Origin of the sequence: Aquimarina litoralis, from assembly GCF_019295435.1 — a bacterium.
Taxonomy (GTDB): domain Bacteria; phylum Bacteroidota; class Bacteroidia; order Flavobacteriales; family Flavobacteriaceae; genus Aquimarina; species Aquimarina litoralis_A.
In genome coordinates this window covers 1-57,671 of record NZ_WEKL01000023.1, presented here as the reverse complement: position 1 = coordinate 57,671, position 57,671 = coordinate 1, and the positions used below count along the sequence as shown (strand labels likewise).

The following is a 57,671-nucleotide window of genomic DNA, read 5'->3' as shown; positions in this document are numbered from 1 at the left end:
TTATCTGTATGGTAAATAACGTATTCACTATCGCTTTCAATGAAAAAAATATCCTTATATTTTATTTTATAAAGATCATATCCAGATTTGATAGTGATGGTTTCCTCCATGAATGGTGAAGGTTTTTTGTTTTCAACCTTATGGATGGCCGCTAGAAACCGATTAAACGTAATTGGTTTTAATAAATAATCTAATGCATTCAGTTCAAATCCTTCCAGAGCATATTCAGAATAAGCAGTTGTAAATATAATTTGGGTAGAGGAAGGTATCATTTTGGCTAAGTCTGTACCTTTTAGATCGGGCATTTGAATATCTAAAAAAAGGATATCAATTGTATTACTTTTAAATAACGGAATTGCCTCAAGTGGATTTTCTAAAGAAGCTAAAATTTCTATATAGTCTAAACGATCTATATAGGTTTTCAAAAGCGTTCTTGCCAGTTCTTCATCGTCAATTATGATACATTTAAGCATGATCTAATGAATTTATATATAATTGCACTTTAAACACTTGATCTTTTGTATCAATGTTTAACTGATGTTTTCCTGAGTATAAGATACTCAATCTTTTCTTTACATTTTCCAAACCAATTCCCCCAATTTTATCCTTTACGATGGATTCTTTGGGAATGCTATTCTCAATTTTGAAATCTACATGTTCTAGTGTAGCGTTGATCACTATATTGATGAAAGAACTATCAGGTTTTTCAATATTACTATGCTTAAATGCATTCTCAATAAAAGGGATAAATAACATTGGAGCTATAAGCACTGAAGGATCTAGAATATCAAATTTGGTCTGTATATTATAGGGTTTACTACTTTTTAATGAAAACAACTTTATATAATTCTCAATGTAAGCTAACTCTTTTTTAATAGTAACAAAAGGTCTATCACATTCATACAAAACATAGCGTAGCATTTCGGATAAATAACTAATACTTTGTTGGGTTTTATTAGAATCAATGACTGAGAGCGCATAAATATTATTAAGCGAGTTAAATAAAAAATGAGGGTTTATTTGTGATTTTAATAATTTGAGTTCAGTCTGTAGATTTTCACTTTTACTTCTTATCATTTCTTCTTCTTTTCTTTGTGCAAATAGAAATGTCTCAAGAAATGTAGCTATTAGGTAGGCAATCATTAAATTGGAGAAGTGTACCATAAAAATCGATGGTGGATTGACTCCTCTTGGAGGCCTCATCGGTCCATTTCTTCTTAATCGAGTATCTGGTTTATTAGCCTCCATAGGTCTTCGCATTTTTTCATGCATTTTAGGACCTGAGAATATGTATGATGAGATAAATGCAGATGTAAATATTAGTATGATAGAAATGATTACGAAAAGTATATATTTCTTTTTAAAAAGAAATTGTTTGGCAATATAAAAGATTAATAACCCAATTAAAGCAACCTGCAAACCAAAAACTACAGAGTTTTCAATAAGAAATCGGTCATTTCTTTTCTGAAGAATAGATAAAAATATCCAAATTACTGCCCATAATCCTATCTGGGAAAAGAATCGTATTGATCTTGTCATAGTACAAATAAAGTGAAAATAAAATACTCGAATTCTAAAATACTACATTCTCAAATACTAGTTATTATGTGTTTATAGAATTGAAATAGTTATTCACTGAAAACTTCTGTCAATTCACAGAAAACAAGGTTTTTACATTATACTTTTATCGAAATTTAGAGTCTATACAAGAAACTAAAACAGAAAAATATGAAAAGTAACTTGTTTAATTTAGGACTTATAATGACTGGTGTTTGTTTGCTTACTTCTTGTCATTCCAATGCTCAGTCAAATGATCAAAAAAGACCAAATAGAGAACGTCCTAGTGTAGAAGAGATTTTCGAAATGATGGATGCTAATGAAGACGGAAAATTAAGTAAAGAGGAAGTTAAGGGACCATTAAAAAGAGATTTTACCAAAATTGATTTAGATGAAGATGGATTAATCACTAGAGAAGAATTGGAGAAAGCTCCCAAACCTGAAAGGAAAGGACCTCCAAGAAATAATTAATAATTATCGATGAATGAAACTTTAAAAAATGAAAAATAAACTTAAAAAAATTACTGCTGTAATATTCGGATGCATGGCAATGATTACTTTAATTGGTTGTTTTGCATGTAGTGGAGATGATAATAATACTTCAATGGTGAATGATAATGATATAGTAACAGAACTTCATGAAGCATTTTCAGAATTTGACACAGATAACGTAACTATAATGCTAAGTGGCTCAAATGTTGTTATCGAAACAAATGGACTCCCAAATCATACGTCTCCATATTGGTCGAATACCACAGCGAGAAGTTTAATGGGACCGAATGGAGAAATTATAGAAACTCCTGCAGCAGCTCAGGATCATCCTTTATTTGTATCACCAACGCTGACATCATTTGAACAAATGGCACCTGGAAATATCGACGATTTTAATGGATCATACTCGCTAACAGTGCCTGCAATACCAGAACTTGCAACTAATTCTACTGCAACGGGATTAGGAGCAATAGGCATAGCAGTAAGTGGTTCGGTAATTTATAATGATGAGGAAGGACCAAATATTCCATTGGATAATGCAGTGGGCTCTTTGGATTACACAGCGGCGCATACTGGTCCGCAGAGTTATCATTATCATTTAGAACCCAAAGCATGGTCTAATGATGATGATAAGCTGATTGGTATTATGGCTGATGGTTTCTTTCTCTATGGAAGAAAAGAACCTTCTGGAGAGTATCCATCCGATTTAGATGAATCTGGTGGACATGTTGGTACAACACCACATTCTTCTACAGAAGAATATCATTATCATATTCAGAATGAGTTATATCTAAATGAGTTTTATATTCTTTTTCCAGGAGACTATCAAGGAACACCAAGTACAATTCAGTAATGAGATTATTTATATTCTTTTTAATTACAGTGTATTCAGGTTCTTGTATACATCCTAATAATGACTCGAATAATAGTAATATAGCAGTTAATGAGAGGATGATTGTACAAAAAGATGAACTTAAACTGATTCCGAATCAAGGGTTAGTATATTTTAAAGATCAACCTTTTACTGGTATTTCTGAATTGTATTACGACGGCTATAATATTGCAGAGAGAATCACTTATAAAAATGGTCAAAAACATGGGGTTTTTAGGAAATGGTTTGCTAACGGAATTTTAAGTTTTGAAGCAAATTATTCTTTCGGTAAGAAAAATGGGCTGGTAAGATCTTGGTGGAGTAATGGTAATATACGTTCAGAATCTAGATTTAAAAATGGAATTGTATCTGGTTTACAAAAACAATGGTATAAGAGTGGAAATAGATTCAAAACACTAAATATAGTTGACGGAAGAGAAGAAGGTATGCAGAAAGCATGGCGAGAAAACGGGAAACTGTACAATAATTACCAAGCAAAAAATGGAAGAATTTTTGGCTTAAAACGAGCAAATTTATGTTATGAATTGGAGAAAGAAATTATACAGTATAAAAGGTAAGATTTGTTTTATTGTTTTATGTTCCTTGTTCATTAGTTGTAATCAAGAAGAGCAAAAATCTAGTAGAGTAGAGGTGTTACCTTACTATAATGATGCAAGTTTTACTCCGAACTGGTTAACACCAAATTCATTAGAACTAAGAAATTTTCATAAGATTCCAAGTTTTTCATTCATAAATCAACTAGGTACCGAAATAACCGATAAAACATTTCAGAATAAGATATATGTAACCGATTTTTTCTTTACTACTTGTCCAGGTATCTGTCCGAAAATGACTTCCAACATGCTAGCATTGCAAGAAGAATTTAGAGATGATAATGATGTTTTATTACTATCCCATTCTGTAACTCCAGAGAAAGATTCGGTAAATATTCTTAAAAATTACGCCGATGCTAAAGGAGTATTAACTCATAAATGGCATTTAGTAACTGGAAATAGAGAGGATATTTACAATTTAGGAAGGAACTATTATTTCGTAGAAGAAGATTTAGGTGAAGCCAAAACCAATGAAGATTTTCTACATACGGAAAATTTTGTTTTGGTTGATCAAAACAAGCATATAAGAGGCATTTATAATGGACTTAATAAAACATCTATTGCACAGCTAATCGCTGATATATATACGTTAAAGTCTGAAAAAAACTTTTAATACTATAGCTATCCCAAGACAACTATTAAATTCAAAGCTTAGTTGCGTTTGTGTTTATAGATAGATTGTGTTCAAATTCCCAGTAATTAAGAGTTACTGGGATTTGTTTTTAGTATTTTGATTAAAAAAAGGCTGAACTTTAAAAAAGTCCAGCCCTCATAAACAACCAATCATCTAACATAAACCATTTTTCATAGCAATTTTATCCCCTATTTCTATAACCATTAGTTTAGCTAAACAATTAGTTTAACAGTCGATTTTGATAATTTTGTTTTTGTTCATCATTGCATTATCAAATCCACAAAAGTGTATATGTGCCATAACACATAATTCATTATCAGCATTAAAAAAGCGACTTTTAATCTGTATATTTTTTAAGTTTTTATCTATATGAATAAGCTCTAGATTTATAAAGAAGTCTTGCAAAAACATTAGAGGTTTAATTAGCATTAATGAATCTGAGGATTCACTTTGTAAATAAGGCAGTGTTTTCATTTTTTTCTTTATAAATCCTTTTTCAAAAAGAAAAGTATTTATGATAGATGTCATATATTTTTGATAAGCAGTTTTTTCCATATACATATAATCATTTACATCTTCACCTTTTACTTTGTAATCTCTCCTAAACATTTTAGTTTGCAACGACATAATTCTTTATAGCTTAGTTATTAGATATTAAATCCCTGAGTTTTGTATTTGTTTCAGTTTCTTTTTCTTCTTATTACCTATTTGAAAAGCTCTTGATATATTGAATCCCAGATGTATATCACCTTCAAAAAAATCATCGGTCGATTCTGTAATAAAGCTTTTTTCAATCATGGTTATAGAATTTGAAAGTATGATTTGGAAAACATGTCCTCCAGTCTCAATATCTACTCCAAAGGCTAATGAATTTGATGCATCTATCGATTTTAAAGGGTTAGCCGTATAATAATACTCACCATTAACAGAAATTCTTTTGGTAATCTTCACTCTGCTTCCTACACCTACAGCAAATATTCCATGTGGATCATCATTAATCTTTACAGAATTTCTGTGTATATAGGTTGGAGTTATTTGTAAAGAAAAAGCTGAGCTAAATTTTCTTGCAATTAAAATTTGTGTAACATAAGATAACTTTTGACTAAAGGTTGGCTCATTTTCTGGATCAAAATCTTTTAATGTTCTATACGCTAAACTTGAAAAAAGAGTTGCAGTAAAAGGGAAAGCTTTTTTACCAGTACTTTGTTTCAAAAATTTATATTTTACAAATCCGTCATAAGTTTTATCAAAACTACTTCTACCAACACCAATCATCAGGTTATCTGTTACACCATATTCGAAAGCAAATCTAATATTAGATTGATCTAACCCATATAATTCATCAGCACCAAGATTTACTCTTCCAAAACGGTGCGATATTAAAAACTCAAGAGTTCCTTTTTTTCTATTTTCTACAGAGTGTCCATTTAAAATTCTAGTTCCTTTAAATGTAGCTGTAGTGTAGTTTTTGGTTTCCGTAGTCTGTTCTTCAAGAATGTCCATTAAATCCTGAGAAAATGATTGCAAACCAATAGTGCAAAAAAGTACAATTATAATAAACTGTTTCATGTTATTTTGTATATGGTTTGTGATCGTAATCAAATGTTACCTTAATTGTTTTAGCAATATTATTTGTAACTACAGATGGTATTTTAATTCCAAAATCTGCTACTTTAACTTCAAAATCTCCTTTTAATAAGATCTTATCATTGGTATATTGTATTTTACTTTGAGTTTCAATTTTTTTAGTAACTCCATGAATCGTAAGATCTCCAACAATTGTAACTGTTGCTTCTTCTTTAGCTAGTTTACCAAAATCAATGATTTTGCCTTTAAAAGTTGCTTTCGGATATCGATCAGACTCTACATAGTTTTCATTAAAATGTTCTTGCATTAATGATTTTTCGAACGCGAAAGATTTCATTAAAATTGCAATTGCTATGGTTCCTGAAGAGGAATCTATAATGCTTAATACTTGGTTATTATCAGCATTTATATCTTCTATCGGAGTTGAAGAAAAAAAGGAAGTATACCCCTTTTTGGTTAAGAATTTCCCTTGCCCTATAGAAACAGTTGAAAATAATAAGGCGATTATGATTAGTTTAATTTTCATTTTTTTCAATTTATTGGTTTATGGTACAATCACACATTTTACTAGCACGACATCCATTAGATACCCAGTGCAGATGCCTTTAATGTTTACTGTTTGACCTGTTTTTAAGTTTTTTTCATTTTCTTTCTCTGATAAATGGCAAATCACACTGCCAATAGTATCTTCATTACCTAATGTTATAATTCCCTTACCTGTTTTATCAGAATCGATTGCTATAATAGTTCCATTAACTTGAATAATTTCTTCTAAATACTTAGTGTTAGCTTCAATTTCATTGTTAGAAAAGTTATCTACCAAGACATCAGAAGTAATTAGTAAGTTTGGTTTAGTTTCAGCAATATTTACAAATGGTTTGTTGTACATTTTTAGAGCTAATACTATTGAACCGATTAGTACAACTGATAAAATGATGATGATGATTGTTTTTTTAGACATACATTATGATTTAATTGTTCAACGCACCATTATCTATCCAGCAGCGTATACGTTCAATTTCATTAGAACTTAAAGTGCCTCCTATGGGCATAGTTCTATTAACTACTTGAGTTCGCACTCTACTAGCATTATTTCTAATATTTTCGAATGTTCTTAGATCAGGAGATTGATTCCCTCCATGACAACTTAAACAGTTGTTCTGGATGATAGGTTGGATATCCACTGTAAAAGAGACATCTTCGTTACAAATAAATTCATCAGATATGGCTTCAGTTTCTTCTTCAACATTTGTTTCGCAAGCGTATAAGATACTTATCAACAGAATGCTGGCTAATTTGATTTTTGATAAAGATTTCATTGTTTGGAGAATTTAAAATAAGAGGAAGGATAACTTTTTGGAGAGAAGTATTACCTTCCTCTTATGACCAACTAACTACTTAATAGATTATATAATTAATGAAAACTTACTTTTTATAATGCTGTAGTATCTGTATTCACTACAGGCCATATTCCTGGATTAGGGACACTTATTCCGTAATTATCTCCTCTTTCTACATCTTGTCCGAAATAGTATAATGGTCTTCCTTTATAGGTTAATTGTGGTCTTCCGAATACATCAATAGTTCCGAAATCATTTCGATCTAAAATACTTGGCAGTCTATCAATATCAATATTGATAATAGGCCAGATAGCATCATTTGAGAAATCCTCTGCTGTATAATTGTTTTTATCTTTGGTGTCGTTTACAAATGCATAGATGGTTCTTCCTGTACTACTAGTCATGTAAAAAGTAAGTCCATCTCCAGGAACGTAGTCACTTGTGAAATTTTGATCATTTCCATCAGCATCTCTTCCAACCAATTGAGCTTCTGCATACATTAAAGAATAATCAGGCTTAGCAATATACCAGTTGTTCCCAACTTTATCTCCATTCGTATCACCTGCGGCATTATCATTAAAAAAGTAATATAAAGGCCAACCTTTGTAAGTGTTTTGTTTGTCTCCATCTGCTCTTGTGATTACTCCAAAATCTGCAGCGTTTAATCCTTCGTCAAGCGTTAAATCTGCTTTATAAAAAATTGGCCATGCAGTCTTGCAATCACCATTACATTCTGATTGATCTTTTGTATCTCTAGAAAAGAAATAAAGAGACATTCCTTCGGCGTCTGTTAGGATATTTCCAAAAGTTGCATCATTTACTAATTGAACAGCATTGTTTTCTTCAGCAGGAGGATCGATACCGATAATGTTTTCTGCGTCATCACTACTACAGCTAGTTAATAATGTGATTGATGTAAGTAATAGATAAATTGATTTTTTCATTGTAATAAGTTATTTATGATTTATGCCACAAATAACCGTCAATAGAGGGCTGAGAAACAAAACAAAATGTATGAGAGGGAAAAAAAACGGCTGAAAAGGAAAAAAAAGAGGGTGAAAAAATTATGATTTTTGAATAAATCTACAAATCATATCCTTTTTACAATTGAATAAAAATCTATCTTATTAAAATAGTTGGAAGTTATAATTTAGATATTTAGTTGTACGAGAAAAATAAGGGAAACCTTATTATATATTCAACCATTGTCTAAATTCAGATGCTTTATTTTTACTAATGATTATTTCAACATCTGCATTATGAATTAATATTTTGAGCTGGCTGTTTCCGTATTTGATAATTTTTGCAATAGCACTTATACTAATGATAAATTGTCTATTTGCTCTAAAGAATACTGACGGATCTAGGTTCATAAGCATATCATCAAGACTTACATTACTTGTAGATCTTTTTCCATCAAAACAGATGACATAGGTTATACTGTTTTCTGTATATATATATGCTATTTGATTAATTGAAACAGGAACTAATTCATTCCTGATATATGTAAGTATTCTTTTTTTACTAGAATCTGTAGCTAAATCTATTGATGATTCATTGGTTTCTATAACTTCTTCATTTGCATTATTAACTAGTCTTTGCTGGTATGCTATAAGATCTGTATTTAATTTAGATAGATTTATAAGTTCACTTTCTAAATCCGTATTTTTTTGTTCTAATTGCTTTTCATAATAACTACCTATAATACGTACTACAATAAATGAAGATAGTATGATTAATCCTCCCATTAGTAAGAAAATAGTGTAAAAGCTGGTTTTTAATTTCCGAACTTGGCCTCTTACTTTATCGAGATTGATCTGAGCAGCTACAATGAGGTCAGATTCTTGTACAGGTGCTATGTATACAATTTCAGTCTTCAGATCATTTGTGGGGATACTATCATTTTCTTTTCTTTCACCTAGTAATAAATCATATAATTGATCTGAGCTATTTTCTTCGTTAAGAGAAGTGAGCAGCGATTGGTCAGAGTTTACTTTTTGACCTAATTTGGTAATATCGGGATTACATACTTCTTTACCTGACCAGTCAAAAACACAAATAAAAGAGGTGCCATTATCAGTATTTTCAATTACATCTTGGATATTATCTATTATTTTTTGTCTATCAATTCCGTTTGAAATCTGATAATAGGTAAGTTTAGAAATCTCATCAGCTTCTCGTTTACTAGATTCTAATTGGATTTCGATTAATTGATTTGCACTAGCTTTAACAAAGTGTTTTATGCTAAAAGAAGCTATAATTAGAAATATTACAGCAATCGAAACAAAAGTTAAAAGGTATAATCTATCTTTTCTCATTAGAATTAATGCTAAAGGATAATCCTGTGCTTAAGAATCCTCACAAAATTCAATGGCGAAAATACAATTTTTTATAAGGATTATTTTTAGAAAATTTAATTATTCAGTAGAATTTCAAACTGTTTTTTTCCTTTTAGAAACCATTTTTTTCTTTTTAAGACAATTTTTCTTTTCATACTCTTTGAATTCATATTACTTTGTTCCTGTATTTAAGAATACATGTAATATCAATACACTATAATCTGTTAGGTGAATAAAAAAAATAAAATAGCTATTCTTCTTTTCGCTTCCCTATGTCTAATAGGTGTTTGTTTGTATTACACCATAATAGAAAGAGGAGATATAGATATTTTAGAAGCTACTGCAGAGATGCATACAAATTCTGAATTACTCGTAGACTTATACAGTAAAGACGAAGACAAGGCCAATAGTCATTATAAAAATAAAATTATAGAAGTTACTGGTATTGTAAAAGAAATTAGTTTCTTGAACAATAGAAATACGATACTATTAAAAGGAAATACAACAAAATCTAGTGTCATATGTGATATGCAGCTAAACCAAACCGCGATATTAAGAAAACTTAAAAAAGATGATGTCGTTAAGATCAAAGGTGTTTGCAAAGGATACCTTAAAGATGTTATTTTATTAAATTGCACTTTTATTAATCAAAATACCAATGAATAAAATTCTTATTCAACTATTTTTAATATTCAATTTGATTTCTTCAGATAGTGTGTCTGATCAAGTGATCACGCGCCAAGGTCAGGTTTCTTTCTTTTCATATACATCTGTAGAGAATATTGAAGCTAAGAATAATCAAGTTTTAAGCATTATCGATCTATCCAAACAGGAGATTGCTATTAGTATGCTTATGAATGCATTTATTTTTAAAAAATCATTAATGCATGAACACTTCAATGAGAGTTATATTGAATCTGACTTGTATCCGAAAGCCACGTTTCAAGGAAATTTTATTGATTTTGATCCTTCGATAGAAGGTAGTCAAACAAGATTTGTAAAAGGAACACTTACAATAAGAAATATTTCAAAAGAGATTGAGATCAAGACTAATATTGAAAATGTAGATGGTAAATTTTTAATAACAGGAGATTTTGAATTAGTTGTTAAAGATTTTGAAATTAAAATCCCACCAATTCTTAGACCGAATATTGCCAAAGTTATATCTGTAAAATTTAGATTCGAATATCAGCCTTATGAAGAATAGCATATTTTTTCTACTATGTATTTTATGTGTAGGTTATCATAACTTGGCACAATCACAGGATTTATTAAAAACCTTAGAACAGGAATATCCTGATACTCCTCAGTATGAAATAGCTACTTTTAAATCAACAAGAATTGCTATTGGTCATTCTGTTGAAAATAGGAGGAAAGGGGTTTTACAGATCATGGCAATGAATAGGTATTGGAATGTTCCTAATCATGATGGTCAAACTTTTATTGCAGATAAATGGAGTGCCAGAATTGCTTTAGAATATGGTATTTCGAATAGACTTTCTACAGGTTTTGGTTGGACTACCTTCGAAGATGTGTATGATGGATTTTTGAAATATAATTTAATCAGGCAACGTAAAAATTCTAAAAAGTCTCTTTTTAGTGTCACCTTATTTCAAAATGCATCTTACAGAAGCGAATCTAATGGAAGATCTGCTGTTTATGGAGGTTTTGAAGATACTTCATTTCAGGATCGTTTAGCTTTCACTAGCCAAGTATTAATTGCACGAAAGTTTACACCTCAATTTTCTGCTCAGATTTCTCCAACCTACATTCATAGAGGAGCATCTTTAGCGGATGAAGATCCTAATAATCATTTTGCTGTTGGAATTGGAGGTAGGTATAAATTAGGAGGTCATGTGTCTATAGTCTCAGAATATTATTATGTTGCTAATCCTATAAAATCAGTAGATACATTTGGAGCCTTTGCCTTAGGTGTAAATTGGGAGTTAAGCGATATAATGTTACAATTTCATATGACAAATGCCTGGAGTACAGTAGAAGACGTGTTTATTTTACAAACACCTAATAACTTTAATTTTCAGGATGGTAATTTTACTTTCGGATTTACAGCGACTTTTGCTTTACATCTCAGTCAAAAAAATCCATAATTTGAAAAGGGAATCCCTACAGAAATGCTGCATGAAGAATTGAATTATATTCGTAAATTCGTCTTGACAAGTAAAAATAGGGGGAAACATGTCTAAAACTACTCAATGTAAAAATTGCGAAAAACACTTTGATGAATCTTATGACTATTGTCCATATTGCGGACAAGAATCAGCAGATAAATTAACATTTGGTGTATTATTTAGTAATACGATTGGAAACTATTTTGCAGTAGATGCTCGCTTTTTTAAAAGCTTTGTTCCACTAATGACAAAACCTGGTATTCTAGCCAGAAGATTTGTTGATGGAAAACGTCTTTATTATTTGCATCCAGCGCAGTTTTATCTTTTTATATCTGTCGTATTCTTTTTTATTTTCTCTTTTACTATTAGAAAGGCCGATACAAGTTTGAATCAAACTATTCAGAAAGGTTTTGACGAAGGTGTTGTTTTAGAACCTTCAGAATTTGAAAAAGATTCGATCGGTTTTGAAATAGCAAAAAGTGTTATGAAAGATAATGCTGTTTTAAATGACATCACAAAGGATGACTTTAAAGCACTTGATTCTGCATTACAAGCTGAGAAAATAAATCCCAAAATGTCTTTTAATTATAAAAGAAAGCAATTAGACTCTTTAATTGAAATTGATGCCCCTTTAGAAGAAAAACTAAAAATTATGGGCGTTAAAGATGAAGATGGAGCAATTACTAAAAAGTTTTTCACTCAAATACTGAAGTTTTATGAGCAAAAAGGAGGAGGAATTTTAAATACATTGTATGATACCATTCCAATTACGATGTTTCTAATGTTACCACTATTTGCTTTTTTGTTGAAGATATTTTATTGGAAGAAAGGGACTTTTGCACATCATATGGTATTTAGTTTTTATTTCTTTACCTTCATTTTTACATCGCTATGTTTTTTGATTTTGAGTAATATGTTAATTGAAATTCCTATTTGGCTAGAATTTCTTTTCTTTTTCTCTTTTATCATTTATCTAATGATTGCGCTAAGAAATTTTTACAAGAGTAGTCGTACATCTGCATTTTTTAAAGGTATTTTAGTGACGTATATTTATATGATGATTATTGTACCAATTGCCTTTAGTGGTATAATTTTGGTTTCTATATTTTTGTATTAATTGTTTGATTTTATGAAGCTTGCTATTGCTAATACTTTTTCAGAAGAACTACCTGCTGATCCTATTCAGGAAAATTACCGTAGACAAGTTAGAAATGCTTGTTTTTCTTACGTAAATCCTAAAAAAACAAATAACCCCAAGATTTTACATGTTTCCAATGAAATGATGGAAGAACTAGGCCTTTCTAAAGATGATACCATTTCGGATGAATTTTTGCAAATCATGACAGGTAATAAAGTATTAGAAGATTCAAAACCGTATTGCATGCATTATGGAGGTCATCAATTTGGTCATTGGGCTGGTCAATTAGGTGATGGTCGTGCGATTAACCTTGCTGAAGTGGAATATAATTCAAAACGTTGGGCTATTCAGTTAAAAGGTTCTGGAGAAACTCCATATTCTCGCAATGCAGATGGATTGGCAGTTTTACGCTCATCCATACGAGAATATTTGTGCAGCGAAGCTATGTTTCATTTGGGAGTACCTACCACTAGAGCCTTATCACTGGCAACAACAGGCGATCAGGTATTAAGGGATATTATGTATAATGGGAATTCAGCTTATGAAAAAGGTGCTATTGTGTCTAGAGTTGCCCCATCTTTTATTCGATTTGGAAATTTTGAAATTCTTGCTGCTTATAAAGATCATGAAACCTTAAAAGCATTAACTGATTATACTATTAAATACTATTTTCCTGAGATTAAAGCTGGTTCAAAGGAAGGATATTTAGAGTTTTTAAGATCAGTGAGTAGTAGAAGCTTGAAAATGGTGATTGATTGGCAAAGAGTAGGTTTTGTGCATGGAGTAATGAATACTGATAATATGTCAATCCTTGGATTAACCATAGATTATGGTCCTTACGGTTGGTTAGAAGGATATGATCATGGTTGGACACCAAATACTACCGATCGTCAATTCAAAAGGTATAGATACGGAACGCAACCTGAGATTGTATTATGGAATTTATACCAATTAGCAAATGCTTTATATCCTTTAATTGAAGAAATAGAGGCCATAGAAGAAATTTTACATGAGTATCAGAACACTTATAAACAAGAGTATTATACAATGATGTGTTCTAAGCTTGGATTATTTAATACTCAAATGAGGGATGAAGTTTTGGTAAAAGATTTGGAAGAGATTTTACAATTGACAGAAACGGATATGACGATTTTCTTTAGGAATCTTGCGAATTATACAAAAGGTGATGCTAATGACTTTATGAAGATCATAAAAGATGCCTTTTATCATGTAGAAGAAGTAGAAGGGCCAATTCTGGAACGTTGGAATGAGTGGTTTTCTAGATATGATCAAAGACTAGGGTTAACATCTTTGGATGATACCGAAAGAAAAAACAAAATGAATGGCGTAAATCCTAAGTATGTATTACGTAATTATATGGCGCAACTTGCCATTGATGATGCAGATAAAGGAAATTATGATTTAATTGATGAATTATATCAAATGCTAAAAAAACCTTATGATGAACAACCAGAATATGAGAAATGGTTTGTTAAGCGCCCAGATTGGGCAAGAAATAAAGTAGGATGTTCTATGTTATCCTGCAGTTCATAAAATTATGACCTTATTAGATTATATTCATAGAATTCCCGAAGGATATTCTGAAGTTTTATATGACAATAAAAAATATGGTGTAACCAAAGATATTTTCAATAAAGGAAAATCTTTTAAAATTTATGCCAAAGAATTACAAGGCAAAGACTTTATAAGCCTTAACTACTATATTACATCCACCTCGCAATTATTAAAACCTTGCGAAATGCCAGAGAAAAAAGTTATTGATTTTTTAGAAGGTTTTAATTTTTTTTAAAAAATTGACTTTTAAAACTTTAGAGTATTTACTTAAATCTAAAATTTAACTATTTGTCTCCTGGATGATATGTCTTTTGAGCTCGTTTTAGAACATCTTCTTTGTAATATGCAGCTTCTTTAAATTCTACATCTACATAGGGTTGAATCTGATCATTAAAGTGTTTAGAACTTGGATTTCCACTTTGTCCACCTGCTAAACTCGTTTTTGCTTTTACTTTTTCGCCAAATTCTACCACTGCTACAAAACTATTTCCTCTAGTACCATATATTTTTTTGGTGTCATTCGTATAACGTGCTCCATAAGCTGCTAACGCTCCCCAACGTCCAGAGGCAAAACCAACTGCTGTACTCGGTTTTTCATCATCAAATGGTTGCTTGATAGCTCCATTGATACGTTGAAAACGATTTACTTCGCCCCAAGGAAGTACTTTTCCAAAATCATTTTCAAGTTGAGCAACAGTTTCCTTAAATATAGCAATCCGCTCTTCCAAAGGCGATTTGGTACCAAAATAGGTGAGGAGTTGCATATCACTCATACGTCCTTCTGTAGGTCTTTTTCCTTTTCTGGCGTATTGGGTACCATAAAAATGTGCTAAGGTCATAGCAACTGATTCTTTATTTGTTTTATAATCCCAATTTCTTAAAATTTCGATATGACTTCCTAATTCTTTGGTTTTATCTACTTTGTCATAAGCTTCCACAAGACCTGGAATCAATTTTGAAAAAGCAGGTAAGTAGGGATCATATGCTAATTGGATAAGACTATCTATGGTATAGTCTTTCTTTTCTTTTAATAATTCAATTGCATGTACACCTCTAAAGTTTTCTCGATCTATAGACATGTATTTTGGATAATCTTGTTTTTTAGGGCTAAATTCTAAAGCTGAAGTATATGGTGTAGAATTACAATTCTGCAACCATCCATTTTCGGGATTTAATAGCATAATGGTTTCATCTACAGGATGTAGACCATTCCAATCAGTCTTAGGATTACTTCCATCTACTGGTTTAGTATAATCAAAAGAGGTATCTCTAACGGGAATAAAATTACCATGAAAATATGCAATATTACCTTCAGCATCTGCATAAACAGTATTATTAGATGAATTGGTTCGTATATCCATCATATCTCTAAAACCTTTATATCCAATTTGTTTAGTGCGAATATAAGATTGCTGTAGCGCTTTTACAGGTTCCCACATTAGTGCAGAAGCTACCCATTTTCCATCTTTCATATGAGTAATTGGACCATGATGTGTTCGATAGGCAGGAACTATCTTTTCTTTTAAAGAATCTCCATCTTTATATTTTAAAGTGATGTTATATTCTTCTATTGGTTTCCATTCTTCTCCATATTTATATACAGGCTTTCCATCTTTTTGAGTTGTCGTTTCTACAAACTCATCAATAACGTCAGTATAGGTAGAAGTATGCATCCAACCAGTTTTTTCGTTAAATCCTTGATAAACAAAAAATTGTCCCCAAGTTACAGCTCCATAAGCGTTAAGACCTTCTTCACTTACCACATGTACTTCTCCTCGAAAATAAAAGGAGGTATGTGGATTAATCAAAAGCATTGCATTCCCAGATTGAGTAAGTTTTCCAGAAATCGCTATTCCGTTAGATCCTTGTGGTTCTAACATTTCTTTTTCCTTTGCTAAAGCAGTTTCTTCTGCAATTGGCATTTCTATTCCTTTTTCATACATCGCTTTGATCTTACGAGTAGAAACACGTTCGATAWCACCTCCAATAGAGCCTTCACTAAAATACATTGGCATCCAAGGTTCGAACTTGGTTAGTAATCTTGGTGTTACTTCTGGATGCGTTTTTAGATAATAATTAATACCATCGGCAAATGCAATACATAACTCTTTCAACCATTGCGGGCTATTTTCATAATTGGCAATAGCTTCTTCTTCTGTCATGAAAAGTTTTGCTCGAATATCACTGTAAATGGCTTCTTCACCTTCAACCTCTGCGAGTCGACCAGTTGCCCATATATAATTTTGCTCTACACGATTAAAATCATCTTCACATTGCGCATATAACAACCCAAAAACTGCATCGGCATCTGTTTTTCCGTAAATATGAGGAACACCAAAATCATCTCTGATGATTGTAGTATTTGAGGAATGATTCTCCCAACGTTTTTCTTCCTCGGTAAGCGCTGTTTTCGTTGTTTTAGTTTCTGTTTTGCAAGAAATAAGCAATAGCGTAACACTAAATACGATGAACTTAAATTGTCTCATATTATTTATTTTAAAATATGTATAATAGGAAGTTTTTATTGTAAAAGAGTATGCACTCCGTTTTCTAAGGCATACAATTTGTCAATTTCTTCTTGGGTAAGATTTCGATTAAAAATTGAAAGTTCATCCATAAGACCGATATATCCTAATCCTAAATAAATGTTTGACTTTTCTAATTCCCAAGTAAATGGATCTTTAATACCATTTCTTGTTCCCTGTAGTTTTCCATTTAGGTATAAAGAAGTTTCACCATTATCAGAATTTAGATTTTTGAAATTAATGAAGATATGCGTCCACGATCCTTTAGCAAAAGGTGGTTTCGAAACAGGAACTAATTGACTTAAAAAATCTTTATCCTCATTATCTGAAACAGTCGTGTCTTTTTTCCATGAAGTTTTATCACCGATAACTCCAAGTCTGAAATCTCTAGGGTTTTCTTTTGTGAAATCTACCCAAATGGAGGCGTCATTATAACTAACATCTGTAATCTGAATAGGATCGCAATACCCAGGTTTTAGATCCGTTGCGGGATCCAAATTTAACCAAAATGAAATAGCTCCGTTCCAATTTTTATCAGTATATGAAATATTGTTTTTACTCGGATAATAAATATATCCTTTATTTCGATCGCTATACTGTAGTGCATTTCCTTTATAACCTTGGTTTTCGGCAATAGTAATTCCTTCCTTGTGTATTCCAACTTGCGCTGAATCTCTTGCTGTTCTTGATGGAACAGTATATAGCTTAGGATCACCTAAAGAAAAATCAGCATCAATTCCTTTATCAAAAGAAGCATAAAAGGTTAGTGCTTGTTTTAATACTATTTTAGTACTATCTATTTTAATTTCTTCCTTTTTCGATTCATCTTTTTTGGCTTTGTCTTTCCCACATGAAAAAAACAAAAATGATAAAGCAAAAGTGATAATTGTACTGTAACGAAGGTTAGTCTTTAGAGTGTTCATGAGATGATTTATGTGTATACGGATCTAAATATATAAAAATAATACCCATCAAATAAATTGATAGGTAATGTATATATATCTTTTATGTAAACTTTATGAAATTAAACTACGACTATTAGATTCTATTCATATAAGAATAAACCATTGTCATTGATTTTTTATTTGTTGTATTCTCATTCCTACTCCAATTCCTGCCATAATTATTGTCAATAGTGTAAGTGTTAATACATAAGAAGAACTATGTTGTAATCCACCAAAATAATCTAGAAAAGGAATTTTATTCAGGTTTCCATAGGTAATCATGAAGAATACAATTTCAAATAGCTTTTTCCCTTTAGTTACTATTCCAGATGTTATAGCCAATAAAACAATAAAAATAGCACCAACAATTATATGTATGAAAGATTGTATATCCATAACAAATACAGATTTTATCAATAATGGAAGTGCTAGTATGAGCATTATTACAATACCTGCCAGTAATTGAGACAATAATAATCTTCTTAATGGCTTATAAGATGTAAATGCAAAATATTGAACATCATGATATATTTCTTTCGAAGAGATATCAGACAATCTATGCACTTGTAAAAACCAAAGAATAGGTAAAACAATCGTATGTGCAATAGAAATTGGAAGTACAGCAAGTAGTATAAAACCAATGCAGTTTAAAATCCACAACCATCTTTTACCTTTTCGTATAAAAAGTAATAATTCTGTTTTAACTAATGAATAAATTCCATAATTGTGCGTTGATTTTTTCAATTTGGAAAGTTCTATTTCGTGAACAGTAGTTTTTTGTTTTTCGGAAGAAAATAGCTGTTTTTTCTTTACCAATTGTTTTATATCGAATCTATGGAAGATTGGAGAAAGTAATAACAATAATAGACATCCGGATACACACCATAAAATTCTACTGATGATAAAACTAATAGGGAAATTGACTCCTTCAAATTTAAAATTTTTAGTTTCTCCTGTATTTCCTAATACATATCCAATAGTAAGACCTTTATCATCACCCGTTTCTAAAAGATTTCTAACGCTTTCTTCCATTTGATGCATTACAATCTGGGTTCCAAATAGATCAAATTCATACATATTAGATGAATTCTCTGATAATGAAGGAAATGCCAAATAGGAAAATAGAAAGAAAAAACCAATGTTTTGTATTACCGTGTATTTTGTAAAGACAACTTCAAAAACCACTGCAAGTATTGAAATACAAAATATTGCAGGAATTGGTATGATCAGATATGGAATTATAAACTGAGAAATATCAAAAGAATATCCGTCATTATATAAAAAGAAAAGCAGAATACTCATTAAAAAGACAATTACCACTATAGTAACTAGCAATAGAAAGTTGCTAAGAGCTTTCGACAATAAATACCTAAAATTAGTAATCCGTGTAGATGCCGTGATTTGTCCAATTCTGGTAACTGTGTCCGTTTTAATAGCACTATTAACGAGATAAAATCCTACTAAAGATAAAAATATGCTGGTCATGATTGCTGTAACATATCCAAACCAAGCAGAATTATAATACCCCACATAATCTGCTATTCGAATTGTTGAATAGGATGCATCTGGTTCTGGTACAAAGGTGTAAGCAATAGCCAAACTAATACAAAGGGTTATTAAAAAGCTATAACTTCTAGTACGGTGTAAATAATCATATTTTATGATAGAAAAAAATGTTTTCATCTGTTTATGTTTTTATTGTTTTTAACGGTCAGATGGAATCGCCATCTAATCATATCGGTGGGTATCAACTTAACTGTTATGGCTTATTTCATGATAAATGATATTAATAAGCGTAATAAACTCCGACATGTACTTTCTTTAGTATTAATATGGTAATAACTAAAATCATTAGGATTGTTATGATGATTGATGCTGTCGTTTTTTTGTTTGATGAATTTTTCATTTGTTTATATTTTTAATTTGTTTTGGTTAAGTATAAATATGCATCTTCCAGATTAGCGGTCTGAGAAACGGATCCGTCTATAGGTGATTCAGAAATGTATCTTACTGCTATTTTATCTTCTTTTCTGGATGTGCTTATTACAATATTATTGTTCTTGAAATTGTCTAAATGTTCTTTGTTAATAGCTACTTCGAATACTTTTTGATCTATGCGATCAATCAATTTTTCTTGATTGCTATAGGATAACAACGAACCATTTTTCAACACTGCTACTTGATCTGCAATCGTATCAATATCCGACACAATGTGTGATGATAGGATAACAATACAGTCTTGTGCCAAATCCGAAATAAGATTTCTAAAGCGGACACGCTCTTCTGGATCTAATCCAACTGTAGGTTCATCAAAAATTATAATCTTAGGATCATTTAATAAAGCTTGTGCAATTCCTATTCGTTGTTTCATTCCTCCAGAATAACTACCAATAGGTTTTTTAGCAGCATCCAGTAGATTTAATCCATTTAGTAATTGTTCTATTTTGAATTGAATTTCTTTATCAGCAATGCCTTTTAAAGCAGCTATGTATTGTAAAAATTCAAAAGCATTTAAGTTGGGATATACTCCAAAGTCTTGTGGTAAAAAACCCAGTTGTTTTCTTATATAATTGGCATCTTTTAAGATGTTATTCTTGTTGAGTATAATCATACCTTCTGTAGGTTTACTAACAGTTGCTATCATCTTCAGTAAGGTAGATTTTCCTGCTCCATTAGGACCTAAAAGACCTAATATTCCTTTATCGATCGTCATGGAAAAGTCCTTTAAACCATATTTATTTCTGCTGTATCTTTTTGATACATTTTTTATTTCTAATTTCATGATTATCAAGTTTATTTGTTTGTCGTTACTTTATTAATGGTAGTGGTAAAACCATTTTGGTTAAAGGACAAACTATTGTTATCTCCTTCAATTTGTGTTAAAACAACACCTACTGTAGTATCATACAGTGATTTTTGGTTTTTCTGTGTAAGCTCGCTTTTTACTCCTTGTTCCTCAGAAACTAGATACATTTTATCATTTTCAAGTACTATTTTTAAAGTGAGATTTGCTTCTTTTAATAAATAAGTACCTGCATATTTTTTGAAGTTATCGATGTCGATATTTTGAAAATTTTCTATAGGATTGTTGTTGATATATGCCAATAAATCATTGGTGATTGACTTTTTGGATGGAATGGATTTGCTGTTGGTAAATACCAAATACATATCCTTTGTTATTGGGTTATATTGATTTCTGAATGCATATCCGATATTATTTCCACCATGACCATAATATTTTGTTCCATTATCGTTTGATTTAAGCAATCCTAAACCGTAATATTCGTTTCCTGTTTCCATCATCATCTTCACAGTTTCTTTTTTAAGTAGTTTTTCGGTTTCAAATAAAGAACTATAAAAGACTTCCATATCTGTAAGGGTAGAAGCTATACTACCAGCAGCATACGCTATATTCGCAAAATAACGATAGTCTAAATACTGAGTTACATCTTTACCTTCGTGATAGGGCGTTGCCAAGTTTGGAAGATTCTTATGAACGTATGGATACGTATTCTTCATTTTTAATGGAAGAATAATACGTTCTCTTAATACGTCAAAATAGCTTTGATCAGTTACTTTTTCTATAATTTTTCCTAGTAAAAAATAATTAGTATTACAATAATCAAAAGAACCAACTATTTCAGGATTATTTTCTTCAACCTGATCTAATAAATTGGAATTGTAAAGCGCATCATCTTTTCCGTAAAAAATATCTAAAACATTCTTTCCAATTACTTCATCTAAACCACTTTCATGTGTAAGTAAGGCTCTAATTGTTAGTGAACCATCTACATTTTTGATGGGAGTTAGATAAGAACCAATGCTATCGGTAAGTTTTAGAGTCCCTTTTTCTATTTCTTGCAATATCAATATGGCAGTAAATGTTTTGGTAGCGCTACCAATATTAAATACACTGTTTTCGGTAAGATTAAAATTACCAAGGCTTATAGTCTCGGTTTTATGATTCTTTTTAACCAGTACAGCAATTCCTTTGTTTTGTTCTTTTAAAATTGAATTGTACTTTTTGGAAATAATGGCTAAATCGCTAGTTTGACTATAGCTTACATATTTTATAAATAGGATTGCCAGAAGAACTATTAATCGTTGTAAAGTTTTCATATGTCTGAGATTTTGTATTTGTTGAGATCAAAACTCAGTTATTTAAGCAGTAATAGGAAAAAAGAATGATGAAAGGCTTCTGAAACGTGATCAGAGCGTAAAAGTCATTTCAAACCAAAAAACAGTTCACTTAGATCAAATATGATATCTTACATCATGAAAATATGCTATTTCGACCGCTATAACTTACTTTTGAAAACAATTTTTAAAACGATATGATAACAAGATTAGACGCTTGGATAGATAATAAAATTATACAGAATATCATCATTTGGCTGTTTCTAATGATCATTTTTATAATGGTCATTCAGGCAGAGAATCGATTTTTGGTATCTATTGTTCTTATTGGCTTTATCATGCCACCTATCTATATAAACAACCTAAAAATTCTTCCGCTATTTTTTAAGAATAAATTTTCTTTAGGACTCACTCTTTTTGCAATTAATATTTTAGTTTTTACGGTAGTAGGGACTTGTTTTCTGAGTGATTTCTTTGCGAATTTTCAATGGAAAATGTTATTGAATGTTTTTGGAGGTGTTTTACTAATCATTCTATTTGGTACAGCTTTAAAATTAGCAAGAGATAGCTTTTATCGTAGACAAGAAGAAAAAGAAGCAGAGTTAAAGTTATTAAAGGCACAACTAAATCCTCACTTTTTGTTTAACACATTGAATAATCTATATGGATTATCGGTAATAAAATCTGAAAAATTACCGGATCTTATGCTACAGCTTTCAGAATTATTAAGATATAGTTTGTACGAAACCAAAGAAACTTTTGTGCCTTTAGAAAAAGAAATCCAATATCTTAAAAACTACATTTCCTTAGAACAAATACGTTTAGAAGATAAGGCAGATATTCAACTTCATGTAAACGGATATGATCCTGTAGATAAGGTAATAGCTCCAATGCTATTCATCGTTTTTGTCGAAAATGCGTTCAAACATTTAGGAGTGTTAGAAACTACAAAAAGTATTGTCGCCGTTACTATTGAAATAGGAGAGAAGGCTATAATTTTTAGGTGTATGAATACGATAGACACAAGTATTCCTTCCGAAAATAATTTAGAGAAAGGTAAAAGTGGTATAGGTTTACAAAATGCAAAAAAACGTTTAGATTTGATGTATCCGGATAAACATCAATTAGAAATCATGCAAGAAAACAATTCATATAATGTAGTTTTAAATCTTGATCTTTAGATGAAAGTATTACAATGTTTAATAGCTGATGATGAGCCGATTGCACGTCAAATTATAGAAAACTATACTAAAGAGATTCCATATTTAGAAGTTGTAAAGACTTGTAAGAATGCGTTTGAAGTAATGAGTTATTTACAGAGTAATACAGTAGATATATTGTTTTTAGATATTAATATGCCAAAATTATCTGGTATAAGTCTCTTAAAAACAATGCAACAAAAACCGCATGTGATTATCACTACTGCTTATCCAGAATATGCTGTAGAAGGATTTACACTTTCGGTAACGGATTATTTACTAAAACCTTTTTCTTTAGAACGATTTTTGCAAGCTGTCGGAAAAGTTATGCAGACTACTTCAATACAACAAGATACAGTAGTAATAGAACAAGAAAAGAAAATCACCTCAGTCTATGTAAAAAGTGATAAAAAAATTATCAAACTGGATTTAGACGAGATAAATTATATAGAAGCTTATGGCAACTATATTAAAATTTATACAGAAGAAATGATTTTAACACCGATCACCTTATCTGATTTTTTAGAAAAACTGTCGAGTGATTTTATCAGAACGCACAAATCATTTGTAGTAAATTTCAATAAGCTAAAGATGATTGATGGAAACCAAATCATATTGCAAAACAATAGCAAACTACCAATTAGTAAATCCTATAGAAAAATAGTTCTAGATAGAATTGATAAAGTATAGTTATAAAGTATTTCAACTTTTTTAAATACATATTTATCAAATTTTTCAATGTTTTTCACATTCATAATATAGAATTATGATAATACTAGTACATTTATAGAATAATTTTTAAATTTTATTTTTAATGAAAACAAAAATCATCAATCTACTTCTTTTCGCTTCCATACTTTTAATAGGGTGTAAGGCAGAAAAAGAAGAAAAAACGGAATTAAAACCCCATGAATCATTGAAAGCTCCAGTAGCCAAAAAAATTGCAGAAGAATTAAAAGCGCATGGTGATACCAGAATAGACAATTACTTTTGGATGCGTTTAAGTGATGAACAAAAAAATGCAGAAACTCCCGATGCTCAAACTCAAGATGTTTTAGATTATCTAAATGCTGAGAATGATTATAAGGATGCGGCCATGAAACACACAGACAGTCTACAGAAGACGTTGTTTGATGAAATCGTTGGTAGAATCAAAAAAGATGACTCTTCTGTGCCTTATAGTGATAATGGATATTCTTATTACAATCGATTTGAGAAAGGTATGAACTATGCATTGTATTGTCGTAAAAAACTAGAAGATGGTGCTAAAGAAGAAATCATGCTTAACGGTCCTGAAATGGCGAAAGGATTGGCATATTTTGCTTTAGGAGGATTATCTGTGAGCCCAAATAATGAGATGATTTCTTATGGAATTGATACCGTATCAAGACGTCGTTATACCATTTATTTCAAAGATTTAGCTAATGACAAAATGCTTTCAGATAAATTGGAAAATACTACTGGTGGTGTTGCTTGGGCCAATGATAATAAAACAGTTTTCTACACTTCTAAAGACCCTATCACATTAAGAGCTAATAAAATTTACAAACATGTTTTAGGTACTGATCAATCTCAGGATGTATTAATTTTTGATGAAAAAGATGATACATTCAGCACATTTGTATACAAATCAAGATCAGATAAATATATTATTAGTGGTAGTTTCCAAACATTATCCACTGAATATCGATATTTAGATGCCGATACACCAAATGGTGAATGGAAAGTGATACAACCAAGAGAAAGAGATTTGGAATATAGTGTTTCGCATTATGGGGATCATTTTTATATCAGAACGAATTTAGATGCAAAAAACTTTAAATTGGTAAAAACACCGGTTAATGCAACTACTAAAGAAAATTGGGAAGATGTAATACCACATAGAGATGATGTTTTATTACAAGGTTTTACACCTTTTAAGAATCACTTGGTATTAAGTGAAAGAAAAGACGGTCTTAGTACGATTCGTGTAAGAAAATGGGATGGTAACGATGATCATTATATCTCTTTTAATGATCCTGCCTATTTATCTTATACTTCTACCAATTTGGATTTTGATACAAATATCTTGCGATATGGTTATACTTCTTTAACGACTCCAAATAGTGTTATTGATTATAATATGGATACCAAAGAACAAACGGTTTTAAAAGAACAAGAAGTATTAGATCCTAATTTTTCTAAAGATAACTACGTATCTGAAAGATTATATGCTACGGCAAAAGATGGTGTAAAAGTACCGATATCTTTGGTGTATAAAAAAGGAACTCAGAAAAATGCAAATACACCACTATTGTTATATTCCTATGGTTCATACGGAAGTAGCACAGAACCAAGATTTAGTTCTACTAGATTAAGTCTTTTAGATAGAGGTTTTGTGTATGCAATCGCTCATATTAGAGGAGGACAGGAAATGGGACGTCATTGGTATGAAGATGGAAAACTTCTTAAAAAGAAAAACACGTTTACCGATTTTATTGATGCCGGAGATTTCTTAGTAAAAGAAGGATATACAAGTGCAGATCATATGTATGCATATGGAGGAAGTGCAGGAGGTTTATTAATGGGAGCTATTCTAAATATGAAACCAGAACTTTGGAATGGAGTAGTAGCTGCGGTACCATTTGTAGATGTAGTATCCACTATGATGGATGAAACTATACCTTTAACAACTTTTGAATTTGATGAATGGGGAAATCCTAAGAATAAAGAATATTATGAATATATGAAGTCTTATTCTCCTTATGATAATGTAGAAGCTAAAGATTATCCAAATATTCTTATTACAACCGGATATTGGGATAGTCAGGTACAATACTGGGAACCAGCTAAATGGATTGCTAAACTTAGAGAGTTAAAAACTGATAACAATCTTTTAATTATGGATTGTGATATGGAAACTGGACATGGTGGTGCTTCAGGACGTTTTGATCGTTATAAAAGTACAGCACTTAACTACGCGTTTATGCTAGATTTAGAAGGAATCGATAAATAATATATTTTAGTACCCAAAATAAAAACCGGCAGGATTAAATTCTTGCTGGTTTTTTTATGAAATACTAATTTTGAAAAATATTAAAACTCATCACTTGAATCTTTCTAAATCCTATATAATAAAGAAGAAACCTTTTATAAAGGTACTAATGCTGATAATTTTAACTATTGTCATATTTCCTTCTTCTTATGGTCAAATGAATACTAAAGATTCTGAAGGGAGTTTATCCAAAAGATGGTTAATTAAGAGTGATAGTATTAAGCGTTTTAAAATTGAACCCTACAAACCAGTTTATTTTTTAGTAGCTAATTATACAACCGATATCAATAATTTTCCAACCAGTGATAACCCACTTAATACTGTTGAAACACCATCTGATTTTTCTGATACAGAACTAAAATTTCAATTAAGTTTTAAAACTAGAGCTGTTAGAAATTTATTCGGAAAAAAAATAGGAGGTGATATATGGATAGGATATACACAATCTTCAAGATGGCAATTATATAGTGCTAATATCTCCAGACCCTTTAGAGAAACTAATTATGAACCAGAAGTTATGCTCGTGTTCCCTACAAAGTATAGGGTTTTTGGGTTAAATGGTGTATTTGCCGGTATTGGAATAAATCATCAAAGTAATGGAAGGTCAAATCCATTATCTAGAAGTTGGAATAGAGCTATCGTACAGTTTGGTTGGGAAAATCCTTCATGGAGCTTCGTTTTAAGACCTTGGTGGAGATTACCAGAAGATAGAGCCGAAGATGATAATCCTGGAATAGAAAATTATATTGGAAGGATGGAATTTTTGACCGTATTTTCAAAAGGAAGACATGATATTAGTGTACTCGCAAAACATTCACTTCGTAGTGGAAATAATAATAGAGGAAGTATACGTCTGGATTATGCTGTTAAAATTATTGGACAACTTCAGATCCATGCGCAGATATTTCACGGTTATGGTGAAAGTTTAATAGATTATAATCATAGTCAAACAACTTTTGGAATAGGCTTATCTCTTTTGCAATGGAGATAATAGTTGTAAATTACTAAAATGGCTGTTTGATGTATACAAATAACCAATGACACCATGCAAATTAGCAGGTGCATCTTGCAAATACCCATGTAAACCGCCAAAACTTCCGTTGGACTTGTACAAATCGCTTCTTGCACTGCCAAAATTTCAGCTGCACGTGTGCAAATTACCACTGGCGCTGTCAAAATTTCAGATGAAGGCATGCAAATTACTTCTGTACATGTACAAATTAGCACTTGCTATGTGCAAATTCAAAATTACTGGAAGAATATCTCTATTAATGCTGAAAGAAATGAGCGATAACTAAATGAAAGTATTAATCAATCATCATTTTACATAGAAATCAATTATTTATTACTTAGAGAATCTAGTGTGTTAATTATGAAACAAAAAGGCTGTTCATGTATAATGAACAGCCTTTTAAAATACTTAATAGCTAACTAAATATTTACTCAATAATCGAGATTTAAATGTTTCTAGTCTCATCTCGAAATCTAAAAACATTTTGAATTTAATACCCTATGGGTTTGCCCTAAGGTATTCTACTTTTATTTTTTGATGATAAATCGTTTCGTTATCGCAAATCCATCAGAATTTGTAAATCTAGCGAAATACATTCCTGATGCAAGTTGAGAAACATCCACAGTTAGTGAATCTACACTTGGATTGATTTTCCTTGCTACAGCACCTGTAGAAGAGAAGATCTCAATTTGCTCAAAACTACTTCCTAAAATTTCAATATTTAACTGAGAAGTAGCAGGATTTGGATATAAAGTAATCTTACTATCTGCATCTCTTGTGAAATTCAACAATTGATCACGGCTAGAACCTAAAATCACTACATAGTCTTCCACTTCACCATAAGTAAATGATTCACATGGATCTGGGATGTCGTTATACTTCATCGATACACGCATACGAGTAGCTCCAGTTGAAGCTCCAGCAGGAACTGTAAAAGATCCTGTATTGCTAGTATCTGTAGATGGCGCTTTACTAAATACTAATTCACCTGCATCATTGAAATCACCATCTCGGTTGTAATCAACCCATACTGCATACGCTTCATTATAAATCGTTCCCGTCCAAGTTGGAGTAATAGTAATTGTATTTGTTCCACTTAAGGTTGTAGTAAGTGAAGTGTAATCACCATAACCACCAGTTTCAGCACCGGTTGCATTGTCAATACTTCCTATTTGTACTCTAGATATAAATTCATCAGAAGTGATACGCCCGTTTGAATCACAATATCCTGTTGGAGGATCTGTATCACCTGATCCTTCTGCTAAGTTAATCGTATAATCTTCAACTTCACCATAAGTAAAAGTTTCACAAGAAGTTGGTATATCATTATACTTCATGGAAACTCTCATTCTTACGCCAGTTAGAGAAGTACCTGTAGGAACTGTAAAAGTACCTGTATTAGTAGCATCTTGAGATGGCGCTTTACTAAATACTAATTCACCTGCATCATCAAAATCACCATTATTATTATAATCAATCCATACGGCATAGGCTTCTGCATAGATAGTACCTGTCCAAGTCGGAACTATAGTAATATCATATGATTGCCCTTCATTTAAAGTAGTAGAAATACCAGTAAAATCAGAGTAGAATTGAGCTCCGGAAGTATTATTAATTGTATTTAGTTCTACACGACTAATAAATTCATCATTTACATTCGTACTAGCGGAGTCACAATAGGTAACACCACTAGAATCACTAGTAGTAAATGATGTGGTAGCTGCTCCTGAAACATTTCCTGCGGCATCCTCAGCGGTTACCGAAGCATTATAAGATGTTAAAGGAGATAATCCGGTTACATCAAAACTGGTTGTGGTAGAAGTTCCAACAGAAGTTCCATTAATCGAAATATTATAACGAGCTACTCCAACATTATCCGTAGAAGCTGTCCAACTTAATGTAGCACCTGAAGAAGTAATATTAGAAGCAGTTACATTTGTAGGATCTGATGGTGCCTGCGTATCAGGTACTCCAGGTTCAATTTCGAATCTACCTACAACTCCTCTTCGGCTATTGTTAATATATTCATTAATAAACCAGAATGAAGAATCATCGGAAGGGTCTACATCAATTTTACTGTAATCACCATATCTAATACTAGTGGTGAAATTTCCATTTCCATTAGCAATTAAACCTTCAGCACTAGTCATAGTCCCTAAAGGATCCGAGCTTAACCTTCCTGTAAAATAGGAGCTTACTCTTACGGTAGTTGGAGTAGTAGGACCAGACATCGAAGTATATCCCATTCCTATATTTCCTTGACCGTCCATCGCAAGACTCGCATTCCATGCATGTCTTCCATCTGGTGCAGTATAAGTACCTTCCTGATACAAAGACCAAGGTTGGTTATCACCACTTTGTCTAAACTCGTACCAACGAATACCAGCTAATTCTCCAGCACTGGCATCTGTATCTACTACAAAATTGAATACTGCCGAATTATGTGTTGGGAATTTTCTAAACTGTGCTTGATTCATTATAGTAGCCTGCAATGCATCAATTGATATTCCACCACCAGGTTGTGCTAAGTTAGAAAAACTACCTCCGTCAAAAACACTAATAAATGGAGTAGTGGTAATTTCTTGTGGACTAGATACTGTAGAATTTCCAGGGTTACTCCAATTTACATCAGCAGTCCAAACTTTTATATGATCTACAGAAACACCACTCCAAGCATTATCTTGTAAATATACAATAGTCGCACCTCCAGGTGCTGGTAAATCACCATTAGTAACATTAAGAGCTTGAGGGCTAAAAAATCCACTAGTCACTATTCCTGGAAGGTTAAAACCAAGAATTTGAGCTCCTGGATCTCCAGCTAACATAGCATCTCTTTCTAATGCCCATAATTTATTCGTTCCACCTGTATTTTCTGTAATGTAATATCCATCACTCCAAACGGATAATTTTTGATAATCCTGAATTCCTGAAATATTATAAACAAACCATCCAGCTGTAAGTGGGTTAGGTCCATCAGAAACCGCTACTTGAGCACCAGATCCTAAGAAAGAAAGTACCCAACGATCTGCCGCGTTATCATACGATACCGTTAGATCACAACATCCACCAGAAGGAAATATTGCAGGATTAGGAGCCGTTTGCCCTAATAATTGGTTACCAGCTTTATCAAAAATCATAAATCCTGTATTGTATACAACAAACACATGATTAGGACCAACTGCCAATGATGGATCTGTTGGGTTGGAACCAGAAGTATAAGAGTCAAAAACTAAATTAGCTGGTGCTCTTTGTACACTTCCTTCTTTTTGGTGTTTGTTTCTAACAAAATAGTCATTTGTTTTTTGAGGGTCTTTCCCTGCTACAATTTGATTTCCTAAAGACCTTTTATCTTTAGCTTCTCTTACTGAATTATCAGAGGGGAGAAGATCTTGAGGTCTAGACTGCATGGAGGATACATATTCCACAGATGAGACCGTTCCGTGATAAAAGGCTTTGGTTTTTCCTTGTTGGGCTTCCATGGTTAATGTAGCCACAAGAAACATAATTACGAATGCAAGTTTTAATTTCATTTGTGTAAAATTTAAGTAGTTAATTACCCTAAAGTTAGCACAAAAGATGTAGTTATTTTAACATTATTTTGCCTTTTTTAATTACCTAATGGTAAGACCATAACAGGCTTGTGTATTAACCTTTTTTTAGGCTTCTAAAATTATTTTGTAACCTTTTTTTAATTCGTTTTGTCCAATACATGTGAATTCACAATCAAATAATTATTCATAGTTAAAATCAAAAAAAATGAATCAATCAAAACGAACAATCAAAATGTTATTATTACTCTTTTACGGGTTATGTGTACATATAACTTATGCACAAAAAATGAACGTATCTATTCGAGTACCTGATGGACGAAATATCCAAGCTTCTAGTTTAGACGATCATATTCAGAAAGCAATAGATTCTATCAAACTTCCTGGTCTTTCTATTGCTATTGTAAACGATGGCGCTATAGTGTATCATAATGTTTTTGGAGTGAAGAGTTACAAAACTAAGGATCCAGTTACCAAACAGACCATTTTTGAAGGAGCTTCACTTTCTAAACCATTATTTGCTTATTTTATCATGAAAATGGTAGAAAAGGGTGAGTTAGATTTAGACAAACCTATATATCCTTATTTAAAACCTATTTTTCCTGATGGAGTAATAGCTAAGGACTCATTTGAAGCATATAAAACATTGACACCAAGAATTATATTATCTCATGGTACCGGTATTCCGAATTGGGTAAAAGGGAAACCTATTTCCATAGGATTTAAACCTGGGACTGATTTTTCATATTCAGGAGAAGCCTATCAACATTTAGGCGCTGCTTTTGGAACCAAATTAGGTATTGGCTGGGGAAATAAACTAGATTCATTAGTTATTAAAGAAGCACTACAACCAATTGGATTGGATAGAAGTCTTTATACCTGGAATACCATGTATGATAAAGATGTTGCGCATGGACATATGAAGGGAAAAACAAATCCAGAAATAAATCGATACAAAAAGGTTGGACCAGGTTTTAGTTTACATTCTGATGCTGAAGATTATGCAATGTTTTTAATTGAAATGATGAATCCTAAAAACATAAGTGTCAAAACACGAAATGAAATGCTTAAAGAACACAATCATTTCAAACCAAATAACAAAATTTTAAAGGAAACAGGGCAAACAGGATGGGGACTTGGTTTTTCACAAAAACCTACTCCAAATGGATTGATGCATTTGCATACTGGAAACAATCAAGATTTTCAGGCATATGCCATGTTTATACCTAAGCAAAAATATGGATTTGTGATGTTTGGAAATTCTGATAATTTATTTCCTTTACTAGAAACTTTAGAAAAACTTTTAGGAGAACATTTTTAATATAAAAAATTATGAAAGATATAAACGAAGTATTTGTATTTATAACAATGATATTAGCTATTGTATTAGTAGTATTCATTATAGCCAGATATACCTATCTTATTAAGAAAGCACTTATAGAAAAAGGGGTATATCAGGATCAGAAAAATAATAAATTGAAATATTTAGATCTTGGCTGTATTGTATTTGGACTAGGTATGGGATTATTAATTTCTTCCATTTTTACAACTTTTGGTTTGTCTGAAGATGCTACTGATTTATTAGTATGGGGTACCATACTTGTTTTTGGAGCTACAGGACTAATTGTTGCACATTTTATAAGAAAAAGACTTGAAAAATAGTCAAACACAAAGAGACTATAGTCTTATTCGCAAGGTAAATGATGGTGATACATCAGCTTTTAGGCAGCTTATATTTGCTTATAAAGATGTATCATTATCACTTGCTATTTCTATTATAAAAGATCCAATAGTAGCAGAGGATGTTTTACAAGATGTTTTTATCAAAGTGTATCATAAACTGCATACATTTAAGTTTAAAGCATCCTTTGCTACTTGGTTGTATAGAATTGTTGTGAACACTTGCTATAATGAGCTCAAAAAAAAGAAACATACGATAAGCCTACAAAATACTACTGAAACAGATGCGATACTTAATTATGAAAAAGATTATCTAAAAGATGCTGATCATAAAAAGTATATTAATTTGACCTTGGAAAAACTAAAACCAGATGAAGCTTTGGTGCTAAGACTATTCTATCTATGTGAATGTAAAATCAAAGAGATTCAGGATATTACAGGATTTAAAAGCTCAAAAATTAAAGTAGACTTACATAGAGGAAGAGAGAATTTTCAATTCTACTTAAAGCAAATATTAGGAGATGATTTAAATAATTTATTATGAAAGAAGAGAAACTTAAAGAAATGATCAGTAAGAGTACCATAGAAACTTCTGATGATTTTATAAATAAGGTAATGAAGGGTATTGAATTACAAGAAGAGAGAAAGAAACAATCAATATTTTGGTCTTTCCCTGTGATTTTATTTGTTTGTTCTGCGTTAATTTTAGCAATTGTAGGATTGTTGTTTTATATGTTGAATATCCAGAACTTTATGGAGTATGCTACGTTTAATTCTATTCCTAAGACACCTGTGTTTTTATTAGTTATTGGAGTAGCTTTTTACTACATAAATCATATAATGAGACTTCATCATAATGAGAAAACGATTTGATACCAACATAAAAAAGCCTTGTTTATGTACTATTAGCAAGGCTTTATCATATAATTGTTGGATTTTAGTAAGCCATTTCCACGATTTCAGCAGCCACTTCAGGAGTAATATCTTGATGTTCTCCTAAAGCTGTCATTCCGTGATCTTTTAAATTTTTAGCCACTTTAGCAGAAAAACCTTCATAATCAGCGGTATAATCTCTTAATTTGGTATCGATACCTAATGATTGATAAAACTCTTCTGTTTTTTGAATGGCTATTCTTGCTTTCTCTTCTGTAGTTCCCTCAAGAACATTAAAAATTCGCTCTGCATATTGTGCTAATTTTTCTTTTTTCTGATCAAACTTCTTAGTGTATGCACTTGGTAAAATAACCGCTAATGTACGAGCGTGATCTATTCCGTAAAAGGCCGTAAGTTCGTGTGCTATCATATGTACACTCCAATCAGTAGGAACTCCTTTTTGGATGTATCCGTTCAATGCCATTGTACAACACCACATAAAATTAGAAGCAGCCTTGTAATCACTAGGGTCTTTAATTACCTCAGGAGCTATTTCAATCAAGGTTTGAAGAATACCTTCAGAAAAACGATCCTGTAATGGAGCATCTGCTGGATATGTCATATACTGTTCTAATACATGTGTATAGGCATCTGCAACTCCATTAGCTAATTGTCGTTTTGGTATACTATGAACTACAGTAGGATCGCAAATTGAGAATTCAGGAAATAATCCAGGTCCACCCATGACCATTTTTTCGTTAGTTTCTGATCTGCTCACTACAGCACCACTATTCATTTCACTTCCAGTAGCTGGTAGTGTCAATACAGTTCCAAATGGTAATCCTTTGAATGTACGGATTCTTTTAGCTAAAATATCCCACGGATTATCACCTTCATACAATGCGGCAGATGATAAAAATTTAGTTCCATCTATAACAGAACCACCTCCAACAGCAAGCATATATCCTATATTTTCAGTTTTGATAACTTCCAATGCTTTTAAGAGCGTAGTATACTCAGGATTTGCTTCAATACCCGAAAATTCAATTACATTGTGATCTTTAAGTGCGGATGTCACTTGTTCATAAATTCCATTCTTTTTAATACTTCCTCCACCATATAACAATAATACCTTTTTGTCTTTTGGAACTTCAGAAGTTAATTTTTTAATTTCTCCTTTACCAAAAATTATTTTGGTAGGAACATACAATTCAAAATTTCTCATGCCCTTGTATTTTATTATGTTGATTAATTATATATTCAAATTTTATTCTACAAATTTCAAAATAAAAAACATTTAAATTATTGATCTATGGTAAGAAAAACTAAAAAATTGCGACAAATACTGTTATAATTATGTAAATATTAGTCGGTTTTTTAGTTTGACTAATCGATTAGTTTTAGTTTTACCCCAATGATAGCACCAGAGATACCTAAAAACGAAAAATACAGACAAATTGCTGTAGAAAAGTATGGATTATTGGATACATTATCAGAAGAAAGTTTTGATAATATCACGTCGATTATGGCTTATATCTGTGATGTTCCTATTTCACTTATTACGCTTTTAGATAAGGATCGTAATTTCTTGAAATCACATTATGGAGTACCTTTCAATGAGTCGCCTAGAGAAATTTCTTTTTGTGGTCATGCAATTAATTCAGATGACCCTATTACAATCATAAAAGATTCTAGAAAAGACGAACGTTTTTTTGGAAATCCGTTGGTATCTGACCATAAGGCTATATTTTATGCTGGAGCACCTCTTATAGATGCCGAGGGCTTTAAACTTGGGACATTATGTGTTTATGATACGAAACCAAGAGAATTAACCTCCGAACAAAAGAATGCTTTATTATCTATGTCTAAGCAGGTAGTAAATCTTTTTGAACAACGTTATCAAAACCTAAAATTAACACAATTAAGAGATAAATTAGAAAAAAGGAATGAAGATTTGAAGAAATTWGCCAGTGTAGTATCTCATGATTTAAAATCGCCATTGGCAAATATTATTTCTTTGACTGAATTATTAGAAGATGATAATAAAGATATACTCAATGAAGAGTCTCTACAATATTTAGAATACCTCAAAACTTCTTCTTATTCCTTAAAAGACTATATAGATGGGATTTTGAACTTTTATAAAAGTGATGATCTTGTTAAGAATAAGAAAGAAACTATCGATATCAATCACCTTTTAGAAGAACTAAAACAAATTACCGATTCTGATCATAAAGCAACTTTTAATCTAAAAGGAAATACTAAAGAATTATTAGTAAATAAATCTGCATTAATGCAAGTATTGGTTAATTTGATTACGAATTCGATTAAATACAACTCAAAACCTGAAATAATTATTGATATCATCATTGAAAAGATTAATGAACGATATCACTTTTCAGTTGCAGATAATGGAAATGGGATTCCTCAGAATTATCAAGAGAAAATTTTCGATTTATTTACTGTTGTAGGAGTAGAGGATAGAGATGGTAATTTAGGAACTGGAATTGGATTAGCTACCGTGAAAAAAATTGTTCAAAGCTTAGGTGGAAAAATTTCAGTGGAATCTACAGAAGGATTAGGAAGCACTTTTACTTTTTCTATACCGTGTAATTAAACGCCTTCAATTATTTCCTTAATATGATCAATCAAAGATTATTCATAAAATAGTTTACTGAATATAAGTACTCATTCACTGAAAAGGTTCATACTCCTGTAGAAAACCGAAAATATCAATTAAACATAAACGTTTTTCTTTCGTCATTTAATATGTAATTTCAGAAGTAGCAACTATGAAAAATACATACTTGAAAAAAGTTATGATGTTTAATATGATGATTTTTTTAAATTTTATAGTTTCTTTACAAACGGGAAAAAATTATATAAAGCATCTGTTAGAACTTCAATTTATTACATCTAAATAATGGTAATCATTTAATATACATCTATGAATAAATTTTACTCTTTWCTACATCATTTGGCGCCAATATGTTCAGAAAGAGATGTTCACTCAGAAATGAGTAATCATCAATTTTGTCTAACCCTAATTTTAGAACTATGAAAAGTAACAATGTTAAGATACTATTGGTTGCAATATTCATTGTAGTATTAGCCCAATCATGTGCAAATGATGATAATTTTGTAAATATTGACAACCCTGATACTTCTGTCGTATCGGATAAAACCACTAAACTTTCTACAGATTGGAATAAACTTTGGTTAGAATTAGACCGCTATACATCGGGGATGCGTCCAAATGCTACTGCTAGAGCGTTGGCATATATCCACTTAGCGGCTTATGAAACTGCTGTAGCGGATATGGATGGATATACTTCCAACCGGAACAGATTAAGTGATTTTAATTTAAATCCAAATGAGCGAGCCGATAATGTTGATTTAGATTTGGCTTTAAGTACTTGCTATGCGTTAGTATTCGATCATTTTATGTACAATGTAGAATCGAGTATAAAAGCTGGAATAAATCAATTAAAAGAATCAAAAGAAAATGAACTTTCTGTAGGCTTAACTGAAAATGTAATTGAGAATTCTATTGAATGGGGAACTTATGTTGCCGAACGAGTAATCGCCTATAGTCAAACAGATACAGAGGCAGAAACACAAATTTTAGATCCTCAGCCATTTTCTTACGAACCTCCAGTTGGTGATGGTTTTTGGACGTATAGCGCTGATGCTGAAAGAGCTTGGTTCCCTTATTGGGGTTCGGTGAGAACTTTTGTAATTTCTTCAGAAGAAACTTCAAGTATTCCTCCACCTATTTCATATAGTGAACAAAACAATAGTGCTTATTATAATCAAATGTTAGAAGTATATGAGGTAAGTACGGCAGCGAGAGTTGACGATAATGAAGATTTATGGATTTCTGAGTTTTGGTCTGATGATGTCGAAGGTTTAATGATGAGCCCTCCTGGAAGACAAATATCAATTGCTATACAACTAATGGAACAAGATGATATGGGATTTGAAGCATGTTTGGCTCTTTTTCTAAAACTAGGGTTTTCATTAAATGATGTTTGCGTATCTACTTGGGAAGATAAATATCAGTATATGGTAATGCGTCCTAATGTGTATATCAATGAGTTTATAGATGAGGATTATCAGACGAATCTATATAGGTTTATATTTTGGCCAAATCCTTCTTTTCCAGGGTATCCTTCAGGTCATTCTTCTTTTGCTTCAGCAGCAGCTGGTATATTTATTGATCATTTTGGAGATACTGTCAGCTTTACTGATCGCAGCCATGAAGGAAGAACAGAATTTAGAAGTACTCCTAGAGAATTTTCATCTTTCAGTGAAATGGCAGAAGAAAATGCCTTTTCAAGAGTTCCTTTCGGAGTGCATATTAGAATGGATTGTACAGAAGGATTGAGGTTAGGGTATGAGGTTGCGGATGCAATTAATGATTTTAATCTTCATACCAACTAAATTAAGTTTTAAAAAACTATGAATATTTTTTAGTGTTTACCTTTATAGAATTAATATTCACTATCAATTAGTTTTGTTACAGGCTTCGTAAGAAATTACGAAGCTTTTTTTATTATAATAACGACATACATTATTAATAGAATTGATCGAAAACTATTCAAAATGATTTATAATGAATACATTTTCAGGTTAATAGATATTTAATATGGGAGTTAATCATGATAGGTAATAATCAAATGTTAATATCTACATTTTGGGAATTTTTCACTGAAAACCGTGACATGTTTTTTTCATTTAATGGATAGTTTTGGATTGACTTTTAAAACCAACTTTTAACTCACATGAAAAACATAAATAGGGTAATGGTATCATCTTTAATACTGTTCCAAATACTACATATTTGAATACACTTCAATAATTAGCCAGTTTTTTTAACCTCAAACTATTGTAAAAACAAATCAACAAATCATTTTAACCTATGAAAACCTATCAATTTCAATTCTTATTAGCCAACTTTTTACTATCAGGAATATTTCTGATTCAAGGACAAACTACCAATAATATAACTATTAATAGAGATGGTATCAATTTCTCTTTTTCTATAAATTGTGATGGTGGTCCATGTGAATATGGACAGTTTGTAACCGGTGATTATTGGGTAAGGCCTAACTCTCCAAATGGTAGCGTAACCATTACCGAAATGACACCAAATGGTGAGTTTAATGGAGCGGTAGTAAATCCAGATCTCTTAAGAGATAGTTCTGGAGAGTTAATCGCTTTTGATGACCAAAAACAAAGTATCCTTAATACTTATGATCATTATGATGGAAGTCTAAACATTATGAATCAATTACCTTATCAAGCTAAAGCAGGAGAGTCTATATTCAAAATTGCTGGTACCACAACAGGATGCGGGACAAGTGCGATTACCAGTGGATGTGTTAAATCTGCTGTGGTACTTACCGTTCTTTCAGAAATACCAGTTGATAGAGGAACTACATTATTTAGACCTCCGTTTCACGGTACATGGAAACCGTTATATTCTGTTACCAAAGTAAAAATGAATAGATTACCAACATTATCTCAGGCTACCAATGGTTCAAGTGGAACAATTGGAGGTCCAAGAGGTTATGAACATTGGCTAGTTCCTCAAATAGATTTATACCATAAAGGGATGGGAGAATTTCATAGAGCTACCATTCCTCATGCATCACAAACCCCTTATGCTGCTGATCAAGCTAAAGATTTTTTAGATGATTTAGCTGGAGTGTTTGGAGTAGAAACAGAAGAAGAAAAGAAAGCTGCTGTATATTCATTAATTCAAAAGGGAATAGATAATTATGCTGTATATAAAATGGGAATTCCTTTTCAATCAGGTGCAGGACAGCATTTAGGAAAGAAACCGCCTATTACCTTTTTTGCAGCAATGTATGATGATGTAGCCCTATTAGAAGAGGTGAGAAGTATTGCTTCTAATGAAGATTTAATACAAAAACGATTTTTTCAAGAAGATGCGCAGGTTAAGATGGGGAAATCTGGAATGGCAATATGGGGTGATGATTTAGGATTAGAAAATATCCATTGGTATTTTTCTCGTATGTATCCCAAAATAGATAGTCAAGGTTCTGCAGCAGATCCATATGGTTATATTGATGGGCCAGCGGGTGGAATTCATCCCGATCCTTCTCAAAATAGAGACAGAAATTATATGGGTGTTGCGGGCGGACCCATTATCGGGTATGCATTCTTGCAGCATCTAATGCCTTGGCTAAAATATGCTGCTGGAGATGAAGAAGTGTTGTTATGGTCAGATCGAGTTTATTCCGGATATGGAATTCCTGGTTTTGATGGAGGTATATGGACATTACCTGATCCAGTTGCACCAAGAGATCCAGATGAATCAGACAGCTGTAAACCATTTAAACTATATTCTACAGGAGTATCTGAGTGTACCAAGTATATGGTTACATGGGGACCACAAGAAAATGACTTTAACCAATATATCGCTCATGACCAAGATCCTAATACCTATGGTAGAATGTCCGAATTACACGGTACAAAAGTTGAGTTTAACAGACTCCCTTCTTTAGTGAGAAATTATTGGAACGAACTAAGACCAWGTAGTGACCCTAATAATAGTAATTATCCTTGTCCAGGACTTGGCGAAGTGCCCGATATGACCTTAAATATTGCAGAGCATGAAGAAGATGTAGAAAATGATGTAAATATTATTATATCTTCTAGTACAATAAATGTAAACTCTTTAAAAAGTTATAATAGAATATCAATTAAATTATATTCTATGGTTGGAGCAGAACTATTTGTTAAAGAAGGAACAGGTAATGATATGACAATAGCTCTTAAAGATATATCATTGAATCATGCGACTCCGTACATTTATAGAATTCGTTTAGATCAAAAAGTATTTAGCGGATTATTTGTTACCACAAAATAGGTATCGTATCACACCTTTTAATTTATAATTCACTCTGACGGAATGATCATTCCGTCAGCTTTACTTATACATTTTCAATTATTTAGCAGTATCAATTTAAATAAAGATTATGTTTAAGCGATTTCGAATTATAAAATGGATAGCATTAGTTTTAGGAGGTGTTTTTGTATCACTTTTTATTTTTGGTTGGTGGTTTATGAGTTTAATACCATCTTCTGAAGATAAGATTGATATTACTTCATCTCGTGTATCAGATTTACCATACTTATCTGAAAACGTCATCACCAATCGTGGTAGAATTTTGACTGTAGTTACCAGTACTAACATGATGGGTGACACAGATAAAAAAACTGGTTATGAGTTAACAGAATTAGCTAGGGCGTACTATATTTTTCAAGCGAATGGTTTTGAAGTAGATATTGCCAGTCCTTTAGGAGGAGAACCACCTGTGATAATAGATAAAGAAGATATGGGTGTCTATGATTATGCATTTCTAAATGATAGCATTGCACAGCATAAGGTGAAAAATTCTATAGTGGTGGATCATATTGATCCAAAAATGTATGAGGCTGTATATTTTGCAGGTGGAAAAGGAGCTATGTTTGATTTTCCTAATAATCAAAGTATTCAAAATATTATAAAACATTTGCACCAATCCAATAAAGTGGTCGGTGCGGTATGTCATGGCCCTGCTGCATTGGTGAATGTGACTTTAGATTCTGGAAAACCTCTACTACAGAATAAAAAAGTATCCAGTTTTACCAATGAAGAAGAATTACTATTAATTTCAGATGCAAAAGAAATTTTTCCTTTTCTATTACAAGATAAATTGGAAGAAAGAGGAGGAGAATTTACGGAAGGTGACATGTATTTAGAACAAATTAGTCATGATGACAATTTGATTACTGGTCAAAATCCATGGTCTACCTGGAAACTAGCAGAAACAATGGTGCATCAATTGGGTTATACGCCAAAACATAGAGAAATTACGGCAGAAGAAAATGCAGTCCAGGTTTTAAAAATCTATCATAAAGAAGGAGCTGAAAGAGCTAGAGAGTTTGTAGATCAAATGTATGATAATGAAAAAAAGGAGATAGATAGAGTATTGATTGCTAAACATGGAATTATAGGAGCTATGCAAGGTAAAATAGGTAGGTTTTTTAGTCTCACTAGTCTTACATCTTATTTGAAATCAAAAACTACAAAAAGTTAAACAAAAAGATCTTTTTATGCGTCTAGTTTTTGTTCCTGAATAGCATAAATATAAGTACATTTGAAAAAAAACTGTTGAATTTTTTAGATATATTATTGATAATTATTAGCAGCGCAGGGCTTCTGCATGGGGTCTTGTTTGCTTTTTATCTAGTAATTATAAAGAAGAAAAAGACATTACCGAATTTACTATTAGGTTTCATATTAGTTTTTATGGCTTTTAGAGTGGGTAAATCGGTAATGTTAAATTTCGGAGACAATTTAGAACCCGTTTTTATTTTTATTGGATTAGCCTTTCTGCTACTTATTGGCCCGCTTTTAAGGTGGTATGTTTTAGGAATGACAATACCCAATTTTAAATTAGATACGTATGATTTTCTAGAATTATTACCCTTTTGTTTCGTTTTTGGTGCTAGTTTTTTCGTTTCTAGAGAATGGTATGAAAATAGTAATCTTGCCATTGTAGTTTTTGGAAGCGGTTTAATTTTTATCTATCTACACCTTATTTTCTATATAGTTATTAGTTTTCGCTTAGTTAGGAGATTAAAGAAATCTCAGTATAGGTTTCAAACAAAATCTCAAAAAGCAATACTACATTGGTTATATTACCTGATCATTGGAAGTTTTATCATTTGGATTACCTACGTTTTAAATATTTTAGATGGAGCTGTACCTTATATCGTAGGACCAATTGTATATTCAATTGTTATCTACTTTTTAAGTTATAAAGCATATCAATTACAAGTTGCAGAGATAGATGGAAAAGTTTTTTCTGAAGATGATAGCCTTTCTTTATTTAATAAGATTTCTCAACTTATGGTTGATCAGAAATTATATCTTGATCAAGACATCTCTTTGTTGAAATTAAGTCAGATGATAGAAAAAACGAAGCAACAAACTTCTACTATCATTAATCAATATGCTAAAAGAAATTTTAATGACTATATCAACTACTATCGTATCCAGGAAGCGAAAAGGTTATTTTCTGATTCAATGAATAATAAGTTCACAATTTCATCAATAGCATTTGATGCAGGTTTTAATAGTTTGTCTTCATTTAATCAAGCATTCAAAAAATTCGAAGGGATCACACCTTCAAAGTATAGAGAGTCTATAGGAAAAAAGTAGCATATATATTATTTTTTTCTTCTTTTATTTCTCTTAGGTTGTTTGTTAGATCCTTTTCCTTTATTAGTTTCTGTAAATGTTTTCTCTTTTCTTAATTCCCTGAAATGTTCAATAATTTTGGTTTTTACTTTAAAAGTCAGGACACTTTTCCTTTTGGTATAACTATAGTAACAACCTATTATTAATCCTACTCCTAATACTATTGGGATAGATCCATTTTCTATTAAAGGGAATTGTGTATACAAATTAATTGCAACTCTAGGTTCAAATGTTAGAAGTATAAATAAACCGTATATAAATGATATAATTCCAAAGATGAAAAAAGTATATATTTTAGAATTAATTCCTTTTAAAATTTGTTTTTCCAGTTTTTGAATATGTATATCACTTAAAAAAGGATTATTACGTTCTTTCTCTTTTTGAATAAGAAGTATAAGCTCTTGATTCAGAAAATCAAATGATACTCCATAACTTCTTTTTTTAAGATCTTCTTCGGTTATTTCGTATTTCATAGAGCTTTTATTTGTTGTTTTAAAATAAAAGTCGATTATAGATTATAACCGACTTTTATATATATACAGTTGTTATTCATTATTTCATAGTAACACCGCTGAAAATAGGAGTTTCACTTTCCAATCCGAGTTTATTTCGAACTACTTGTCCAGCTTGTAGTCCTGAAACGATAGCTCCTTCATAATAACCAACATTTACTCCAAAATTAATCCAATCTCCAGTAATGATCAAGTTATCAAAGCCAGATTCGTCTGCTTTTAATCGGTATTTATTAGAACCAGGAAGTGATAATGTATATCTGTCAGTAGGGTTTACATTGGCGCGGAAAAATTGAGTTTTTAATCTTGCATAATCTGTTTTCGCAGTTTTTGAAAAATCATGAATCACATCAAATTTCATTCCCTCAGGATATTCTAAGGTTGTGGCATTTTTAAAGAACCATCCCATTTTATCTCTTAGCCATTGTTCTGAAACACGCATAATTCGCTCTAATTGCTCATGTGGGTAGTTATGATCCGAAAATGGTGGAATTACCTCTGGATCCAAAAATGAACCTGTATAGTATATTAAAACTCCAGGTTTATGATCACCCCAATCTTCAAAAGGTAGTACTTGCGACATATCAATAAATGAATATTGTGGATCGGCATAAGTAACCAAGTTTGGTAATGCTCCTTCAGGGAATCCCCAATCCGGTAAATGCATCCCTAATTCTTTAAGATTAGGAGTGATCCATAGTTGCATTGACATTGTTGGAATACTTTTTACATTCGTATACATTTTATTCCAAGCTTCATTATTCGCAATGATTTCCTTACAAATACCTTCATTTCCACCTAATACATCAATAGGAATTCCTAATACAGTATAATCAAAATCTTTTCCTTTTTCTAAAGAAAGTTGTTTTACATTTTTCCATCCACACCATGATTCTTCCAAATCAAACTTTCCATCTTTTAGTGCCTTAGCTTGCTCGTCATCTATTTGATCATATAAAGGTTCTCCAGGCCAAACATCAATACCTTTTAATTTATACGTTGGGTTATAGGTGCCATCTTTTAGCGTAACCTGTTCTGCCATAGATATTTTTTCTATTTCTCCAGTATCCGAATAATGAACTTGTTCTACTTTATGGAAAAATTTAAAGTTTACACCTCTATTTTTTAGAACCAAATATATTGGTGTAATCATTGTATCCGCTGTTCCTGCTTTAAATTTCCAAACAAATGATCCCTTGTATCCAGCAGAATTGGTTAGGAAATGAAGTCCAACACCAGCTGCCAAACTACCTTGTTGGTCCGCTCCTGTAAGGTTATGGAAAGTTCCAGTATATAGGAATCTAACCATAGCAGAACTTAATAGACGTTCACTAGCACCATGATTTTTTAACCACTCACGATAATCCAGATCATTAATCTTTTCATAATCTAATTCATGAGTTTCCGGATTGTAAACATCAGCAAATGTTCCTTTCATATTGACTAAACCAAACTCCACAAATACTGCTAACCAATAGAAATATTCATTATGATCTGCTATAGCATCAATAAGCTTCGATACCCATTTAGAAAGTGTATGTAATATTTCATTGATGATCGAATGATGATCTTTTCTGGCGGCATGTTCATGTTCTTCATTTACCAAATTATCTACTAATCCAGATACATAATGTAATAACTTTTCGCCTTCATGTTTAAAAACCTTGTCTTTAACAAACGTTTCAAACTTCGATTTAAAATCAGACCAAAGTGTATGATGTTCTGGAGCTTTCAGATCTTCAATAGATTCGGATGCTTTAGCTATTATACTATCTTTATTAGGGTCAGTTCCAAATAAAATTTCTGCTACAAGTCCGATAGCTTTTTTTACAATGGCCGAAAATGGTAAAGGGCCACCTTGACCAGGAATATATTCATTAGAGGGAAAAATAATGTTCTTTTTGATCCATTGATTTGTCTTTGGATCAAAGTGCGTTAAAAGGGTAGTATCTTCACGATCAAATGCTTCATCCCATGATTTAAAAGGACTATCTGGCATTAAATTATGTTTCTCGCACTCTTTATAAGAATCTTGAATAAGTCGAAAAGCGTTTTCATACCATCCTTGCGCAATATGAATACCATGTTCCTGAATTCGTTCATTAGGGCCTCTTCCAGTTGCTGTTTTTCCTCCAAGGCGCCATCCCATTTGATAGATAGTTATTTCATAATGATCCTGCCAGTTTTCGTAACTACTGAGTTCATAAGCCGCAGTTAATGAAGACATACCACTACCTAAAATGGCAATTTTCTTTTTAGATGATTCTGTGTTTTGCATTAGTTTATTAGTTTTAAGGAATATCGATTACTTTGGTTGTAAATTCTTGATTGAAATGAGATGCGTTTAATTCATTCTCTGTTATAGGATAAATAGGTTTATTATTATGGATAAATTTTGTAACTATTGGTGAATTATTCCATGTTGCCGCTTCTTTATATAGATCATCCAAATGAGGTAGTATAAAGATCTTATCGAATACAATTTCTACCAATCCGAAAAAGTTGTGTGCCTTGTGGGTAACATATTTAATATCTTCTTTTGATAGAGGATAATGAGTAGGGTAGAAGGCTTCAATATCCGTTATTAAAGAAACCGCACAACCACGTGGATTTCCAAAAATCTTTCCTAAGATTCCAAAAGTTACGCCTTCGACCATCGATTGCGCATACAACAATCGGTATAGCACAATATTCATAAAATATTGTTCGTAGATATTTTCCTTGAATGCTATGGTATCTGCAATTTCATAACCTGCAATGATACTGGAGTTATGTGCTCTATACCATGAACATTCATTTGGGGTTTCTATATAGTCCAACCAGAATTGTACAGGAACGGGTAAATCTTCAAATGTATCACCAGATTCTTTAATTAGTTGAGCTAAGGTGGCAAGATATAAGAAATAACTATTTACCTCTCTCCACCAAGGACTTCCTGGTTGTTTACCATCTATTGGATTAAGAGTACCTCTTTTTATTTCCCATTTGATAAAAGCTAATTCAGAATTCCCTAATCCTTCACGTCCTTTTACAAATGGATCTCCATATTTTTGATAAAAATCATAACGTAGTTGATAACGACCTTCTGGATCGTTAGAAACACCATCTACAATAGTTTGGGCGTTTTTCTTTAGTATTTCTAGTTTGTTCATATATTCGCAAAAAAAAGCTTCATAAACATACAAGTAAAATTGTTAAAAACAATAATTATTTTCGTTATTTCCATTAACATTTTACTTAAAAATTCCCTATATTAACCATTCCAAATGGCAAGTTATCTCAAATATTATTTAGGAATATTTTTATTAATACTACTATTGCCACTTGATCTTGAGGGGCAAACCACTGTATTATTAGATAATACATCCGAATTAAAGGATATTGGGTTACAAACCCAATACCTGGAAGACGCATCTTTAAATCTTACTATTGATGATATCATAAGTGATAAAATGATGTCAAATTTTCAAACCAATACTAAGGAAACAATAAATTTTTCTAGTACTGCATCTGCCTATTGGTTAAAATTTGATATAAAGAAGGAAGTGTCCGATAATTTTTATTTGAATGTTGGTTCTGCTTTTATAGATGTCATATCACTATATGAATATGACAGTTCTGGTCAATTAATATCTACAAGACATACAGGAGATGACTTACCTTTTGATACAAGAGAAGTTGAAATAGGTAATTATTTATTTGAACTCGATTTTGATCCAGGTACCACAAGGACGTTTTACCTAAGAGTAAAATGTGATCAACCATTATTCTTTTTATTACGTGTCGGTACACTTTCTAATTTTGTAGCCTATACACACGATTTAGATTTCGTTCAAGGAATTTATTTCGGATTCATGCTCTTGATATTTCTTTATAACTTGTTTTTATACATATCCATAAGAGAAAGAATTTATTTGTATTATATCGCATATGTAGTAATTGTTACATGGTTTGGAGCCTCTGTATTTGGATATTTCTTTGAATATTTTTGGTCGGATTATCCAATCATTAACAAATTTGTTGTGATCAGTGCTGGATTAACAATGATCACTGCAACTTTGTTTACACAACAATTTTTAAATACCAAAGAATCAGGTTCTCGTTTACATAAAATATCTATGATCTTTCTGATAGTAGGTTTTTTGGTGTGTGCTTTGGTAATTGTAGGATTCAAAATAGAAGGTCTGAAACTTTCGCAAGTTGGACTTTTGGCGATGGCTGCATATTTTCTGGTTTTAGGGATACGCTTTAAATTAAAAGGATTTCGCCCTGCTATTTACTATTTGTTAGCTTGGGGTGCGTTGATAGTAGGGATCTGCTTCACTATTTTTGAATCTTTAGATATGATTCCAGTAATGAAGTATTTAAATCCTATGCAGATTGGTTCGGCCTTTGAAGTATTATTGCTTTCATTTGCTTTGGGTGATCGGATCAATATGTATAAAAAGCAAAAGGAAGATGCTCAGTTAGAAGCCCTGATTTCAGCTAAAGAAAATGAAAAGCTAATTCAAGAACAGAATATTATATTAGAACGTAAAGTAGAAGAACGAACTGCTGTTGTTGCACTTCGTAATAAAGAATTAGTAGACCTTAATAAAGAAAAAGACATGCTAGTGAGCATGGTTGCGCATGATCTTAGAACTCCCTTACACCAAATGAAAGGGTCTATTTGGTTGTTGGATATACCTAATATGAAGCTTACCGGGGATCAGGAAACGTATTTGAACGCAATTAATAGTTCTGTGGATCGTCTTACGGATATGATAGGACGTATCTTGGATACGCAAGCTCTCGAGACGAAAAAAATCAAATTAGTGAATGAAACATTAGATATTGTTGAATTGGTTGAGTATGTAGCGAAGTGTTTTGATCTAATTGCTAAAGAAAAAAATATTGAGATAGGAGTAGAGGCGGAAATGGGAATGCACTTGGTAGAAATCGATAAGAATTATATGATTCAGGTGTTGGAAAACTTATTATCTAATGCTATCAAATTCTCAAATACTGAAAGCAAAGTTGTATTAAGAGTTCATTCTGATACTCATAAAACAAGGGTTATAGTAGAGGATAATGGTCCTGGGATTAGCGAAGATGATCAAAAGAAACTTTTTGGGAAATTTCAAAAACTCACTGCGCAACCAACAGCTGGAGAATCTTCTACAGGGCTAGGATTATCCATTGTAAAAAAATATGTCGAAGCGATGAAAGGAACCATACATTGTGAAAGTACACTTGGTGAAGGAACGCAATTTATTATTACTCTTGATGCTAAAGATAAACTACAGAAAGTCGACGGATAGTAATTTGATCTTTACGCTTTATAGATTAGAGTAGTATAAAAACTCTTAAAACATTGCTAGCTTAAATTTTATGTTATTTTTGTACCCGTTAATAAATCGCTTTCCATGGTATGAATTACTTTTATAGAAGCGACTATTTTATGAGCCACAATAACCTACTATACATTTGGATTATAGGAATCTTTCTAAACATTCCTCTCGTTACTTTTAGTCAAGAGAAAGATACCTTTACCGGAAAATATAAGATCGGTAAATATATCGGCGAAGCAAACTACACTTATACTTTTACAGAGAATGATACCATTTTGGATGGTATGTTTCAGTTTCAAAGTTCGAATTTACAGGCGTTATTAGAAAAGAAGGACACTTCTTTTTTAATTAAAGGTAATTTTGAGAACAATCTTCCTAATGGATCGTGGACGTTTCGATTTAATTCATTTCAATCTAATAAAAAGAGTAAACTTGAAGATTATCAGTATGTAGTAAATGTTAGTGGAAAACAACGTGTAGTGAATGGTGAATTTATTGAGGGATATCCTAATGGAACTTGGAGCTATGTTGTACAAGAGATTATAGATTCAAAAGTTGATAAAGTCACTTTTAAAAGTTCAATAGAATTTGAAAAAGGAATTCCGCAAAAAAGTTTTCGCATTGAAGATCAAGATCAAGAATTAGTAGGACGTTTTTTAAGAAATGGTTTAGCCCATGATCGATGGACATTATATTCGGATCAAGAAGTTGATGAAGCAGAAGCCTGGAACTTTAATGAAGGTGTGCTAGAACGTATTCGTATCAATAAACGAGGGAATTCAAGTGAAATTATCATTTTTAATGATATTCAAAGCCAGACAAAAACTATTACACTTGATAAAAGATACCTGGATATTTTAAAATTAAAGTTAAAACCAAAGGAAACCCCAGAAATAACGAATAGTAGTATCCTTATGTTGCTTGATCAAAATGACAGATATTATAAAAGTATAGATACTATTCTATCTGATATTAATCCTGTTACTTTTGCACCAAAATTTCAAGTTAGAGTTCCATATTTCCCATTAAATATTTCAGAAAAGAAGAGTATAGATTCTTTAGAATTTTGGAATCAGAAGTCTAAAAAAATAAGTGCTGATTTACAGCAAGATACACAACTTGCTATTCTTAAATTATCAGATAAGAAGGTACGATTGTTACTAGATTCAGTTGATGCTATTTCTGAAAAGATTCTGGATCCTATCCAAAAAATCAGTGCTTATAAAAATGATTCCATCTTATCATTCATATCCCGAAAAGAAATCGTAGACAAGGTATGGTTAGAAGGTATTCCTACAATTAGTGGGTTAAAAACCGAGCCTAAAATAAATATATCTACTCAGAATAAGTCCAATGTCTTCTTTGAAATAGAAAAACTTTCTAAAGAAACTCTTGAGTATTTAGTGGCGATTCAAAAAGAGTTAGATAAAAAAGTTAGCAAACAAAGGAGAGAACAAAAAGCTATTGAGCTGGAAAAAAAGATGATTTCTCAGTTGGAGTATTTAGCTGTTGTAGAGAAATCTTTTCAAAAAGATACGGTGCCTGAAATATATGTAAAAACATTGGGCACAATTAAAGAGAATGCTCAGAAAAAGCTCAATAAGTATGCGGCATTAAGTGACGTTGATCAAAAATTAGAGTATGCTAAAGAATTAGTAGTATGTTTTGATGCATTGGATAATATTGGAGAAACGATTATAAAGTTACCCGAACAGCAAAATGAAATAAAGGAAAAATATCAAGATGCTGTATGGAATCCGTTTACAGCTACTGTAATGAATGAAATAGTTAAAAAAAGAATTACACAAGCTTATGAGCAGATTCTGATACCTTATTTCCTTCAAATGGTAGAGCAAGAAATAAGTTGCGATGATTCCATAATATGGATACAAACCGTATATAATACGCATCAACGAATGCTGGAGATGAGAGAAGAGAATACAAGAAAACTAGAGCGAAAACTTAGAAGGGAAAAAGATCCTTTAGTAATTCTTCAACTTTTTCAGGTATCTCCCAATAATAAAGAGCAGGAATAAATGATAAAAAACTTGTGTACATACTTAGTTTTTATGCTATTATGGATGTATCCAATTACAGATATCCAAGCACAAGACGAACCTGCTACAGAATCAGAATTTAAAGATCCTGTTACAAAGTTGTGGATTAATACCTATGGAAATATTAGAATTGCTAAACGTTTTTTCTGGGTAGCACAAACTCATTTTAGATTTGAAGAAACAGAAGAAACTCCTTTTGTGGGTCAAGTTGCACAAATCTATAACAGACATGCTATAGGATATATATATTCTAAAAAGTTTAATTTTAGTTTAGGAGGAGTATTAAGACTTAACTTTAATACAGATCCTTCATCTCCAGATCGAAATCTAGTTCCGGAATGGAGAATATGGCATCAATATATGTTTGCAATGCCACTATCTAACATGATGTTTTATCACCGTATACGTATTGAACATCGCTGGACACAGGATTTTGCAGAAGGTAGTAAGTATGATTTTCGAAATAGATGGAGATACATGTTTAAAGCTAAAATTCCACTTAACTCTGCTACTTTAGCTCCGAAAACATTTTATGTTTCTCCAGAAGCAGAATTAATTATGCAAAGTGGAAAACCAGTAGTAGGAAGTCCTTTTGAAGATCTAAGATTACACGCTTCATTTGGTTATATTCTTACGCCCAGAATGACCGTAGCAGCTGGAATTATGTATTCGCAAGGACAAACGTTGAGTGACGGAACCGTTTTTAAACAAAATTGGACAGCTAGACTACATCTATATTTTTCACCAGATTTTAGAAAAGTAAAAAATAAACTACCTGCAATACATCTTGATGATTAATGCTTAGAATTATGAATATAAGTTTCTAGATGATGAAATTAAAAAAAACAACATTAGTTTTATACGGTTTATTACTTATTGCTATTGGAGTTGCCGTAAGTGGAAAATTTAAGGAGCGAAGATTGCATAAGGAATTAAACGAGACTCAGCAAAATGAAACTCAAATCATTGAACAAATCGATTCTCGAAATGATTTATTAAAAATCGATTCTTTACTTATAAAAGGAAAATACGCTTCCGCTTTAAAGGCATATAAACAAAAAATGACCGTTACTGAAGAAAATGTTCCTATCAAGTTAAGAGTACAAATAGCTCAGCGATTTCTGGAACTTTCAGAATTGAACATAGTACAAGATTCTTCCTCTTTAGAAGAGGAATTAGAATCAAAAATAGTAACCAGTACTGTTGCTCCAAATGAAATACGAAAATATGATTCATTAAGTTTTGTGTTAGCTAAAGTAAAAGCACAGCTTAACCGAATGAAAAAGAAACAACAAAAAAAATCATACGGTGAATACCTAACATTTACGAATAGAAAAAAACATAAAGTTCATTATGTAGGTCAGGTAAAAAATGAAAAAGCAAGTGGATATGGAATTGCTTTTTTTGATACAGGAAGTCGCTATGAAGGAGAATGGAAAGAGAATTTAAGACATGGAGAAGGAGCATTTTATTGGACTGATGGGCAATCATATGTAGGACAATATTTAAATGATCGCCGTAATGGTAATGGAACTTATGCATGGCCTAATGGAGAAAAGTATGTAGGACAATGGAAAGATGACCAGAGGAATGGAAAGGGTATTTTTTATGGAAAAAATAATAAGGTGATCACCGAAGGTGTTTGGGAAAATGATAAACTGGTAAAAGAAGATAAAAATAAAAAGTAAAGCTTATGTAATTATTAAATAAACATTCATCAAATCAAAAATCAAAAAACAATGAGTAGAAATATTTTACTATGCCTGGCAACATTTATGTTGTTTGGCTTATCATTATGTTATTCTCAAGAGAGTATCAAAAATCTAAAAGATGTTATTGTAAAAACAGAAATTTTAGATTCTTTTTTAGTGTCCCAAATGGATTCCTTAAAAATTCCTGGACTTTCCATAGCTATTATTAACGAAGCAAAAGTGTCCTACCATCAAGTTTATGGTTATGCAAATATTGAGAAAAAACTTCCTGTAACTAAAACAACAATTTTCGAAGGTGCTTCGATGTCAAAGTCTGTTTTTGCAACATTTGTAATGACTTTTGTAGAAGAAGGAAAATTAGCGTTAGATAAACCATTATACACGTATTTACCATATGATGATATCGCACATGATGAGCGCTACAAAAAAATAACAGCACGCATGGTGTTGAGTCACAGATCAGGATTTCCAAATTGGAGAGAAAATGAAGAAGGTAAAAAATTAAGAATAAAGTTTGATCCTGATACAGATTATGGATATTCTGGAGAAGGATATCAATACTTAGCAATGGTGTTAAAACAAATAGAAAATACGGATTGGAATGGTTTAGAAGAAATATTTCAACAAAGAATAGCTAAACCTTTAGGATTACAACACACTACTTTTATTGAAGACGTATATGCACTAAAAAACAAAGCAGAACCCTACAATAAAGCAGGTAAATGGATCGATTGGAAAAAAGATTATTGGTATTTGAAAGATAAAGGCATATTTGTAGCACCAGCATCTATTCGCACAGAACCTTTAGATTTCTCTAAATGGATGATTGCTGTTATGAATCAGGAGATATTAAAAGAAGAGAGTTATCTAGAACTGCTTAAACCACATTCTACAGTAACTACTTTATCTAATGGAACAAAAATTCTTTATAGTTTAGGTTTTATTACAGCAGATGGTCTTTATAAAGACAGCTTTTTCCATGGTGGTTCTAATGATGGTTTTACATGTTGGTATATGATGGACATTGAAAAAAAATGGGGTTATGTGTTATTTACCAATTCGATGTTTGGAGAAAAATTGGGTGAAAAATTATGGGATTATTTAGATCTAGATAGTTATTAGATGAGCGCAAGATTTATCTATAAATCTATCTTCTTCTTCCCGAATATGTAATCGCTTCTCCTTTACCAAAAGCATAACTTAATCCAAAAGTGAAAAAGCGTCCTCTTCTTCCAAAATTATATGTTTCAAAAGTAGGTTGATTTACAAAACGTTCCTGAATTCTAGAGGCAAAAACATCTCTTATACCTAGGTTTGCTACAATTTTACCTTTTAGTATTTTTTTTCGAAGACCTAAATCAAGGAAAGCAAAACCACTTTGTTTTCCTTGAACTGTTTCAAAGCCAGATCGATAATTACCATTAAGTTCTAAATCAATATCAGCAGGAAGGCCAATTTTTGAACCTAATCTAGTTGACCACTGATTTCCAGTAAAATCAAATACTTGCCCTTCAAAAGTACCTTTGCGATCAAAATAATTGAAATTAAAGTCACCTGTAAAAGTCAACCATTTTGTGGGGCTATATTTTCCATTCGTCTCAAAACCTATAGATGAATTGGTTCCTATATTTTCTGGAGTAGAAAAATTCACATTATCAATAAAAGTAGATACTCTTTCTACAACATCAGTAGTATATCGATGATATAGACTCGAACTCATACTTGCTTTCCCAATTTTGTAAATACTTGTTAACTCGTAAGAGTCTRTAAACTCAGGTTGTAAATCTGGATTACCGGTTCTTATATTAAAGTTATTTCTAATATTGAAAAACGGATTTAAATCCCAAAGACGTGGTCTAAAGATACGTTTGGAGTAACCTGCTTGTAATGAAAACTTTTCACTAAAAGTATATGAAGTATGAAAACTAGGAAAGAAATTAGTGAAGTTTCTAGAGTTGCTTTCATTTGTATTAGCTAGTAAAGTTTCTAAATCAGTGTTTTCTACTCTCATTCCGGCTTTTATACCCCAAATATCATTTTCATATGCCAATGTGCCATATACACCCAGTACTTTCTGATTCCATTCAAAATCATTGGTTAGATTTTCATTAATTACATAAGCTCCATTGATAAAATCTTCTACTTGAAAATCATTACCAACATCATTGATTACGTATTGCGCACCAGTTTCAATAGTATATTCCTTAGTTATTGGATTGGTATAGTCTGCTTTAAAGGTGAAATCAGCTTGTTGAAAAGTAGTAGATGTACGTTGGTTATTGTCTACATCTTCGCCTTCAAGCGTAGTATCAGTAAATAAAGAAGACTGGTCTTTCCCAAAAAAACTTCCCAAAGCACTTAACTGAAACGTATGATCCTTGTTATTCTTAAATTCTTTTTTCCAGTTAAATTCATATTGCCATTTTGGATTGGTTGCTTCTGTATCTTCATTACGTATCCATCTCGATACGAGTTCATTATTGGTGTCAAAAAAACTAAAATTAGTCTCTGATGGTTGATCTTCGATTTCATAAGCAAAATTACCAGAGAGTGTCAATACATTATATTTGTTCAAATGATAATCGGTTCCTAATGTTAGATTAAAGAAGGTTTCATTTCTAAAGTTTTCTCCATCACTAAAAATCACTTCATTATTTTCCAAGTTTCTGTTGATAGCTTCATTTTCTCTTGGTAAGGAGCGATAACCAGCTCCCATTTGAGTAAAGAGGTTGAATTTTTCGGTTCTACGATTTAAACTAACTCCTACATTGTGATTATCGGGAATACCTGTATTGAGAGAAATAGATCCATTCCAACCCTTTTTTTCCTCTTTCTTTAAAATAATATTCAAAATTCCTGATGTTCCTGAAGCTTCATATTTAGCAGAAGGATTGGTAATTACTTCAATACTTTGAATCATATCAGCAGTAATAGTTCCCAAAGCATTGCTAGACTCATCTGCCAAAACAGAAGGTTTTCCATTAATTAAAATCTGAACTCCACCACTTCCTCTTAAACTAATCTCTCCTTCTATATTTACATTTACTGATGGTACATTATTCAATACTTCCAAAGCACTTGCTCCTGCGGTACTTAGATCTTTTCCAACATTGAAAACACGTTTATCTAATTTGAATTCAGTTTTGGATACTTCACCTCTTACTACCACTTCATCTAAGGTTTCACTATCTTGATATAGTTTTACAGTACCAACATCTACCTTGTTATTGGTCATTGTAAAATCTTTTAATTGGATCGTTTTAAATCCAATAAAACTGATTTCTAAATAAAAATCTTGAATTGTGGTTTTTAAATCAAAAATTCCAGCATCATTTGTAATTGCGCCAGTTATTGTTGATTTTGTGTTTTTATTATTCAAAGTTACGGTTGCGTAGGGTATAGGTTGACTAGTTTCCGCTTCTATCAATAATCCGCTTACTTGAATTTCTTTAGTTTGACACCAAACATTAAGTGTGCATATGATAAATACTAAAGCAAAATGTGTTTTCATTTTCAAATCTTATTGCAATTATTTTATCAAAGAAAAGCAGAAAGAAAAATTTCTAAAAATATATTCTGGTAAACAACTATTACAATACTATAAACGACAGCGAAGTCATTTACCTGTATAGATCTGTTGTTTGCAGTATTTTTTAACTAGGTTAGTGATAAAACACTTATGTTGGCGTTACAAAAAGCTATATTTGTTAGGCTGGTATATGAATATTATGAGAAAAATACTTCTAAATAAAGAGGTTTGGTTTCAGGTGATACTACATATTGTAGTGTTTACCTTTTATTCATTTGATCGTCGCAATCCAGAAATACAGTTTTATCAATATATATTTTTTCTAAACTATGTTATCGCAGGATTGATCATCAATTACATATTGTTACCAAAATTTTTGTATCCTGGCTCTTATTTGAAGTTTGCAGTATATGTTAGCGTGGTGGTAGCTTGCGTCATTTTTGTGGAAGAGGCAATTTTGGAGAAGATTTATTTTCCAAATACTCGAGGTAAAAAATTCTTAGGGATAGCCTTCAATCTAATTGGAACATTACCAACCTTATCCATATTAGCAGGGTTTAAATTTGGATGGGACGCACTCATCAAACAAAAAGAAGTTAAAGAATTGAAAGACTCTGTAAAAGAGAGTGAACTTCAATTCCTAAAATCTCAGATTAATCCACATTTTTTATTCAATAATTTGAATAATTTATATTCATATGCCATTGAAAAATCTCCAAGAACACCTGAGATTATCTTAGAATTATCAGGAGTACTTAGATATATGCTTTATGAATGTAAAGTAACTTATGTTTCCCTTTCTAAAGAGTTAGAACAGTTAGAAAACTTTATTAATCTTGGTCGTTTGCAAATTGAAGGACGTGGCAGCGTTACGTTTACAAAAGAAATTGCACAATCAAATTTTAGGATTGCCCCATTGATATTGGTAGTCTTTCTAGAAAATGCATTTAAGCATGGTAGCTCAAGTCAAACTGATGGTATCCAAATTAATTCCAATGTGAAGGTTACTAATGATGGAATATTACATTTTAAATGCTCTAATACTTTCAAGACTCAAACAAATATCAGTAATTTAGATAGTGGTATTGGTTTAAAAAATGTGAGAAAACGATTAATGATCATATATCCAAACGCGCATACATTAGAAGTAACTAGTGATAATGGTATCTATCAAGTAGAATTAATGATTGATCTCAAAAAACAAAAAGAGATATGAAGTGTATCATTATAGAGGATCAATTACCTGCTCAGCGTATCTTAAAGAAGTACATTGAAGATTTGGGTACTCTAGAACTAGTGGGTACGTTCACTGATGCTATTGAAGCAATAGTATTACTAAAATCTACTACAATAGCTATTATTTTTTTGGATATTCACTTACCTAAAATTTCAGGTATTGATTTTTTAAAAACGCTATCGAATCCACCACAAATAATTCTTACCACAGCTTTCCCGGATTATGCTCTAGAAAGTTATGAATTTGATGTAGTTGATTATCTATTAAAACCATTTTCTTTTCAAAGATTTGTAAAAGCAATTTCTAAAGTCGATACTAAAAAAGATACTCTTGTAATTTCCGATCAAAAAAATGAGTCTGAAGAACTGCAAGATATTTATATAAAGGTTGGTTTTGATCATGTACGAATAGTACTTGAAGAAATTATTTATATAGTATCAGATTCAGATTATACAGAAATCCACATAAATAGCAAGAAACTATTATCTTCAGAAACATTGCGTCATTGGGAAGAGTTTTTACCTTCTTCTAAGTTTATGAGAGTACACAAATCCTATATTATCAATACTTCGAGAATAGAAAGAGTTTCTGGCAACCAAATATATTTATCCCATCAAAAAGTGATCCCGTTAGGTAGAGCGTATAAAGACAATTTTGTAAAAAACATTCTGTAATACGCTATTATAGATACAAATCAAAAATCCTAATACCATTCAATGCACAGGATGGAGATCTGCTATTTCTTCTTCAGTAAAAATCCTTGATTTGATAACAAATCTAATGCCTAGT

51 protein-coding genes (1 of these 51 running past the window's edge) are annotated in these 57,671 nt (G+C 31.6%); 31 read left to right on the top strand and 20 right to left on the bottom strand.

Going from position 1 to position 57,671, the window contains the following annotated elements; translation table 11 throughout:
• Together GBO31_RS13415 and GBO31_RS13410 are read right to left on the bottom strand one after the other, a co-directional pair.
• A protein-coding gene (locus GBO31_RS13415) for a LytR/AlgR family response regulator transcription factor (protein WP_219008868.1) crosses the window boundary here: on the bottom strand, positions 1-473 show its 5' portion. 199 nt of this gene lie to the left of the window's left edge; the window shows 473 of its 672 coding nt (coding positions 1-473); its start codon is at positions 471-473; its stop codon lies beyond the left edge, outside the window.
• On the bottom strand, positions 466-1,539 hold the full coding sequence (locus tag GBO31_RS13410; protein ID WP_219008867.1) for a sensor histidine kinase: 1,074 nt from the start codon (positions 1,537-1,539) through the stop codon (positions 466-468). The genes GBO31_RS13415 and GBO31_RS13410 overlap by 8 nt, the downstream gene beginning before the upstream one ends.
• Positions 1,540-1,728: 189 nt before the next feature.
• On the opposite strand from GBO31_RS13410, the gene GBO31_RS13405 reads away from it, so the two are divergent.
• Genes GBO31_RS13405 through GBO31_RS13390 form a run of 4 tightly spaced genes read left to right on the top strand, consistent with a single transcriptional unit; the run spans position 1,729 to position 4,147 of the window.
• Entirely contained in the window at positions 1,729-2,028 is a 300-nt protein-coding gene (locus GBO31_RS13405; RefSeq protein WP_219008866.1) for an EF-hand domain-containing protein, read from the top strand.
• A 28-nt stretch (positions 2,029-2,056) separates the two neighbouring features.
• On the top strand, positions 2,057-2,902 hold the full coding sequence (locus GBO31_RS13400) for a YHYH protein (RefSeq protein ID WP_219008865.1): 846 nt from the start codon (positions 2,057-2,059) through the stop codon (positions 2,900-2,902).
• Positions 2,902-3,498: a toxin-antitoxin system YwqK family antitoxin gene (locus tag GBO31_RS13395; RefSeq protein WP_246615868.1), complete on the top strand. Its 597-nt coding sequence runs from the start codon at positions 2,902-2,904 to the stop codon at positions 3,496-3,498. The genes GBO31_RS13400 and GBO31_RS13395 overlap by 1 nt, the downstream gene beginning before the upstream one ends.
• Positions 3,461-4,147 carry an SCO family protein gene (locus tag GBO31_RS13390; protein ID WP_219008864.1) on the top strand — a complete coding sequence of 229 codons (687 nt, stop codon included), beginning with the start codon at positions 3,461-3,463 and terminating at the stop codon, positions 4,145-4,147. The genes GBO31_RS13395 and GBO31_RS13390 overlap by 38 nt, the downstream gene beginning before the upstream one ends.
• Positions 4,148-4,393: 246 nt before the next feature.
• On the opposite strand, the gene GBO31_RS13385 is transcribed toward GBO31_RS13390, so the two are convergent.
• From GBO31_RS13385 to GBO31_RS13355, 7 genes are all read right to left on the bottom strand, one after another.
• Positions 4,394-4,795: a hypothetical protein gene (locus GBO31_RS13385; RefSeq protein ID WP_219008863.1), complete on the bottom strand. Its 402-nt coding sequence runs from the start codon at positions 4,793-4,795 to the stop codon at positions 4,394-4,396.
• 27 nt (positions 4,796-4,822) lie between these two features.
• Positions 4,823-5,737 (bottom strand): DUF5777 family beta-barrel protein, encoded by a 915-nt coding sequence (locus GBO31_RS13380; RefSeq protein WP_219008862.1) that lies wholly within the window; start codon positions 5,735-5,737, stop codon positions 4,823-4,825.
• 1 nt (position 5,738) lies between these two features.
• Positions 5,739-6,281, bottom strand: a complete 543-nt coding sequence (locus GBO31_RS13375) for a YceI family protein (protein WP_219008861.1) — start codon at positions 6,279-6,281, stop codon at positions 5,739-5,741.
• A gap of 18 nt (positions 6,282-6,299) precedes the next feature.
• Positions 6,300-6,716: an OB-fold putative lipoprotein gene (locus GBO31_RS13370; RefSeq protein ID WP_219008860.1), complete on the bottom strand. Its 417-nt coding sequence runs from the start codon at positions 6,714-6,716 to the stop codon at positions 6,300-6,302.
• A 10-nt stretch (positions 6,717-6,726) separates the two neighbouring features.
• The gene (locus GBO31_RS13365; RefSeq protein ID WP_219008859.1) at positions 6,727-7,074 is read right to left on the bottom strand and encodes a c-type cytochrome; all 348 of its coding nucleotides are present in this window, start codon (positions 7,072-7,074) and stop codon (positions 6,727-6,729) included.
• 113 nt (positions 7,075-7,187) lie between these two features.
• Positions 7,188-8,039, bottom strand: coding sequence for a hypothetical protein (locus tag GBO31_RS13360; RefSeq protein ID WP_219008858.1), 852 nt, complete (start codon positions 8,037-8,039; stop codon positions 7,188-7,190).
• A gap of 246 nt (positions 8,040-8,285) precedes the next feature.
• Positions 8,286-9,413 (bottom strand): LytTR family transcriptional regulator DNA-binding domain-containing protein, encoded by a 1,128-nt coding sequence (locus tag GBO31_RS13355; RefSeq protein ID WP_219008857.1) that lies wholly within the window; start codon positions 9,411-9,413, stop codon positions 8,286-8,288.
• Between the two features lie 249 nt (positions 9,414-9,662).
• Here GBO31_RS13355 and GBO31_RS13350 point away from each other — a divergent pair, with 249 nt between their 5' ends.
• From GBO31_RS13350 to GBO31_RS13325, 6 genes are all read left to right on the top strand, one after another.
• Positions 9,663-10,100: an OB-fold putative lipoprotein gene (locus tag GBO31_RS13350; protein ID WP_219008856.1), complete on the top strand. Its 438-nt coding sequence runs from the start codon at positions 9,663-9,665 to the stop codon at positions 10,098-10,100.
• Positions 10,093-10,641, top strand: a complete 549-nt coding sequence (locus GBO31_RS13345; RefSeq protein ID WP_219008855.1) for a YceI family protein — start codon at positions 10,093-10,095, stop codon at positions 10,639-10,641. Before GBO31_RS13350 ends, GBO31_RS13345 begins: the two co-directional genes overlap by 8 nt.
• Positions 10,631-11,542, top strand: a complete 912-nt coding sequence (locus GBO31_RS13340) for a DUF5777 family beta-barrel protein (RefSeq protein WP_219008854.1) — start codon at positions 10,631-10,633, stop codon at positions 11,540-11,542. Before GBO31_RS13345 ends, GBO31_RS13340 begins: the two co-directional genes overlap by 11 nt.
• An 88-nt stretch (positions 11,543-11,630) precedes the next feature.
• Entirely contained in the window at positions 11,631-12,680 is a 1,050-nt protein-coding gene (locus GBO31_RS13335) for a DUF3667 domain-containing protein (protein ID WP_219008853.1), read from the top strand.
• A 12-nt stretch (positions 12,681-12,692) separates the two neighbouring features.
• The gene (locus tag GBO31_RS13330) at positions 12,693-14,255 is read left to right on the top strand and encodes a protein adenylyltransferase SelO (RefSeq protein WP_219008852.1); all 1,563 of its coding nucleotides are present in this window, start codon (positions 12,693-12,695) and stop codon (positions 14,253-14,255) included.
• A 4-nt stretch (positions 14,256-14,259) separates the two neighbouring features.
• Entirely contained in the window at positions 14,260-14,511 is a 252-nt protein-coding gene (locus GBO31_RS13325) for a peptide methionine sulfoxide reductase (protein ID WP_219008851.1), read from the top strand.
• Between the two features lie 49 nt (positions 14,512-14,560).
• Here the strand turns inward: GBO31_RS13325 and GBO31_RS13320 are convergent, their stop codons facing one another.
• The 5 genes from GBO31_RS13320 to GBO31_RS13300 form a co-directional block, all read right to left on the bottom strand.
• A complete protein-coding gene (locus tag GBO31_RS13320) occupies positions 14,561-16,762 on the bottom strand; it encodes an acylase (RefSeq protein ID WP_219008850.1) in 2,202 nt (733 codons plus the stop codon).
• A gap of 35 nt (positions 16,763-16,797) precedes the next feature.
• On the bottom strand, positions 16,798-17,724 hold the full coding sequence (locus GBO31_RS13315; protein ID WP_219008849.1) for a LamG domain-containing protein: 927 nt from the start codon (positions 17,722-17,724) through the stop codon (positions 16,798-16,800).
• A gap of 147 nt (positions 17,725-17,871) precedes the next feature.
• A complete protein-coding gene (locus GBO31_RS13310) occupies positions 17,872-19,428 on the bottom strand; it encodes a hypothetical protein (protein ID WP_219008848.1) in 1,557 nt (518 codons plus the stop codon).
• Between the two features lie 235 nt (positions 19,429-19,663).
• On the bottom strand, positions 19,664-20,527 hold the full coding sequence (locus tag GBO31_RS13305) for an ABC transporter ATP-binding protein (RefSeq protein WP_219008847.1): 864 nt from the start codon (positions 20,525-20,527) through the stop codon (positions 19,664-19,666).
• 11 nt (positions 20,528-20,538) lie between these two features.
• Positions 20,539-21,864 (bottom strand): serine hydrolase domain-containing protein, encoded by a 1,326-nt coding sequence (locus GBO31_RS13300; protein ID WP_219008846.1) that lies wholly within the window; start codon positions 21,862-21,864, stop codon positions 20,539-20,541.
• Positions 21,865-22,079: 215 nt separating this feature from the next.
• Here GBO31_RS13300 and GBO31_RS13295 point away from each other — a divergent pair, with 215 nt between their 5' ends.
• The 5 genes from GBO31_RS13295 to GBO31_RS13275 all read left to right on the top strand — a co-directional run bounded on the left by GBO31_RS13295 (position 22,080) and on the right by GBO31_RS13275 (position 27,409).
• Positions 22,080-23,063, top strand: coding sequence for a sensor histidine kinase (locus GBO31_RS13295; RefSeq protein ID WP_246615867.1), 984 nt, complete (start codon positions 22,080-22,082; stop codon positions 23,061-23,063).
• On the top strand, positions 23,064-23,771 hold the full coding sequence (locus tag GBO31_RS13290; protein ID WP_219008845.1) for a LytR/AlgR family response regulator transcription factor: 708 nt from the start codon (positions 23,064-23,066) through the stop codon (positions 23,769-23,771).
• Between the two features lie 124 nt (positions 23,772-23,895).
• Positions 23,896-26,076: a S9 family peptidase gene (locus GBO31_RS13285; RefSeq protein ID WP_219008844.1), complete on the top strand. Its 2,181-nt coding sequence runs from the start codon at positions 23,896-23,898 to the stop codon at positions 26,074-26,076.
• Positions 26,077-26,224: 148 nt separating this feature from the next.
• On the top strand, positions 26,225-27,106 hold the full coding sequence (locus tag GBO31_RS13280; protein WP_219008843.1) for a phospholipase A: 882 nt from the start codon (positions 26,225-26,227) through the stop codon (positions 27,104-27,106).
• Between the two features lie 159 nt (positions 27,107-27,265).
• Positions 27,266-27,409, top strand: coding sequence for a hypothetical protein (locus tag GBO31_RS13275; protein ID WP_219008842.1), 144 nt, complete (start codon positions 27,266-27,268; stop codon positions 27,407-27,409).
• Between the two features lie 245 nt (positions 27,410-27,654).
• On the opposite strand, the gene GBO31_RS13270 is transcribed toward GBO31_RS13275, so the two are convergent.
• On the bottom strand, positions 27,655-30,657 hold the full coding sequence (locus GBO31_RS13270) for a GEVED domain-containing protein (protein WP_219008841.1): 3,003 nt from the start codon (positions 30,655-30,657) through the stop codon (positions 27,655-27,657).
• A 226-nt stretch (positions 30,658-30,883) separates the two neighbouring features.
• Here GBO31_RS13270 and GBO31_RS13265 point away from each other — a divergent pair, with 226 nt between their 5' ends.
• Genes GBO31_RS13265 through GBO31_RS13250 form a run of 4 tightly spaced genes read left to right on the top strand, consistent with a single transcriptional unit; the run spans position 30,884 to position 33,228 of the window.
• The gene (locus GBO31_RS13265) at positions 30,884-31,996 is read left to right on the top strand and encodes a serine hydrolase domain-containing protein (protein WP_219008840.1); all 1,113 of its coding nucleotides are present in this window, start codon (positions 30,884-30,886) and stop codon (positions 31,994-31,996) included.
• 11 nt (positions 31,997-32,007) lie between these two features.
• Positions 32,008-32,337, top strand: a complete 330-nt coding sequence (locus GBO31_RS13260; protein ID WP_219008839.1) for a DUF6249 domain-containing protein — start codon at positions 32,008-32,010, stop codon at positions 32,335-32,337.
• On the top strand, positions 32,327-32,899 hold the full coding sequence (locus GBO31_RS13255; RefSeq protein WP_219008838.1) for an RNA polymerase sigma factor: 573 nt from the start codon (positions 32,327-32,329) through the stop codon (positions 32,897-32,899). The genes GBO31_RS13260 and GBO31_RS13255 overlap by 11 nt, the downstream gene beginning before the upstream one ends.
• Positions 32,896-33,228, top strand: coding sequence for a hypothetical protein (locus GBO31_RS13250; protein WP_219008837.1), 333 nt, complete (start codon positions 32,896-32,898; stop codon positions 33,226-33,228). Before GBO31_RS13255 ends, GBO31_RS13250 begins: the two co-directional genes overlap by 4 nt.
• A gap of 64 nt (positions 33,229-33,292) precedes the next feature.
• Here the strand turns inward: GBO31_RS13250 and GBO31_RS13245 are convergent, their stop codons facing one another.
• A complete protein-coding gene (locus GBO31_RS13245) occupies positions 33,293-34,453 on the bottom strand; it encodes an iron-containing alcohol dehydrogenase (protein ID WP_219008836.1) in 1,161 nt (386 codons plus the stop codon).
• A gap of 189 nt (positions 34,454-34,642) precedes the next feature.
• Here GBO31_RS13245 and GBO31_RS13240 point away from each other — a divergent pair, with 189 nt between their 5' ends.
• The 5 genes from GBO31_RS13240 (at position 34,643) to GBO31_RS13220 (ending at position 42,466) form a co-directional block, all read left to right on the top strand.
• Positions 34,643-35,845, top strand: coding sequence for a GAF domain-containing sensor histidine kinase (locus GBO31_RS13240; protein ID WP_219008835.1), 1,203 nt, complete (start codon positions 34,643-34,645; stop codon positions 35,843-35,845).
• A gap of 440 nt (positions 35,846-36,285) precedes the next feature.
• Positions 36,286-37,671 carry a vanadium-dependent haloperoxidase gene (locus GBO31_RS13235; protein ID WP_219008834.1) on the top strand — a complete coding sequence of 462 codons (1,386 nt, stop codon included), beginning with the start codon at positions 36,286-36,288 and terminating at the stop codon, positions 37,669-37,671.
• A 478-nt stretch (positions 37,672-38,149) separates the two neighbouring features.
• Entirely contained in the window at positions 38,150-40,126 is a 1,977-nt protein-coding gene (locus tag GBO31_RS13230) for a hypothetical protein (RefSeq protein ID WP_219008833.1), read from the top strand.
• Between the two features lie 109 nt (positions 40,127-40,235).
• Complete coding sequence (locus GBO31_RS13225; protein WP_219008832.1) at positions 40,236-41,339, top strand: type 1 glutamine amidotransferase domain-containing protein; 1,104 nt, start codon at positions 40,236-40,238, stop codon at positions 41,337-41,339.
• A 212-nt stretch (positions 41,340-41,551) separates the two neighbouring features.
• On the top strand, positions 41,552-42,466 hold the full coding sequence (locus GBO31_RS13220) for a helix-turn-helix domain-containing protein (protein WP_219008831.1): 915 nt from the start codon (positions 41,552-41,554) through the stop codon (positions 42,464-42,466).
• 8 nt (positions 42,467-42,474) lie between these two features.
• Here GBO31_RS13220 and GBO31_RS13215 read toward each other — a convergent pair whose 3' ends face one another.
• The 3 genes from GBO31_RS13215 to GBO31_RS13205 form a co-directional block, all read right to left on the bottom strand.
• Complete coding sequence (locus GBO31_RS13215) at positions 42,475-42,978, bottom strand: hypothetical protein (protein WP_219008830.1); 504 nt, start codon at positions 42,976-42,978, stop codon at positions 42,475-42,477.
• 79 nt (positions 42,979-43,057) lie between these two features.
• Positions 43,058-45,295 carry an NAD(P)-binding protein gene (locus GBO31_RS13210; RefSeq protein WP_219008829.1) on the bottom strand — a complete coding sequence of 746 codons (2,238 nt, stop codon included), beginning with the start codon at positions 45,293-45,295 and terminating at the stop codon, positions 43,058-43,060.
• 13 nt (positions 45,296-45,308) lie between these two features.
• Complete coding sequence (locus GBO31_RS13205; protein ID WP_219008828.1) at positions 45,309-46,169, bottom strand: hypothetical protein; 861 nt, start codon at positions 46,167-46,169, stop codon at positions 45,309-45,311.
• Between the two features lie 114 nt (positions 46,170-46,283).
• On the opposite strand from GBO31_RS13205, the gene GBO31_RS13200 reads away from it, so the two are divergent.
• The 5 genes from GBO31_RS13200 to GBO31_RS13180 all read left to right on the top strand — a co-directional run bounded on the left by GBO31_RS13200 (position 46,284) and on the right by GBO31_RS13180 (position 53,238).
• Positions 46,284-48,317 carry a sensor histidine kinase gene (locus tag GBO31_RS13200; RefSeq protein ID WP_219008827.1) on the top strand — a complete coding sequence of 678 codons (2,034 nt, stop codon included), beginning with the start codon at positions 46,284-46,286 and terminating at the stop codon, positions 48,315-48,317.
• Between the two features lie 140 nt (positions 48,318-48,457).
• Positions 48,458-50,383 (top strand): hypothetical protein, encoded by a 1,926-nt coding sequence (locus GBO31_RS13195; protein WP_219008826.1) that lies wholly within the window; start codon positions 48,458-48,460, stop codon positions 50,381-50,383.
• Positions 50,384-51,202, top strand: coding sequence for a DUF2490 domain-containing protein (locus GBO31_RS13190; protein ID WP_246615866.1), 819 nt, complete (start codon positions 50,384-50,386; stop codon positions 51,200-51,202).
• A 29-nt stretch (positions 51,203-51,231) separates the two neighbouring features.
• Positions 51,232-52,092, top strand: coding sequence for an MORN repeat-containing protein (locus GBO31_RS13185; protein WP_219008825.1), 861 nt, complete (start codon positions 51,232-51,234; stop codon positions 52,090-52,092).
• Between the two features lie 51 nt (positions 52,093-52,143).
• Entirely contained in the window at positions 52,144-53,238 is a 1,095-nt protein-coding gene (locus GBO31_RS13180; protein WP_219008824.1) for a serine hydrolase domain-containing protein, read from the top strand.
• 25 nt (positions 53,239-53,263) lie between these two features.
• Here GBO31_RS13180 and GBO31_RS13175 read toward each other — a convergent pair whose 3' ends face one another.
• Positions 53,264-55,627 (bottom strand): TonB-dependent receptor domain-containing protein, encoded by a 2,364-nt coding sequence (locus GBO31_RS13175; RefSeq protein WP_219008823.1) that lies wholly within the window; start codon positions 55,625-55,627, stop codon positions 53,264-53,266.
• 217 nt (positions 55,628-55,844) lie between these two features.
• Between GBO31_RS13175 and GBO31_RS13170 the strand changes: the two genes are divergently transcribed.
• On the top strand, positions 55,845-56,861 hold the full coding sequence (locus GBO31_RS13170) for a sensor histidine kinase (protein WP_246615865.1): 1,017 nt from the start codon (positions 55,845-55,847) through the stop codon (positions 56,859-56,861).
• On the top strand, positions 56,858-57,556 hold the full coding sequence (locus GBO31_RS13165; RefSeq protein ID WP_219008822.1) for a LytR/AlgR family response regulator transcription factor: 699 nt from the start codon (positions 56,858-56,860) through the stop codon (positions 57,554-57,556). Before GBO31_RS13170 ends, GBO31_RS13165 begins: the two co-directional genes overlap by 4 nt.
• Positions 57,557-57,671: the final 115 nt, after the last annotated feature.

What these genes read in the sequence shown, in the direction of transcription:
- GBO31_RS13410 (WP_219008867.1), bottom strand. Translation starts at nt 1,539, where the DNA reads ATGACAAGATCAATACGATTCTTTTCCCAGATAGGATTATGGGCAGTA.
- GBO31_RS13405 (WP_219008866.1), top strand. Translation starts at nt 1,729, where the DNA reads ATGAAAAGTAACTTGTTTAATTTAGGACTTATAATGACTGGTGTTTGT.
- GBO31_RS13400 (WP_219008865.1), top strand. Translation starts at nt 2,057, where the DNA reads ATGAAAAATAAACTTAAAAAAATTACTGCTGTAATATTCGGATGCATG.
- GBO31_RS13395 (WP_246615868.1), top strand. Translation starts at nt 2,902, where the DNA reads ATGAGATTATTTATATTCTTTTTAATTACAGTGTATTCAGGTTCTTGT.
- GBO31_RS13390 (WP_219008864.1), top strand. Translation starts at nt 3,461, where the DNA reads ATGAATTGGAGAAAGAAATTATACAGTATAAAAGGTAAGATTTGTTTT.
- GBO31_RS13385 (WP_219008863.1), bottom strand. Translation starts at nt 4,795, where the DNA reads ATGTCGTTGCAAACTAAAATGTTTAGGAGAGATTACAAAGTAAAAGGT.
- GBO31_RS13380 (WP_219008862.1), bottom strand. Translation starts at nt 5,737, where the DNA reads ATGAAACAGTTTATTATAATTGTACTTTTTTGCACTATTGGTTTGCAA.
- GBO31_RS13375 (WP_219008861.1), bottom strand. Translation starts at nt 6,281, where the DNA reads ATGAAAATTAAACTAATCATAATCGCCTTATTATTTTCAACTGTTTCT.
- GBO31_RS13370 (WP_219008860.1), bottom strand. Translation starts at nt 6,716, where the DNA reads ATGTCTAAAAAAACAATCATCATCATCATTTTATCAGTTGTACTAATC.
- GBO31_RS13365 (WP_219008859.1), bottom strand. Translation starts at nt 7,074, where the DNA reads ATGAAATCTTTATCAAAAATCAAATTAGCCAGCATTCTGTTGATAAGT.
- GBO31_RS13360 (WP_219008858.1), bottom strand. Translation starts at nt 8,039, where the DNA reads ATGAAAAAATCAATTTATCTATTACTTACATCAATCACATTATTAACT.
- GBO31_RS13355 (WP_219008857.1), bottom strand. Translation starts at nt 9,413, where the DNA reads ATGAGAAAAGATAGATTATACCTTTTAACTTTTGTTTCGATTGCTGTA.
- GBO31_RS13345 (WP_219008855.1), top strand. Translation starts at nt 10,093, where the DNA reads ATGAATAAAATTCTTATTCAACTATTTTTAATATTCAATTTGATTTCT.
- GBO31_RS13340 (WP_219008854.1), top strand. Translation starts at nt 10,631, where the DNA reads ATGAAGAATAGCATATTTTTTCTACTATGTATTTTATGTGTAGGTTAT.
- GBO31_RS13335 (WP_219008853.1), top strand. Translation starts at nt 11,631, where the DNA reads ATGTCTAAAACTACTCAATGTAAAAATTGCGAAAAACACTTTGATGAA.
- GBO31_RS13330 (WP_219008852.1), top strand. Translation starts at nt 12,693, where the DNA reads ATGAAGCTTGCTATTGCTAATACTTTTTCAGAAGAACTACCTGCTGAT.
- GBO31_RS13325 (WP_219008851.1), top strand. Translation starts at nt 14,260, where the DNA reads ATGACCTTATTAGATTATATTCATAGAATTCCCGAAGGATATTCTGAA.
- GBO31_RS13315 (WP_219008849.1), bottom strand. Translation starts at nt 17,724, where the DNA reads ATGAACACTCTAAAGACTAACCTTCGTTACAGTACAATTATCACTTTT.
- GBO31_RS13310 (WP_219008848.1), bottom strand. Translation starts at nt 19,428, where the DNA reads ATGAAAACATTTTTTTCTATCATAAAATATGATTATTTACACCGTACT.
- GBO31_RS13305 (WP_219008847.1), bottom strand. Translation starts at nt 20,527, where the DNA reads ATGAAATTAGAAATAAAAAATGTATCAAAAAGATACAGCAGAAATAAA.
- GBO31_RS13300 (WP_219008846.1), bottom strand. Translation starts at nt 21,864, where the DNA reads ATGAAAACTTTACAACGATTAATAGTTCTTCTGGCAATCCTATTTATA.
- GBO31_RS13295 (WP_246615867.1), top strand. Translation starts at nt 22,080, where the DNA reads ATGATAACAAGATTAGACGCTTGGATAGATAATAAAATTATACAGAAT.
- GBO31_RS13290 (WP_219008845.1), top strand. Translation starts at nt 23,064, where the DNA reads ATGAAAGTATTACAATGTTTAATAGCTGATGATGAGCCGATTGCACGT.
- GBO31_RS13285 (WP_219008844.1), top strand. Translation starts at nt 23,896, where the DNA reads ATGAAAACAAAAATCATCAATCTACTTCTTTTCGCTTCCATACTTTTA.
- GBO31_RS13280 (WP_219008843.1), top strand. Translation starts at nt 26,225, where the DNA reads ATGCTGATAATTTTAACTATTGTCATATTTCCTTCTTCTTATGGTCAA.
- GBO31_RS13270 (WP_219008841.1), bottom strand. Translation starts at nt 30,657, where the DNA reads ATGAAATTAAAACTTGCATTCGTAATTATGTTTCTTGTGGCTACATTA.
- GBO31_RS13265 (WP_219008840.1), top strand. Translation starts at nt 30,884, where the DNA reads ATGAATCAATCAAAACGAACAATCAAAATGTTATTATTACTCTTTTAC.
- GBO31_RS13260 (WP_219008839.1), top strand. Translation starts at nt 32,008, where the DNA reads ATGAAAGATATAAACGAAGTATTTGTATTTATAACAATGATATTAGCT.
- GBO31_RS13250 (WP_219008837.1), top strand. Translation starts at nt 32,896, where the DNA reads ATGAAAGAAGAGAAACTTAAAGAAATGATCAGTAAGAGTACCATAGAA.
- GBO31_RS13245 (WP_219008836.1), bottom strand. Translation starts at nt 34,453, where the DNA reads ATGAGAAATTTTGAATTGTATGTTCCTACCAAAATAATTTTTGGTAAA.
- GBO31_RS13235 (WP_219008834.1), top strand. Translation starts at nt 36,286, where the DNA reads ATGAAAAGTAACAATGTTAAGATACTATTGGTTGCAATATTCATTGTA.
- GBO31_RS13225 (WP_219008832.1), top strand. Translation starts at nt 40,236, where the DNA reads ATGTTTAAGCGATTTCGAATTATAAAATGGATAGCATTAGTTTTAGGA.
- GBO31_RS13220 (WP_219008831.1), top strand. Translation starts at nt 41,552, where the DNA reads ATGGCTTTTAGAGTGGGTAAATCGGTAATGTTAAATTTCGGAGACAAT.
- GBO31_RS13215 (WP_219008830.1), bottom strand. Translation starts at nt 42,978, where the DNA reads ATGAAATACGAAATAACCGAAGAAGATCTTAAAAAAAGAAGTTATGGA.
- GBO31_RS13210 (WP_219008829.1), bottom strand. Translation starts at nt 45,295, where the DNA reads ATGCAAAACACAGAATCATCTAAAAAGAAAATTGCCATTTTAGGTAGT.
- GBO31_RS13205 (WP_219008828.1), bottom strand. Translation starts at nt 46,169, where the DNA reads ATGAACAAACTAGAAATACTAAAGAAAAACGCCCAAACTATTGTAGAT.
- GBO31_RS13200 (WP_219008827.1), top strand. Translation starts at nt 46,284, where the DNA reads ATGGCAAGTTATCTCAAATATTATTTAGGAATATTTTTATTAATACTA.
- GBO31_RS13195 (WP_219008826.1), top strand. Translation starts at nt 48,458, where the DNA reads ATGAGCCACAATAACCTACTATACATTTGGATTATAGGAATCTTTCTA.
- GBO31_RS13190 (WP_246615866.1), top strand. Translation starts at nt 50,384, where the DNA reads ATGATAAAAAACTTGTGTACATACTTAGTTTTTATGCTATTATGGATG.
- GBO31_RS13185 (WP_219008825.1), top strand. Translation starts at nt 51,232, where the DNA reads ATGATGAAATTAAAAAAAACAACATTAGTTTTATACGGTTTATTACTT.
- GBO31_RS13180 (WP_219008824.1), top strand. Translation starts at nt 52,144, where the DNA reads ATGAGTAGAAATATTTTACTATGCCTGGCAACATTTATGTTGTTTGGC.
- GBO31_RS13170 (WP_246615865.1), top strand. Translation starts at nt 55,845, where the DNA reads ATGAGAAAAATACTTCTAAATAAAGAGGTTTGGTTTCAGGTGATACTA.
- GBO31_RS13165 (WP_219008822.1), top strand. Translation starts at nt 56,858, where the DNA reads ATGAAGTGTATCATTATAGAGGATCAATTACCTGCTCAGCGTATCTTA.